The organism is Pseudomonas sp., assembly GCF_030684895.1.
Taxonomy (GTDB): Bacteria; Pseudomonadota; Gammaproteobacteria; order Pseudomonadales; family Pseudomonadaceae; genus Aquipseudomonas.
In genome coordinates this window covers 115,343-170,948 of the sequence record NZ_JAUXXP010000046.1, presented here as the reverse complement: position 1 = coordinate 170,948, position 55,606 = coordinate 115,343, and the positions used below count along the sequence as shown (strand labels likewise).

55 protein-coding genes and 1 pseudogene (2 of these 56 cut by a window edge) are annotated in these 55,606 nt (G+C 61.9%); 25 read left to right on the top strand and 31 right to left on the bottom strand.

The window, feature by feature from the left end; translation table 11 throughout:
* The 6 genes and pseudogenes from Q8M42_RS10005 to Q8M42_RS09980 form a co-directional block, all read right to left on the bottom strand.
* On the bottom strand, positions 1–1,241 hold the 5' portion of the coding sequence (locus tag Q8M42_RS10005) for a heme biosynthesis HemY N-terminal domain-containing protein (RefSeq protein WP_304863439.1). 10 nt of this gene lie to the left of the window's left edge; 1,241 of the gene's 1,251 nt are visible here — the first part of the coding sequence; the start codon lies at positions 1,239–1,241; its stop codon lies off the left edge, out of view.
* Entirely contained in the window at positions 1,238–2,446 is a 1,209-nt protein-coding gene (locus Q8M42_RS10000) for a uroporphyrinogen-III C-methyltransferase (RefSeq protein ID WP_370692676.1), read from the bottom strand. Before Q8M42_RS10000 ends, Q8M42_RS10005 begins: the two co-directional genes overlap by 4 nt.
* A gap of 33 nt (positions 2,447–2,479) precedes the next feature.
* Positions 2,480–3,235, bottom strand: a pseudogene (locus Q8M42_RS09995) (uroporphyrinogen-III synthase); the annotation flags it as partial.
* Positions 3,232–4,170 carry a hydroxymethylbilane synthase gene (hemC, locus tag Q8M42_RS09990; RefSeq protein ID WP_304863441.1) on the bottom strand — a complete coding sequence of 313 codons (939 nt, stop codon included), beginning with the start codon at positions 4,168–4,170 and terminating at the stop codon, positions 3,232–3,234. The gene hemC and the pseudogene Q8M42_RS09995, both read right to left, overlap by 4 nt.
* A gap of 237 nt (positions 4,171–4,407) precedes the next feature.
* Positions 4,408–5,154, bottom strand: a complete 747-nt coding sequence (locus tag Q8M42_RS09985; RefSeq protein WP_304863443.1) for a LytTR family DNA-binding domain-containing protein — start codon at positions 5,152–5,154, stop codon at positions 4,408–4,410.
* Positions 5,151–6,233 (bottom strand): sensor histidine kinase, encoded by a 1,083-nt coding sequence (locus tag Q8M42_RS09980; RefSeq protein WP_304863445.1) that lies wholly within the window; start codon positions 6,231–6,233, stop codon positions 5,151–5,153. The genes Q8M42_RS09985 and Q8M42_RS09980 overlap by 4 nt, the downstream gene beginning before the upstream one ends.
* Positions 6,234–6,486: 253 nt before the next feature.
* On the opposite strand from Q8M42_RS09980, the gene argH reads away from it, so the two are divergent.
* The 6 genes from argH (at position 6,487) to Q8M42_RS09950 (ending at position 13,254) form a co-directional block, all read left to right on the top strand.
* Positions 6,487–7,884: an argininosuccinate lyase gene (gene argH / locus Q8M42_RS09975; protein WP_304863447.1), complete on the top strand. Its 1,398-nt coding sequence runs from the start codon at positions 6,487–6,489 to the stop codon at positions 7,882–7,884.
* Between the two features lie 59 nt (positions 7,885–7,943).
* Complete coding sequence (locus tag Q8M42_RS09970) at positions 7,944–8,909, top strand: hypothetical protein (protein WP_304863450.1); 966 nt, start codon at positions 7,944–7,946, stop codon at positions 8,907–8,909.
* Between the two features lie 114 nt (positions 8,910–9,023).
* Positions 9,024–9,503 (top strand): GNAT family N-acetyltransferase, encoded by a 480-nt coding sequence (locus Q8M42_RS09965; protein WP_304863452.1) that lies wholly within the window; start codon positions 9,024–9,026, stop codon positions 9,501–9,503.
* A 24-nt stretch (positions 9,504–9,527) separates the two neighbouring features.
* Positions 9,528–9,797, top strand: a complete 270-nt coding sequence (locus tag Q8M42_RS09960) for a hypothetical protein (protein WP_090254619.1) — start codon at positions 9,528–9,530, stop codon at positions 9,795–9,797.
* 177 nt (positions 9,798–9,974) lie between these two features.
* Positions 9,975–10,220 (top strand): TIGR02647 family protein, encoded by a 246-nt coding sequence (locus Q8M42_RS09955; protein ID WP_304863454.1) that lies wholly within the window; start codon positions 9,975–9,977, stop codon positions 10,218–10,220.
* 178 nt (positions 10,221–10,398) lie between these two features.
* A complete protein-coding gene (locus tag Q8M42_RS09950) occupies positions 10,399–13,254 on the top strand; it encodes a class I adenylate cyclase (RefSeq protein ID WP_304863456.1) in 2,856 nt (951 codons plus the stop codon).
* A 9-nt stretch (positions 13,255–13,263) separates the two neighbouring features.
* Here the strand turns inward: Q8M42_RS09950 and rnk are convergent, their stop codons facing one another.
* From rnk to Q8M42_RS09930, 4 genes are all read right to left on the bottom strand, one after another.
* Positions 13,264–13,674 (bottom strand): nucleoside diphosphate kinase regulator, encoded by a 411-nt coding sequence (rnk, locus tag Q8M42_RS09945; protein WP_090254613.1) that lies wholly within the window; start codon positions 13,672–13,674, stop codon positions 13,264–13,266.
* Between the two features lie 116 nt (positions 13,675–13,790).
* A complete protein-coding gene (locus Q8M42_RS09940; RefSeq protein WP_304863460.1) occupies positions 13,791–13,997 on the bottom strand; it encodes a DUF1289 domain-containing protein in 207 nt (68 codons plus the stop codon).
* Positions 13,978–14,310 carry an iron donor protein CyaY gene (gene cyaY / locus Q8M42_RS09935; RefSeq protein WP_090254611.1) on the bottom strand — a complete coding sequence of 111 codons (333 nt, stop codon included), beginning with the start codon at positions 14,308–14,310 and terminating at the stop codon, positions 13,978–13,980. The genes Q8M42_RS09940 and cyaY overlap by 20 nt, the downstream gene beginning before the upstream one ends.
* 50 nt (positions 14,311–14,360) lie before the next feature.
* Positions 14,361–15,401: an AraC family transcriptional regulator gene (locus Q8M42_RS09930; RefSeq protein ID WP_304863463.1), complete on the bottom strand. Its 1,041-nt coding sequence runs from the start codon at positions 15,399–15,401 to the stop codon at positions 14,361–14,363.
* 123 nt (positions 15,402–15,524) lie between these two features.
* Between Q8M42_RS09930 and Q8M42_RS09925 the strand changes: the two genes are divergently transcribed.
* Genes Q8M42_RS09925 through Q8M42_RS09900 form a run of 6 tightly spaced genes read left to right on the top strand, consistent with a single transcriptional unit; the run spans position 15,525 to position 20,079 of the window.
* Positions 15,525–15,650 carry a lipoprotein gene (locus Q8M42_RS09925; protein ID WP_304863465.1) on the top strand — a complete coding sequence of 42 codons (126 nt, stop codon included), beginning with the start codon at positions 15,525–15,527 and terminating at the stop codon, positions 15,648–15,650.
* 9 nt (positions 15,651–15,659) lie between these two features.
* Positions 15,660–16,913, top strand: a complete 1,254-nt coding sequence (gene lysA, locus Q8M42_RS09920) for a diaminopimelate decarboxylase (protein ID WP_304863468.1) — start codon at positions 15,660–15,662, stop codon at positions 16,911–16,913.
* A 12-nt stretch (positions 16,914–16,925) separates the two neighbouring features.
* A complete protein-coding gene (gene dapF, locus Q8M42_RS09915) occupies positions 16,926–17,756 on the top strand; it encodes a diaminopimelate epimerase (protein WP_305284025.1) in 831 nt (276 codons plus the stop codon).
* On the top strand, positions 17,753–18,451 hold the full coding sequence (locus Q8M42_RS09910) for a DUF484 family protein (RefSeq protein ID WP_304863472.1): 699 nt from the start codon (positions 17,753–17,755) through the stop codon (positions 18,449–18,451). Before dapF ends, Q8M42_RS09910 begins: the two co-directional genes overlap by 4 nt.
* Before the next feature lie 39 nt (positions 18,452–18,490).
* Positions 18,491–19,387 (top strand): tyrosine recombinase XerC, encoded by an 897-nt coding sequence (xerC, locus tag Q8M42_RS09905; RefSeq protein ID WP_304863475.1) that lies wholly within the window; start codon positions 18,491–18,493, stop codon positions 19,385–19,387.
* Positions 19,384–20,079 carry an HAD family hydrolase gene (locus tag Q8M42_RS09900; RefSeq protein ID WP_304863477.1) on the top strand — a complete coding sequence of 232 codons (696 nt, stop codon included), beginning with the start codon at positions 19,384–19,386 and terminating at the stop codon, positions 20,077–20,079. The genes xerC and Q8M42_RS09900 overlap by 4 nt, the downstream gene beginning before the upstream one ends.
* A 150-nt stretch (positions 20,080–20,229) precedes the next feature.
* Here Q8M42_RS09900 and sutA read toward each other — a convergent pair whose 3' ends face one another.
* The 4 genes from sutA to glnK all read right to left on the bottom strand — a co-directional run bounded on the left by sutA (position 20,230) and on the right by glnK (position 23,836).
* Positions 20,230–20,559, bottom strand: coding sequence for a transcriptional regulator SutA (sutA, locus tag Q8M42_RS09895; protein ID WP_090254597.1), 330 nt, complete (start codon positions 20,557–20,559; stop codon positions 20,230–20,232).
* 258 nt (positions 20,560–20,817) lie between these two features.
* On the bottom strand, positions 20,818–22,068 hold the full coding sequence (locus Q8M42_RS09890; RefSeq protein WP_304863481.1) for an ammonium transporter: 1,251 nt from the start codon (positions 22,066–22,068) through the stop codon (positions 20,818–20,820).
* Positions 22,069–22,147: 79 nt separating this feature from the next.
* A complete protein-coding gene (locus Q8M42_RS09885; protein WP_304863484.1) occupies positions 22,148–23,461 on the bottom strand; it encodes an ammonium transporter in 1,314 nt (437 codons plus the stop codon).
* Positions 23,462–23,497: 36 nt separating this feature from the next.
* Positions 23,498–23,836 (bottom strand): P-II family nitrogen regulator, encoded by a 339-nt coding sequence (glnK, locus tag Q8M42_RS09880; RefSeq protein ID WP_021700071.1) that lies wholly within the window; start codon positions 23,834–23,836, stop codon positions 23,498–23,500.
* Between the two features lie 426 nt (positions 23,837–24,262).
* On the opposite strand from glnK, the gene Q8M42_RS09875 reads away from it, so the two are divergent.
* Positions 24,263–24,532, top strand: a complete 270-nt coding sequence (locus Q8M42_RS09875; RefSeq protein WP_304863503.1) for an accessory factor UbiK family protein — start codon at positions 24,263–24,265, stop codon at positions 24,530–24,532.
* A 39-nt stretch (positions 24,533–24,571) separates the two neighbouring features.
* Positions 24,572–26,071 carry a YifB family Mg chelatase-like AAA ATPase gene (locus tag Q8M42_RS09870; protein ID WP_304863505.1) on the top strand — a complete coding sequence of 500 codons (1,500 nt, stop codon included), beginning with the start codon at positions 24,572–24,574 and terminating at the stop codon, positions 26,069–26,071.
* 56 nt (positions 26,072–26,127) lie between these two features.
* Here the strand turns inward: Q8M42_RS09870 and Q8M42_RS09865 are convergent, their stop codons facing one another.
* Both Q8M42_RS09865 and Q8M42_RS09860 read right to left on the bottom strand, forming a co-directional pair.
* Positions 26,128–26,916, bottom strand: a complete 789-nt coding sequence (locus Q8M42_RS09865; RefSeq protein WP_304863507.1) for a gamma-glutamyl-gamma-aminobutyrate hydrolase family protein — start codon at positions 26,914–26,916, stop codon at positions 26,128–26,130.
* Positions 26,917–27,256: 340 nt separating this feature from the next.
* On the bottom strand, positions 27,257–28,186 hold the full coding sequence (locus tag Q8M42_RS09860) for a LysR substrate-binding domain-containing protein (RefSeq protein ID WP_304863510.1): 930 nt from the start codon (positions 28,184–28,186) through the stop codon (positions 27,257–27,259).
* Positions 28,187–28,324: 138 nt separating this feature from the next.
* Here Q8M42_RS09860 and Q8M42_RS09855 point away from each other — a divergent pair, with 138 nt between their 5' ends.
* Complete coding sequence (locus tag Q8M42_RS09855; protein WP_304863512.1) at positions 28,325–29,722, top strand: NorM family multidrug efflux MATE transporter; 1,398 nt, start codon at positions 28,325–28,327, stop codon at positions 29,720–29,722.
* Here Q8M42_RS09855 and Q8M42_RS09850 read toward each other — a convergent pair.
* From Q8M42_RS09850 to Q8M42_RS09830, 5 genes are all read right to left on the bottom strand, one after another.
* The gene (locus Q8M42_RS09850) at positions 29,703–30,620 is read right to left on the bottom strand and encodes an SdiA-regulated domain-containing protein (protein WP_304863513.1); all 918 of its coding nucleotides are present in this window, start codon (positions 30,618–30,620) and stop codon (positions 29,703–29,705) included. The genes Q8M42_RS09855 and Q8M42_RS09850 overlap by 20 nt on opposite strands.
* An 89-nt stretch (positions 30,621–30,709) precedes the next feature.
* Positions 30,710–31,057, bottom strand: a complete 348-nt coding sequence (locus tag Q8M42_RS09845) for a YgiW/YdeI family stress tolerance OB fold protein (RefSeq protein WP_304863515.1) — start codon at positions 31,055–31,057, stop codon at positions 30,710–30,712.
* A gap of 84 nt (positions 31,058–31,141) precedes the next feature.
* Positions 31,142–32,077, bottom strand: coding sequence for an SdiA-regulated domain-containing protein (locus Q8M42_RS09840; protein WP_304863518.1), 936 nt, complete (start codon positions 32,075–32,077; stop codon positions 31,142–31,144).
* Positions 32,078–32,202: 125 nt separating this feature from the next.
* On the bottom strand, positions 32,203–32,868 hold the full coding sequence (locus tag Q8M42_RS09835) for a fumarylacetoacetate hydrolase family protein (protein ID WP_304863520.1): 666 nt from the start codon (positions 32,866–32,868) through the stop codon (positions 32,203–32,205).
* 238 nt (positions 32,869–33,106) lie between these two features.
* Positions 33,107–34,501: an FAD-binding oxidoreductase gene (locus tag Q8M42_RS09830; protein WP_304863522.1), complete on the bottom strand. Its 1,395-nt coding sequence runs from the start codon at positions 34,499–34,501 to the stop codon at positions 33,107–33,109.
* Between the two features lie 185 nt (positions 34,502–34,686).
* Here Q8M42_RS09830 and serA point away from each other — a divergent pair, with 185 nt between their 5' ends.
* On the top strand, positions 34,687–35,916 hold the full coding sequence (gene serA / locus Q8M42_RS09825) for a phosphoglycerate dehydrogenase (RefSeq protein WP_304863525.1): 1,230 nt from the start codon (positions 34,687–34,689) through the stop codon (positions 35,914–35,916).
* A gap of 174 nt (positions 35,917–36,090) precedes the next feature.
* On the opposite strand, the gene Q8M42_RS09820 is transcribed toward serA, so the two are convergent.
* A complete protein-coding gene (locus Q8M42_RS09820) occupies positions 36,091–36,591 on the bottom strand; it encodes a DUF523 domain-containing protein (RefSeq protein ID WP_304863527.1) in 501 nt (166 codons plus the stop codon).
* 221 nt (positions 36,592–36,812) lie between these two features.
* Between Q8M42_RS09820 and Q8M42_RS09815 the strand changes: the two genes are divergently transcribed.
* Positions 36,813–37,370 (top strand): DUF6160 family protein, encoded by a 558-nt coding sequence (locus Q8M42_RS09815; protein ID WP_304863529.1) that lies wholly within the window; start codon positions 36,813–36,815, stop codon positions 37,368–37,370.
* 178 nt (positions 37,371–37,548) lie between these two features.
* Here the strand turns inward: Q8M42_RS09815 and Q8M42_RS09810 are convergent, their stop codons facing one another.
* Positions 37,549–38,172: a 2OG-Fe(II) oxygenase gene (locus tag Q8M42_RS09810; protein ID WP_304863531.1), complete on the bottom strand. Its 624-nt coding sequence runs from the start codon at positions 38,170–38,172 to the stop codon at positions 37,549–37,551.
* 102 nt (positions 38,173–38,274) lie between these two features.
* On the opposite strand from Q8M42_RS09810, the gene Q8M42_RS09805 reads away from it, so the two are divergent.
* Complete coding sequence (locus Q8M42_RS09805; RefSeq protein WP_304863533.1) at positions 38,275–39,042, top strand: hypothetical protein; 768 nt, start codon at positions 38,275–38,277, stop codon at positions 39,040–39,042.
* Between the two features lie 117 nt (positions 39,043–39,159).
* Here Q8M42_RS09805 and Q8M42_RS09800 read toward each other — a convergent pair whose 3' ends face one another.
* Positions 39,160–40,092 carry an alpha/beta hydrolase gene (locus Q8M42_RS09800; RefSeq protein WP_304863536.1) on the bottom strand — a complete coding sequence of 311 codons (933 nt, stop codon included), beginning with the start codon at positions 40,090–40,092 and terminating at the stop codon, positions 39,160–39,162.
* A gap of 85 nt (positions 40,093–40,177) precedes the next feature.
* Between Q8M42_RS09800 and Q8M42_RS09795 the strand changes: the two genes are divergently transcribed.
* Positions 40,178–40,786, top strand: coding sequence for a DUF6436 domain-containing protein (locus tag Q8M42_RS09795; RefSeq protein ID WP_304863538.1), 609 nt, complete (start codon positions 40,178–40,180; stop codon positions 40,784–40,786).
* On the opposite strand, the gene Q8M42_RS09790 is transcribed toward Q8M42_RS09795, so the two are convergent.
* Positions 40,787–41,548, bottom strand: a complete 762-nt coding sequence (locus tag Q8M42_RS09790) for an ABC transporter substrate-binding protein (protein ID WP_304863541.1) — start codon at positions 41,546–41,548, stop codon at positions 40,787–40,789.
* A gap of 58 nt (positions 41,549–41,606) precedes the next feature.
* Complete coding sequence (locus Q8M42_RS09785) at positions 41,607–42,659, bottom strand: AraC family transcriptional regulator (RefSeq protein ID WP_304863543.1); 1,053 nt, start codon at positions 42,657–42,659, stop codon at positions 41,607–41,609.
* 206 nt (positions 42,660–42,865) lie between these two features.
* Between Q8M42_RS09785 and Q8M42_RS09780 the strand changes: the two genes are divergently transcribed.
* The 6 genes from Q8M42_RS09780 to Q8M42_RS09755 all read left to right on the top strand — a co-directional run bounded on the left by Q8M42_RS09780 (position 42,866) and on the right by Q8M42_RS09755 (position 51,149).
* Positions 42,866–45,241 (top strand): penicillin acylase family protein, encoded by a 2,376-nt coding sequence (locus Q8M42_RS09780; RefSeq protein ID WP_304863545.1) that lies wholly within the window; start codon positions 42,866–42,868, stop codon positions 45,239–45,241.
* 17 nt (positions 45,242–45,258) lie between these two features.
* On the top strand, positions 45,259–46,752 hold the full coding sequence (locus Q8M42_RS09775) for a M20 family peptidase (RefSeq protein ID WP_304863548.1): 1,494 nt from the start codon (positions 45,259–45,261) through the stop codon (positions 46,750–46,752).
* Between the two features lie 183 nt (positions 46,753–46,935).
* On the top strand, positions 46,936–47,712 hold the full coding sequence (locus Q8M42_RS09770) for a Crp/Fnr family transcriptional regulator (RefSeq protein ID WP_304863550.1): 777 nt from the start codon (positions 46,936–46,938) through the stop codon (positions 47,710–47,712).
* A gap of 76 nt (positions 47,713–47,788) precedes the next feature.
* Positions 47,789–48,193, top strand: coding sequence for a DUF1801 domain-containing protein (locus tag Q8M42_RS09765; protein WP_304863553.1), 405 nt, complete (start codon positions 47,789–47,791; stop codon positions 48,191–48,193).
* Between the two features lie 150 nt (positions 48,194–48,343).
* A complete protein-coding gene (locus Q8M42_RS09760; protein WP_304863556.1) occupies positions 48,344–50,548 on the top strand; it encodes an OsmC domain/YcaO domain-containing protein in 2,205 nt (734 codons plus the stop codon).
* A 214-nt stretch (positions 50,549–50,762) separates the two neighbouring features.
* Positions 50,763–51,149: a hypothetical protein gene (locus tag Q8M42_RS09755; protein ID WP_304863558.1), complete on the top strand. Its 387-nt coding sequence runs from the start codon at positions 50,763–50,765 to the stop codon at positions 51,147–51,149.
* Positions 51,150–51,270: 121 nt separating this feature from the next.
* Here Q8M42_RS09755 and Q8M42_RS09750 read toward each other — a convergent pair whose 3' ends face one another.
* From Q8M42_RS09750 to Q8M42_RS09730, 5 genes are all read right to left on the bottom strand, one after another.
* Entirely contained in the window at positions 51,271–52,209 is a 939-nt protein-coding gene (locus tag Q8M42_RS09750; protein WP_304863559.1) for a sensor domain-containing diguanylate cyclase, read from the bottom strand.
* Between the two features lie 143 nt (positions 52,210–52,352).
* Complete coding sequence (locus tag Q8M42_RS09745; protein WP_304863561.1) at positions 52,353–53,246, bottom strand: ABC transporter permease subunit; 894 nt, start codon at positions 53,244–53,246, stop codon at positions 52,353–52,355.
* A gap of 82 nt (positions 53,247–53,328) precedes the next feature.
* Complete coding sequence (locus Q8M42_RS09740) at positions 53,329–54,210, bottom strand: ABC transporter permease subunit (RefSeq protein WP_304863745.1); 882 nt, start codon at positions 54,208–54,210, stop codon at positions 53,329–53,331.
* Between the two features lie 26 nt (positions 54,211–54,236).
* Positions 54,237–55,379: a polyamine ABC transporter ATP-binding protein gene (gene potA / locus Q8M42_RS09735; protein WP_304863562.1), complete on the bottom strand. Its 1,143-nt coding sequence runs from the start codon at positions 55,377–55,379 to the stop codon at positions 54,237–54,239.
* Between the two features lie 113 nt (positions 55,380–55,492).
* Positions 55,493–55,606, bottom strand: partial view of a polyamine ABC transporter substrate-binding protein gene (locus Q8M42_RS09730; protein ID WP_304863564.1) — the final stretch only. It continues 978 nt past the right edge of the window; 114 of the gene's 1,092 nt are visible here — the last part of the coding sequence; the start codon falls outside the window, past its right edge; the stop codon is at positions 55,493–55,495.

The window sequence follows — 55,606 nt, the reverse complement described above, 5'->3', positions numbered from 1 at the left end:
GCAGGCAAAACCGGCGTACACAACCGCGCATCAAGCAGGCGCAGACCTTCCTGATACAGGCTGTTGCTACGCTCCAATTCGCCCTGTTGCCCCAGCAGGCGCGCCAGCTCAGCGCAGGTTTCCGGATGACGTTGAAAAGCCAGGCTGCTTTCCAGGTAATCCTTGGCCTTACCCCAAAGCTGGCTGTGCAGACACAGCCGCCCCAACGTCAGCAACAGGCCGGCATCCTGTGGATGCTGCTTCAACCAGCCCTCGGCCGCCTGCAACTGCTTGCCCAGATCACGCCCATGCAACAAGCCGTAGAGGCGCACCAGGGCAGTGTCGTAATGCTGTTTCAAGAAATGCCGCAGCAGCTCTTCCGCCTCGGCTTCGGCACCCAGCTGGCGCAGTTGTTCGGCATACACCGTCAGTAGCTCGGGCACCTGATGCTGAACTGTCGACATGGCCTGCCAGACTTGCTGCAACACCAGCAGCGCCGCTTGCGCGTCGCCGTCAACCGGTTGAGCGGCCTGCAGCAAGCGCCCACGCCAGGCCTGACGTTCAAGCTCGCTCAGCTCGGCATTACCCAGGGCTTTTTCCTTGCGCAGATCTGGCAGCAGCCCAAGCAGCGCCGACCAATCGCCCGACTGCAGGTAGAGCTGCTGCAGCTGACGCAATACCAAGTGGTGGTGCGGATGACGCGAACGCATGGCTTGCAGGGTATCCAGCGCGGCATCGGTCTGTCCGCGCGCCAGTTGCAGCTCGGCATGCTGCAGGGCAATCGCCAGCTCCGCCTGTGGCTGGCGGTTGAGGGCCTGCTCCAGCAGGTCATCGCTGTCGCTGTGATGTCCCAGCTGATGCGCAGCGCGTGCGGCGCCCAAGTAATAGCTCAAGGGCTGCGGCGCGCTGCTGGCTGCCTGTTTAAGATGACGCAAGGCGCGCGCCCAGCGGCCTTCGGCGAGATCGAGAAAGCCCTGTTCGGACGCCAGCCGCACGCGGCGGCGGCTGTGCAGACGTGACCAGGGATTGAGCAGGCCGCCGGACGTGACCAGTAGCCGGACGCTCAAGCGCAGCAGATATATCAGCAGCCAAACTACCAACACCAGGGCGACAAAGGCCCACAGGCTGGATTCATAGCGAAAGCCCTGAAAGGCAATCAGCACATAGCCCTTGTGTTCGGCCAGCGGCAGACCGAACAGTACCAGGCTGGCGACGCCGGCAACGACCGCCAGAATCAGCAGCAACCAGTAGAGGCGCTTCATTGCAGTTCCTCCTGCAGTTGCGCCTCGACATCATCGGCAGTCGCAGCAGCGGGCTCAGCCTCGACCTGCTGCTGGCTGCGCGCCGCCTGCTTGGCCTGGATATAGGCCTGCACGGCATTCAGCGTCGGACTAAGGTCCGGCGGCGTCACTGCGATCGGCCGCTCGGCCAGCTCATCAATGCGCGCGCGCAGAGCGCGGCTATTGGGATTGTCCACATCGAAGTGCGCATCCAGCACTTCACGCGCCTGTTGCAGGGCCTGCTGGTACACCGCCGTCTGGCCGTGCAAGGCGCCCCATTGCGCCTGCTCCAGCGCCAGGCTGAGGGCCAGGCGCACCTGGGTCAGGCTCTGACCGGCGAGCATCGGGCGGATATTACGGTCGGCGTTGAAGTCGATGCGGAAGTATTCCGACAAGGTCTGCAGGGCACGCTGCCACCACTGCGGCTCCATCACACCCTCAGCAGCCAGCTCGCTGAGCACACCACCCTCGCCGCTGAAGCTCGGGGCCAGGGCATTGAGTTGCGCCACCTGCTCGCGCAATGCGCCGAGTTGCAGAAACAACCCGGTACGATCCGGGTTGGCGGTGGAGCGCAGCGCTTGCAGGCTCTTGGCCAATTGCTCGCGGGCGGCGAAGGCGGCGGGATCATCCTGCTCATGGAGGATTTCATCGGCGGCCTGCACCAGCGCAGTGGCGCTGTTGATGTCCTGCAACGCGGACAGGCGCAGGCTGGCCAGCCGCAGCAGGTGCTCAGCCTCGGCCAGGCGCCAATCCTGGCGACTGGCACCGAGTACGGTTTCCAGGCGCTGATTGAGCAATTGCTGATCGCCCTGCAGCTGGGTCAGCAGACGGCGACGGGTTTCCAGCTCCGCGACACTTGGCAACTCATCCAGTCGCGCCTCTAATTTCTTGCCCGTCTGCGCCAGACTTTGCGCGTCATTACGCGCCTCCTGCAGCAGGCCCAACTGTTGTTGCTCGCGAGCGTCCAGCGCCTGCAACTGCCAAAGCCCCCAACCACCGGCGCCAGCGCCGGCCGCCGCAACCAACAAGGCCAGCAGCGCCAGGCCGTTGCCACGCGAGGCCGGCTTGCCCACAGCAGGTGCTGGCGTAACCGGCTTCGCAGCGGCGGTATCCAGCGGCGCCGGCTGCTGTTGTTTCACCTCGTGACCCTGCGGGGCTTGCTCTTTCGGGGTAGTTGCTTCGCTCACGTATCCATCCTTTGCGTCAGAGATCGGGGCAGGTTGCGCCTGCAAGGCTGCCAGCAACGCCGCGGCACTCGCACCACGGCAGTCCACAACAAATTGTGCACCCGCCGCACGGGCCATCTCGGCAACTCGCGGGCTGGGTACAAACAAGGGTAGCCGGGCCAGTTCGGCCCAGGCGTCAGCGGCAAGCTCGCGCAAATGCACAAAGCCCTGCCCACTGCTGACCACCAGAGCGTTCAGGCGTTCAGACTGAACCCGCTCGATCAGCGCCGCGGACGGGTAATCCGGCAGCACCCGGCGATACAGTGGCAGATAGTCCACCTGCACGCCTTGGCCGCGCAAGCGCTCGGCCAGTAACTCTCGGCCACCCTCGCCACGCAGGATCAATACCTGCGGATTGGTAGCGGCCGTCAGTGCCTGCTGCAACTGTGGCAGGGCGAGCAGCGCCTCGCTGTCATCGGCCTGTTCGGGGTAATGCACCTGCAGGCCGTGTTCACGAAGAATCTGCGCCGTGGCCGCACCGACGCTGAACCAGGGCTGCTCTGCAGGCACTGGCAGTTGATATCGATCCAGCAGATCGAGCCCCAACCGCGCCGCCGGTTTGCTCACCACGATCACCGCGCTGTAGCGGGGCAGATCGGCCAGCGTGGCGCGTTGTTCGGTACTCTCGCTCAGCGCCTCAATGGCCAACAACGGCAAGCTACTGCTATAGATGCCCTGCCCAGCCAAGGTTGCCGCCAGCGCGGCCGACTCCTGGGCCGGTCGCGTCAGCAGCAAACGCCAACCACTCACTCGGCGGCGGCCTCGCCATAGACGGCTTGCAAAATAGCCGCAGCGCCCTGGGCCAGCAGCGCTTCAGCCACCTGCACACCGAGTTGCTCGGCTTGCGCTAGCGGAGCACGGCTTTCCGCCCGCAGCAGCAAACCGCCATCCGGCTGACCGACCAGCCCGCGCAACCACAGCTGCTCGCCTTCGAGCACCGCGTAGCAGGCAATCGGCACTTGGCAGCCGCCATTCAGGTGCTTGTTCAACGCGCGCTCGGCGGTCACCCGCAGCGCGGTATCACGGTGATGCAGAGGCGCCAGCAGGGCGTGGATTTCGCTGTCAGCCGTGCGGCATTCGATGCCCACCGCGCCCTGACCGCCAGCGGGCAAGCTGTCTTCAGCGCTGATCGAAGAACGAATACGCTCTGCAAAGCCCAAGCGAATCAGCCCGGCAGCGGCGAGGATGATGGCGTCGTACTCGCCGGCATCCAGCTTGGCCAAACGGGTATTGACGTTGCCACGCAGAAACTGGATTTTTAGATCCGGACGACGCGCCAGCAGCTGGGCCTGACGGCGCAGGCTGGAGGTGCCGACCACACTGCCAGCCGGCAACGCGTCGAGGCTGGTGTAGGTGTTGGAAACGAAAGCATCGCGCGGGTCTTCGCGCTCGCAGATGCAGTACAGACCCAGGCCTTGGGGGAAGTCCATCGGCACATCCTTCATCGAATGCACGGCGATGTCGGCCTGATTTTCCAGCATCGCGGTTTCCAGCTCTTTGACGAACAGACCCTTGCCGCCAATCTTCGCCAGCGGCGCGTCGAGCAGTTTGTCGCCACGGCTGACCATGGGCACCAGGCTGACCTTGAGGCCAGGGTGCGCCTGCTCCAGACGGGCTTTGACGTGTTCGGCCTGCCACAGGGCCAGGGCACTTTTACGGGTGGCGATGCGGATTTCGCGAGACATGGGCAATTCCAGAAAACGAACTGCCGGGGATAATAACAGGCTGGCCCGCATCAGGCCTGCGACCCTAGCTGCTAAAGCTCCTTAGCAACCAGTATCGGATCTCGCGAGCTAGAGTGAGACAAGGCGGAAACAGGCGAGGAAGCGGAGTTTACTGTTGTAAATGAGCATTCCGAGACGCCGCGTCCCGGCCTGTTTCCAACGCAGGATCGCCGACGCGCAGCAGATCCAGCCAGAACGCTAAAGGTTGTGCATCAACTTGCGCACCCCGGCAACATGCCGGCGGCTGACAATCAGCGCTTCCTCGTTCATGCCCTTGAGGAACAGCTGAAAATGCCCAAGCGGCGTGCGTTGCAGGCGCTCGATACGTTCACGGGCCACCAGAGCATTGCGGTGGATACGTACAAAGCGATCACCAAATTCGTCTTCCAGGGCTTTCAGCGGCTCATCCAGCAGCACTTCGCCGCCCGCGTGACGCAGGGTCACGTATTTGTGGTCGGCAATAAAGTAAATCACCTGATCCAGCGGAATCAGCTCGATGCCTTTACGGGTTCGGGCACTGATATGACTGCGTGGTCCGCCACCGCTGTCTACCGCCGGACGGGTCAGGGCGGCCAGTTGTACGCGGTTAGGCCGCTCGGCTTTCTTCAGCGCTTCGCTAAGGCTTTCCGCGCGCACCGGCTTGACCAGATAACCCACGGCGCTGACCTGAAAGGCTTCCAGGGCAAATTCATCATGGGCGGTACAGAAAATCACGGCTGGCGGCGCTTCGCGCTCACACAGCCTGGCCGCCACCTGCAGGCCATCCAGGCCGGGCATGCGGATATCCAGCAAGACCACATCCGGCTTCAGGCTGTCGATCAGGCTCAGGGCCTCCTCGCCATTGCAGGCTGCGGGTTCAAGCACGCGATAGCCATCGAGTTCGCCCACCATGCGGCTCAGGCGCTCACGGGCCAGGGGTTCATCATCGACAATCAGGACATTCATAATGCACGGGCTTCCTGCTTGGGTCTCGCACAAGGATAGCGTAGACAAGTGAAGTGGCGTCCGTCACGGCGCTCTACGCTGAGACTGGCCCGCGGCCCGAAAAGTGCCACCAGCCGCGCATCGATATTGGTCAGCGCCTGATGCGTGCCGCGTGATGGCGGCTGCTCGCCTAGTTGTTCGTATGGATTGCTCACGCACAGCTGGAATACCCCCTCGTGATAACTCGCCTCGACCCGCACCAAACCGCCCTCGATACGCGGCGCAATGCCGTAGATCAAGGCGTTTTCCAGTAAGGGCTGCAGCGTCAATTGTGGAATTGGTAAATCGTCCGGCACATCGACGATCTCCCACTGCAACTGTAGACGCTCGCCGAGCCGATAGCGCTCAATCGACAAATATCGTTGTGCCAGCTCCAGCTCCTCGCGCCAGGGCACCAGGCTGCCGGGCTTGGCCAGGCTAGCGCGGAACAGATCGGAGAGGTCCAGCACCGCCTGCTCGGCCTTGTACGGGTCGATCACCACCAGGCTGGCGATACTGTTCAAACTGTTGAACAGAAAGTGCGGACGAATCCGCGCCTGCAGCGATTCGATACGCGCGCGCAGCTCGGCCTGCTCCTGCTTGCGCCATTGGCTCTGCAGGTAGAAATAGCGCAGCAGCAGCGCCGACATGATGAGGCTGATCAAGGCATGGCGCAGGTACAGATTGACCTCGCCGGTGCGCGGCAGTGGTCCGCCCAGCTCGTAGTAATCCGCCACGGCGGTACAGATCAGGCTCAAGGTAACCACAATCACGCAGCACAGGGCGCCGGCCGTGGCTGCGGGCATGCGCGCCATCAACGGGCGCAGGCGGCACAGCACGGCGGCCGAGAGCAGCACGATCCACTGCACAAACAGTGAAGTCAGCGCCAGGCGCACCCAATCGAAGCCCGGCAGCATCGGCTCGGACAACACCAGCACCAGCACCAGCAACTCGGCCAGCAGCACCATGCTCAGCAGGGCTTCTGGCTGGCAAAGCTCGGGCACAAAGAAGTCATCGACCAGTGGTGGTTGTTTTTCTGATAAAGCGCTTTTTATTTTCATCGCCGCAGTTTCCGCGTGAGCCGCGCCAGCAGCAAGATAGACAGCTGCGACCGGGCAAAATAAAGCACCGAAATGCGCCCGCCACGCTAAAACTGTGAACGGCGCAACATTGCTCTACTGCAGCCTAGCTGTGACCGCCGACAACGCGACGCGGCGAATTTACCGGCCAGCCTGTTATTATCGGCGCACTTTTCCGTCTTGCCGGCCGCCCCAGCGCGGCCAGCCTGTTTAGCGCACCAGCCGAGCGAAGCCCATGAGCACTGAAAAAACCAACCAATCCTGGGGCGGCCGCTTCAGCGAGCCAGTCGATGCCTTTGTTGCCCGCTTTACCGCCTCCGTCGAATTCGACAAGCGCCTGTATCGCCACGACATCATGGGCTCCATCGCCCACGCCACCATGCTGGCCAAGGTCGGCGTTCTGACAGACGCTGAGCGCGATAGCATCATCGCCGGCCTGACGCAGATTCAGAGCGAGATCGAAGCCGGCCAGTTCGACTGGCGCGTCGATCTGGAAGACGTGCACATGAACATCGAAGCACGCCTGACCGACCGCATCGGCGTCACCGGCAAGAAGCTGCATACCGGGCGTAGCCGTAACGATCAGGTGGCTACCGATATCCGCCTGTGGCTGCGCGACGAGATCGACCTGATCCTCGCCGAAATCACCCGCCTGCAGCAGGGCCTGCTGGAACAGGCCGAGCGTGAGGCGGAAACCATCATGCCCGGCTTCACCCATCTGCAAACTGCGCAGCCAGTAACCTTCGGCCACCACCTGCTGGCCTGGTTCGAGATGCTTAGTCGCGATTACGAGCGTTTGGTGGATTGCCGCAAGCGCACCAACCGCATGCCGCTGGGCTCGGCGGCGCTGGCCGGCACGACTTACCCGATTCAGCGCGAAGTCACTGCTCAGTTGCTCGGTTTCGACGCCGTTGGCGGCAACTCGCTGGATGGCGTGTCGGATCGCGATTTCGCCATCGAATTCTGCGCCGCCGCCTCGATTGCCATGATGCACCTGTCGCGTTTCTCCGAAGAGCTGGTGCTGTGGACCAGCGCGCAGTTCCAGTTTATCGACCTGCCGGATCGCTTCTGCACGGGCAGCTCGATCATGCCGCAGAAGAAAAACCCCGACGTACCCGAGCTGGTACGTGGCAAGACTGGCCGGGTATTCGGCGCGCTGATGGGCCTGCTGACCCTGATGAAAGGCCAGCCGCTGGCCTACAACAAGGACAACCAGGAAGACAAAGAGCCGCTGTTCGACGCCGCCGACACCCTGCGTGACTCACTGCGCGCCTTTGCCGACATGATCCCGGCGATCAAGCCCAAGCACGCCATCATGCGTGAAGCGGCGCTGCGCGGCTTCTCCACCGCCACTGACCTGGCCGACTACCTGGTGCGCAAGGGCCTGCCGTTCCGCGATTGCCACGAAATCGTCGGTCATGCGGTGAAATACGGCGTCGAGTCCGGCAAGGATCTGGCCGAGATGAGCCTGGACGAACTGCGCCAGTTCAGCGAGCAGATCGAGCAAGACGTGTTTGCCGTGCTGACCCTGGAAGGCTCGGTCAACGCCCGCGATCATATCGGCGGCACCGCACCGAATCAGGTGCGTGCGGCTGTCAAACGCGGAAAATTGCTATTGAGCGAGCGCTCTTAAAAATACGAGTACAGGGCTGCCAGTTCAGCTGGCTGCCCACCTAAAGCAGACTTACACAAATGGATCTTCTAGCAGAAATAAAGGAAAAGCATTCACGCTTAGACGAAAGTGAGCGCGTGGGTTTATCTGCAGTAATCCAACACCTTGAGCAAGCAGAACAACTGCTTCAACTTGGGCGAGAGAAACCTGCCTGCTTCACTGATGTGATCTACAGAACAAACCATGTTTACGAAGGCTGCCTCAAAGAAGCTTATCGAATAATAACAACCAAAAACCCAACAAATAAAAACCTAATCGACATCGAAAAACACCTTGAGAGCAACAACCTACTGAGACCTCGGGTCGTCGACTTAATGAAGCGGTATAGAACAGACTGGCGAAACCCCTCCACTCATGAACATGAGCTATTCTTCAGCGAGCAAGAAGCCGTTCTTGCGATAATATCTGTATCAGCATTCGCAACCATTCTTATTGACCAAATTATTGTCCACAAAAATCTGCCCTCAAGTCTAGATAACAAAACCCTCCGCATCAAAACTTGGACTGAAGAACACCCCGATTACTCAAACCTACCATTTCAAGAAAAAATAATTTCTTTAATAGCCGCATTTTCACAATCAAAGAAACCAGACATAAAGCCAGCGGAAGTAGCACTAACAGAAGACATATACACCGAGGCGCTTGCTCAGTTCTTAAGAGAAAACGATCCGTCACTTTTTATTTCTACAAACTGCCAAATAGCGACACACACGGGAGCCACTATTAATCCCGACCTAATGATCGCACTAGACAGCACACTATCCACCACCATCACAATTGAAATAAAATCATCTTCTGTTAGAGGGAAGTTACGTGACGCGGCAATAAAACAAGCACTCAAGTATGCCGCAGCATCAAACCCCAAAGAGTCAATTTTGTTTTTTATTTCTGACAAGCCAGCGAAAATTAAAACGCAGCCTCATTACATAAATAATAATGGCGAGATCATTACTATCACTGAAATATTTCCAGACCAAAATATTTGAAAGGCTTAGCAACCTACAAAGCAGGCACTTCCCTCTTTACTTACTTGACAACCTCATAATTAATTACGCTGATATACCTCAAAGGTTGAACCAACACTTTCTATGAGACTTTTCATGTCCCTGAATATCCGCCCCGCAACCGCCAAAGACGCCGCCCTGATCCTGCGCTTTATCACCGACCTGGCGATCTACGAGAAAGCCGAGCATGAGGTGAAGACCGACGTAGCTGGGATCGAGACGAGCCTGTTCGGCCCAGAGAGCAGCACCCGTGCGCTGATCTGTGAGCATGACGGCCAGCCGATTGGCTATGCCGTGTACTTTTTCAATTACTCGACCTGGCTGGGCAAGCACGGGCTGTACCTTGAAGACCTCTACGTCAGCCCGGAAAAGCGCGGCGTGGGCGCGGGCAAAGCCCTGCTGCGTCACCTCGCGCAGCTGGCCGTGGCCAAAGGCTGTGGCCGTTTCGAGTGGGCCGTGCTGGACTGGAACCAGCCAGCCATTGATTTCTACCAGTCGTTCGGCGCCCGCCCGCAGGACGAATGGACCACCTACCGCCTGACCGGCCAAGCCTTGCTGGATTTTGCCCAAGGCTGAAGCAGCACTCTTTTGGAGCAGCATATGAGCGAGCAAGACGACGAAGATTTCGCCCAGGACACCCTGATCCAGGCCATCGAAAACCAGCTGGAAGCCGGCGAACCAGCCTTCGTCCAGGCTGTACTGAATAAGCTGAGTCTGGTCGGTTACGAGCGCGACGAGATTATCGAGCTGATGGCCCTGGTGCTGGCCGATGAAATCGACGTCATGCTGCGCGACGACCGCCCCTTCGATCTTGCCCGCTACGAGCAGGGCCTGCGCGCCTTGCCCGAGCTGCCCGAACAGGCACCGTAAACCACCCGGAAAAATTTAACCCACAACGCGCCAACTTCTGGCAGCATCAGGTCACAGCAGACTGCCTGGGGCTTCACTACACTGCCTTCGCAGGCTGCCTGTTGTTTCAGCCGATTTACCGCAGCGGGTGCTGCCGCCGCCGGCCGCAGCTCACTAAAACAAGAAGCTGGAGTACTTATGGCCTTTACCCCCGAACTGATTGCCGAACTGGAAATCCTCGCGCTGTATAACCTGGGCACCACTCAGGAAGGAATCAAGGTTCACCACACTGCCGCCCCCTCGGCGATTGCCGCCGCCCAACGCCTACACGACAAAGGTCTGATCAACCAGCCCGACGGCGGCTACCTGACCAGCCTAGGCCTCGACGCCGCCGAACACGCGCAAGTTCTGCTGACCATTCTCAATGTGACCGAAGCGGCCTAAACAGCGACCGTGGACATCGCCAGTTAGAGCGACAGTCAAAACTGTTTATCAGCCAACCCAGCCTGCGTTGCAGCGGCGTCCTCAAGCTGCCCGCGACGCAGGCGATAACCCAGTATCCGCAGCCGTCCGCCAGCCACCTGGCAAGGCATGATCACGCACCGCCCTGCAGAGCCTGAGCATGAGTCGTACCGAGGAAATTCGCCCGGACATTGAAGACGGTATCGACCGCAAGGTACTGACGCAGCTGCGTGCGCGCTTCCTCAAACTCAACCAGGGCCGACTGCAACGCGCCATGCAGGCGCTGTCGACGCGCCAGCAACTGGTGCTGAAGCTGTTGCCGCTGCTGTTCCACGTCAATCACCCGTTGCTGCCGGGCTACGTTTCCGGGCTGACCCCCGCCGGCCTCAGCGGCTTCGAGCCGGACGACGAACTGCTCTCCGAAGTGCAGCGCCTGACCCGCTCGTTCGTCTACAAGCCGTATCGCGGCAAACAAGCGCTGCCTATCCACGGCCTGTTTCTGATGGGCAGCCTGGGCACTGTGGCCCAGGCCGAACAGAGCGACATGGATTTCTGGGTGTGTCACGCCAGTGACCTCAGCCAGCAGCAACTGCATGAACTAAACAAAAAATGCGCACTGCTGGAAAGCTGGGCAGCCACCTTCGGCGCCGAAGCGCATTTCTTTCTTATCGATCCGGCACGCTTCACTCAGGGCGAGCGCGAGGCGCAGCTGACCTCGGATGACTGCGGCACCACCCAGCACTATCTGCTGCTCGACGAGTTCTACCGCACCGCCATCTGGCTCGGCGGGCGCACGCCGCTGTGGTGGCTGGTGCCAGTGTATGAAGAGCAGCGCTATCAGCACTACACCAGCACCTTGCTGGCCAAGCGTTTTATCCGCGCCGAGGACGTGCTCGATCTCGGCCACCTGGCGCGCATCCCGCCGGAAGAGTTTATCGGCGCCGGCATGTGGCAGCTGTTCAAGGGCATCGAGTCGCCCTACAAATCGGTGCTCAAGCTGCTGCTGACCGAGGTCTACGCCAGCGAACACCCCAAGGTCGAATGCCTGTCGCTGCGCTTCAAGCAGGCGGTGTTCGCCAATCGCCTGGACGTCGATGAGCTCGACCCCTATATCGTGGTCTACCGACGTCTGGAGGAGTATCTCAAAGCCCGTGGCGAGCATGAACGCCTGGAGCTGATCCGCCGCTGCCTGTACCTCAAGGTCGACAAAAAGCTCAGCCGCCCACCGCGCAACAACCGCAAGAGCTGGCAACGCCTGCTGCTGGAACGCCTGACCCGCGACTGGAACTGGGACAGCCGCCAGCTGGCAATGCTCGACAGCCGCAGCCAGTGGAAGGTGCGCCAGGTCAGCGCCGAACGGCGCATGCTGGTTAACGAGCTGACCTACAGCTACCGCTTCCTCTCCGAGTTCGCCCGCAGCGAACATGCCGGCAGCTCGCTCAACAGCCGCGACCTGGGCATCCTCGGCCGCCGCCTCTACGCCGCCTTCGAGCGCAAGGCCGGCAAGATCGAATTTATCAACCCGGGCATCGCCCCGGACCTGGCCGAAGACACCCTGACCCTGGCGCAGAGCCCCAGCCCGGACGAGCCCAATGAAACCCTCTGGGCGCTCTACAGTGGCAGCGTCAACGCCCAGGACCTGGAAGACTTCTCGCCGCTCAAGCGCTCGCGCGAGCTGATCGAACTGCTTGCCTGGTGCCAGCGCAATGGCGTGATCGACAACAGCACGCGGCTGTCACTGCACCCAGGCTCCAGCGACCTGACCGAGTACGAGCTGTCCAACCTGCTCAGCAGCCTGCAGCAGGTGGTGCCGCTGCCCCTGCCGGCCGTTGACGAAGCCGCCCTGCTTAGCGCCAGCGTGCCCGGTGAGGTGCTGCTGCTGGTCAACGTCGGCATCGACCCGCTCAAGCAGTTCAGCCAGATGAACATGCACATGACCACCGAGCGCACCGATGCGCTGGGCTATTCCGGGGTGCGCGAGAACCTGATTCTGACCATCGATCAGGTCACCCTGAACAGCTGGAACGAGCTGCTGGTGACCCGTTATCACGGCCCACATGCGCTGCTCGACTGCCTGCGCGACTTCCTCAACAGCCTGCCCAGCAAAGGCAAGAAACCCAACCTGCGGGTGCGCTGCTTCTGCCGCAACCGTGCTACGGCGATTGCCGAGCGGGTCGAAGAACTGTTCCGCGAAACCCTCGGCAGCTTCAGCAGCGAACAGGCCAACCGCTACCTGCTGCAGATCAAGCAGCACTACCACGTGCTGGAACTGAAGCCCGGCCACGTCAGCCATACCAGCCTGAAAGATCTGCCCACGCTGATCGAACACCTGGGTGAGGAGCTGCCCGGCTACAGCGAGCTGCATCTGGATCGTAGCGCTCTGGAAGGTGAAGACCTGGCGCTGATTCTTCCCGTCGGGCGACCGCAGTGCATTCAGGTGTTCTACCGGCTGAACGAAGCCAGCGCTACGGCCGAACTGAGCGTGCTCGACGAGCACAACGCGCTGTGGCGTCAGCAGATGCCGTTCCGTGATGAACAGAGCCTGCTGACGCCGCTGCAACGCTTTCTGCAATCGGTGCTGTACCGGCGCAACGCCCTGCTGCCGCTGGATAATCTGCCGGCGCATCAGCCGCTGGAGATTCTCTATTACCAAGTGCTGCCCGATGCACCGCTGCGCGCCCAGCGCCTGGAGCGCCGACCACCGCCGCTGTCACCGATCAGCCACCCGTTCTATGACGTGCAGGCCATCGTCGAACCGGCCGATGGCAAGCGCTCACACGTCACCCTGTACTGTAATCACCGCGAGTTCTCGGAGCTGGAATATGCCGGCGACCTGTTCGCCGCCGTCGCCCAGCACATCCTTGCGCAACGCCGCGATGGCGCGCGCTACCCCTGCTACATCACCGACCTCGATCTGTCGGCGGTACTCGGTGAGGGGCATATGCAGAGCGTGCATTACCTGCGCTACAAAAGCCGCCTGGAAGCGGCGCTGAATCAGGCACTGCAGAAGGCCTGAGCGGGGGAATTAGGCGCGGCTGTATTCGCCCGCCGCTTCCGGCTGATATTCCACCGCCAGCAGGGTCAGCTTGAGCACTTTGCCGCCGGGCGCGGCCCAGTCGATATGCTGGCCCACGGACAGCCCCAGCAGGGCCGTGCCGACCGGCGCCAGCACCGACACACAGCCTTCGCCACCGGCGTCCTGCGGGTAGACCAGGGTCAGGTGGTAATCCTTGCCGCTGCTTTCTTCACGGCAATGCACCCGCGAATTCATGGTCACCACCCCGGCCGGCACCTCGTCATGGCCAACCACGTCGGCGCGATCAAGTTCGGCCTGCAACGCGATGGCACTGGGACCGAAGTCATCCAGGCTGTCGAGCAGGTGCTCCAGGCGCTGCAGGTCAAGACGGGTGATGGTGAGCGAAGGTGCGCTGGTCATGGTGCGAATACATCTCCTACCTAAAAGGCAAAAAAGCAAAACCCCATCAAGGAGATGGGGTTTGCAGGGGTTAGACCGACCGTATCACAGCCACTCAAATAAACAAGACCGCCCGGTCAAGGTATGCCGTGACGCTGCTGCAAACGGGCTTCGGCAGCCGCGCAGATCGCGCGCTTGCCCACCATGTCGGCTTTGCTCCAGCCGAGAATTTCCTGCAGCGTGCGGCCGCAGCCCAGGCAGACATCCTGATCATCCAGACAACACTGGCGACGACAGGGCGAGGCGACCTCCTGGCCCGCGCCGTCAGAGTTCTTCGAACTCAAGGTCGGCACCGGATTGTTCGAGGGTGATGCGCGCCAGCATTTCGCCCAGCTGCTCGTCGCTGCTGTCGCAGATCCACCGCTCACTGGCCTGATCGTAATCGAAGTGGAAGCCACCGGAACGCGCCGCCAGCCAGAGTTGGCGCAGCGGTTCCTGACGGCTGAAGATCAGCTGAGTGCCGTTCTCAAAACGCACAGTCAGCACCCCGGCGGAGTTTTCCAGGTCGAGGTCCAGGTCGCTGTCATCGAAAATATCTTCCACCGCCTGCTGGGTGGCATCGACCAGATCGTGAAAGCGGGCTTCGGTCAAACTCATTACGGCTACCTCAAAAAATTCAGCGACTGCAACGTCTTGGTCTGCAGTGATTAATGATCTTTCAGCTGGCGGCGGTATTCGCCTGGGCTCTGCCCGGTCCAACGGCGAAACGCGCGAGCCAATGAACCGGGCTCGCTGAAGCCGACCAGAAAGGCGATTTCCGCCAGCTCCAGCGCCGGGTCGCGCAGGTAATGCAACACCAGCTGCTGGCGGGTTTCATCCACCAACTGGTTGAAGGATAACCCGGCTTCGCGCAAACGCCGCTGCAGGGTACGCGGACTGAGCGCCAAACGCGCGGCGATTTGCTGCAGGTCGGCGCCCACTTCCGGCAGCTGGCGGGACAATTCCAGGCGCGCGCGATCGAGCACGCTATGGCCCTGCTGGATCTCACCGAGCAGACGATCGGCATAGGCATCGAGCATCAGGCGCACCTGCGCATCGGCCTGACCGAGCGGCGTGGCGAGCAGGCGCTTGGGGAATACCAGGGCGTTGTCGGCCTGATCGAACAGCACCGGACAGCGAAAAATCCGCTGATATTCGGCGGTGTCCACTGGCGCCGCATGTTGGAAACGCACCTCGGTCGGTGGAATATCCAGGCCGCTGATCCAGTGACCAAACGTCACCCAACCGGCCAAGGTTTCTTCACTGAGCTGGCGTTTCTGCTGCGGCAACAACGGCTGCCAGCTGTGCGCCACCAGCGGCTCCAGCCCTGGGCGCGGCGGCTCATCAGCCAGATCGACCTGCCCCAGATTACCGACCAACGCGGCGTAACGCGCCTGACGATGCAATGCGTCGGCGAGGGTTGCGCAACTCATGATCAGATAACCGAGCACGCCGTAATAACCGGGGCGTACCGCCTCGCCCAGGTGCAGACCCAGCTGCTCATCGCCGGTCAGCCGTACGCCGTGGCCGAGCAGTTCCAGGTAGGTGCTGGCGGCGATGCGCTGATCACGCTGGGCGAGAATCTGCGGGCTGAGCTGCACCCGCTCCAGCAGCTCAGCGCTGTCGACACCCTGGCGCGTCAGGTAATCGAGCAAACCTTGCAGGTAGGCAACGGAAACCGAGCTGCTCACGGGTAAGGGGTTGTCCATCCAGTCTCCTGATCGCTGGCGATGGGGGCAAAGCCCCGCCCGACGGGAACCCCGGCGCATAGGCAAGGCGCCGGGGGGTCGGTATACTCCGGCGCAATCATGCTTTATTACAAGGATTCCACCATGAAGCGGTTATTTACTGCCTTTGTCGCGATGCTTGCCGTCAGCGCCCTGCTCGCGGGCTGCGGCCAGAAAGGCCCGCTGTACCTGCCGGAAGATAGCCAGCCAGCGCCTGCGCAAACCGAATAAGGACAGCTTATGAACGCCTTCAACTACCGCGACGGTGCGCTGTTCGCGGAAGGCGTGGCGTTGTCCGCCATCGCCCAACGCTTCGGTACGCCGACCTACGTTTACTCGCGTGCGCACATCGAGGCGCAGTACCGCGCCTATGCCGATGCCCTGCAGGGCATGCCGCATCTGGTGTGCTTTGCGGTGAAAGCCAACTCCAATATCGGCGTGCTGAATGTCCTGGCGCGCCTCGGCGCCGGCTTCGATATCGTCTCCCGTGGCGAGCTGGAGCGCGTACTGAGCGCTGGCGGCGAGCCGAGCAAGATCGTCTTCTCCGGCGTTGGCAAAAGCCGTGACGACATGCGCCGCGCCCTGGAAGTCGGCGTACATTGCTTTAACGTCGAATCCACCGACGAGCTGGAGCGCCTGCAACTGGTCGCCGCCGAGCTGGGCAAGACAGCTGCGATCTCGCTGCGGGTCAACCCGGACGTCGACGCCGGCACCCACCCGTATATCTCCACGGGCCTGAAAGAAAACAAATTCGGCATCGATATCGAGCAGGCCCCGGCCGTTTATGCCCGCGCCGCCGCGCTGCCAAACCTGCAGGTGGTGGGTGTCGATTGCCATATCGGCTCGCAGCTGACCACGTTGCCGCCGTTTCTCGATGCCCTCGACCGTTTGCTCGCGCTGATTGATCAGCTCGCCGCCGACGGCATCCGCATCAAGCATCTGGATCTGGGTGGCGGCCTTGGCGTGCAGTACCGCGATGAACAACCGCCGCTGGCCGGCGATTACATCAAGGCCGTGCGTGAGCGCATTGCCGGCCGCGACCTGGCCCTGGTGTTCGAGCCGGGCCGCTACATTGTCGCCAACGCTGGCGTGCTGCTGACTCAGGTCGAGTACCTCAAGCACACCGAGCACAAGGACTTCGCCATCGTTGATGCGGCGATGAACGACCTGATCCGCCCGGCCCTCTACCAAGCCTGGATGGAGGTGGTGGCGGTGCAGCCGCGCGATGGCGCGACGCGCAACTACGACATCGTCGGGCCGATCTGCGAGACCGGCGACTTCCTCGCCAAGGATCGCCAGCTGGCCCTGGCCGAAGGCGACCTGCTGGCCGTGCGCTCGGCCGGTGCCTACGGTTTTGTCATGAGCTCCAACTACAACACCCGCGGCCGCGCCGCCGAGGTGATGGTGGATGGTGAACACGCCTTCGAGGTGCGTCGTCGTGAGACGCTCAGCGAACTCTTTGCGGGCGAAAGCTGCCTGCCGCCCGCGAGTTAAAAGGACAAGGCGATGTTATTGCGCTTTACCAAGATGCACGGCCTCGGCAACGACTTTATGGTCCTCGACCTGGTCAGCCAGCACGCGCATATCCAGCCGAAGAACGCCAAGCAGTGGGGCGACCGCCACACCGGCGTAGGTTTCGATCAGTTGCTGCTGGTCGAGCCGCCGAGCAACCCGGACGTGGATTTCCGCTACCGTATCTTCAATGCCGACGGCTCGGAAGTGGAACAGTGCGGCAACGGTGCACGCTGCTTCGCCCGCTTCGTGCTGGACAAGCGCCTGACGGTGAAGAAGCAGATGCGCGTGGAAACCAAGGGCGGCATCATCGAACTGGACGTGCGCAACGACGGGCAAATCAGCGTCAACATGGGCGCGCCGCGCCTGGTGCCGGCGGATATCCCCTTCCAGGCCGACCAGCAGGCGCTGAGCTACTGCGTGGCCGTCGACGGGCAGACCGTTGAGCTGGCCGCCGTGTCCATGGGTAACCCGCATGCCGTGCTGCGCGTCGACAGCGTCGACAACGCGCCGGTGCACAGCCTGGGGCCGAAGCTTGAACACCACCCGCGCTTCCCGCAGCGGGTTAATGTCGGCTTTCTGCAAGTGGTCGACCGCAAGCACGCCAAGCTGCGTGTATGGGAACGCGGCGCCGGGGAAACCCAGGCCTGCGGCACCGGCGCCTGCGCAGCAGTGGTCGCGGCGATCAGCCAGGGTTGGATGGACTCACCGGTGCAGATCGAATTGCCCGGCGGCAAACTGATCATCGAGTGGGCAGGCCCTGGCCAGCCCGTTATGATGAGCGGACCCGCAGTACGCGTGTACGAAGGACAGGTTCGTTTATGACCGACAAGCAGGATTCACCCAAGCCACTGGATTCGGAAACAGTTGCCGCTTATCTGCGCCTGCATCCGGAGTTCTTTATCGACCACGACGAGTTGATCCCCGAGCTGCGCATTCCGCACCAGCGCGGCGACACCGTGTCGCTGGTCGAGCGCCAGGTGAAACTGCTGCGCGAGCGCAATATCGAGATGCGTCATCGCCTCTCGCAACTGATGGACGTGGCCCGCGACAACGACCGCCTGTTCGACAAGACCCGCCGCCTGGTACTCGACTTGCTCGACGCCAGCAGCCTGGAAGAAGTGGTCAGCTGCGTTGAAGACAGCCTGCGCCGCGAGTTTCAGGTGCCCTTCGTCAGCCTGATTCTGTTTAGCGAGGCGCCATTGCCGGTCGGCCGCTCGGTCAGCAGCGCGGAAGCGCATCAAGCCATCGGCGGCCTGTTGGCCGGTGGCAAAACCATCTGCGGCGTATTGCGTGAGCATGAGCTGAACTTCCTGTTCGGCAGCGAAGACGGCGCGCAAGTCGGCTCGGCGGCAGTGGTGAGCATCTCCTATCAAGGTCTGCATGGCGTATTGGCAATTGGCAGTGCCGACCCGCAGCACTACAAAAGTTCGCTGGGCACACTGTTCCTCGGTTATATCGCCGAAGTGCTGGCACGCGTCGTACCGGGCTTTGCTACTCCATTGCGCTCGGTGCGCTAACCACTGCATATCGCACCGACTGCACCGCAGGGAGCTTCCATGCACGACCTCCTGGACGCCTACCTCGAACACCTGCGCAGCGAGCGCCAGCTTTCCTCCCATACCCTGATTGGCTACCGCCACGACCTGAGCACGCTGTTAGCGTTCTGCAGCCAAGAGCAGATCGACAGCTGGAGCGCCCTCGATACCGCGCGCCTGCGCCGTATGGTCGGCCGCCTGAATATGCAGGGTCAGTCCAGTCGCAGCCTGGCGCGTCTGCTTTCGGCCACCCGCGGTCTCTATCGTTATTTGATTCGTGAAGGCCACTGCCAGAGTGATCCGGCCAGCGGCCTGACGCCGCCCAAGGGCGAACGCCGCCTGCCGAAAACCCTGGATGCCGACCGCACCGCGCAGCTGCTCGACGGCGCGCTGGAAGACGACTTTATCGCCCGCCGCGACCAGGCCATGCTTGAGCTGTTCTATTCATCAGGCTTGCGTCTGTCAGAGCTGGTCGGCCTCAACCTGGACGGCCTCGATCTACCCGCCGGCCTGGTGCGGGTGATCGGCAAGGGCAACAAGGCCCGCGAACTACCGCTTGGGCGCATGGCGCGCGAAGCTATGCAGCAATGGCTGCCGCTGCGCGCACTGGCCAACCCGGCCGATGGTGCAGTATTTATCAGCCAACAGGGCCGGCGTATCGGCCCGCGTGCGGTGCAACTGCGCGTGCGCCAGGCTGGCGTGCGTGAACTGGGCCAGCACTTGCACCCGCATATGCTGCGCCACAGCTTTGCCAGCCATATGCTGGAATCCTCCCAGGATCTGCGCGCGGTGCAGGAGCTGCTCGGCCACGCCGACATCGCCACCACCCAGGTTTACACCCACCTGGATTTCCAGCACCTGGCCACGGTCTATGACCAGGCTCACCCACGGGCCAAACGCAAAGGCAGCACAGAATGAGCATTCAGCTGATCACCTTCGACCTCGACGACACCCTGTGGGATGTCACCCCGGTGATGCAGGACGCCGAAGCGGCGCTGCGCAACTGGCTGGCCATGCATGCGCCACGCCTGGGTGCGGTGCCGGTGGAACACCTGTGGTCGATTCGCGCCACCCTGTTGCAGGCCGAACCGATGCTCAAGCATCGCCTCAGCGAACTGCGTCGGCGCATTCTGCTGCATGCCCTGACAGACGCCGGCTACCCACACAGCGATGCGCAGGCGCTGGCCGAAGCTGGCTTTCAGGTGTTTCTCGCTGCGCGCCATCAGGTCGAACTGTTCGCCGAGGTGCATCCAACCCTTGAAGCCCTGGCCAATCGCTTTCAGCTCGGGGTGATCACCAACGGCAATGCCGATGTGCGCCGTCTGGGCCTGGCTGACTACTTCCAGTTCGCCCTGTGCGCCGAGGAACTGGGCGTCGGCAAACCCGACCCGAAACCCTTCACCGAAGCGCTGAAGCGCGCGGGAATTGCCGCCGAGCACGCGGTACATATCGGCGACCACCCTAGCGACGACATTGCTGGCGCGCAGGCTGCCGGTTTGCGGGCGATCTGGTTCAACCCTCAGGGCAAAGCCTGGGAGGCCGATAACACCCCGGATGGACAGATCCGCAGCCTGGCCGAGCTGCCGGCGCTGCTGCATAGCTGGGCGTAGGCTGCAGAGGCGCGGTTCTGGCCGACCATGAGCGGTGGATGGATAACGCGTCTCCACCCTACACAGTCATCTGCCTGCCTTGACAAGGCGTCGCGCACAAAAAAGCCCACACGCTTATGGCATGCGGGCTTTTTGTTTTACGGCAGGCCCTTAGATAGGGCGGCTGCCGTACTTGCTGTCCGGCTTTTTGGGCGGATCGGAGACCACATTCGGCTCGACTTCCTGCACCTTGCCACCCCGAGAGAGGAACTCTTCCATGGCGCGGGCCAGAGCGTCGCGCTCTTTCTGCTTGGCTTCGATGCTCGGTAGCTCTTCTACATCGACGGCGGCTTTGGCTTTTTTGCTTTTGCTGGCTGGTACGACTTCGTCGTCACCGTCGCCATCGTCGCTGCTGTCACCATCATCGGCGGCAGCCAGCTCCTCGCCTTCGTCTTCGTCAGCGCCTTCTAATTCGTCGTGTTCCAGATCTTCGTCGCTCATGTTCCAACCTCATGACTTGCGAAAAGCAGAGTAGTTATAGCCCAGCTGCGTCAGCTTTCTAACGTCGCTGATAAAAATTCCAGTGGCCTTGCCTTGGGCTGAGCGCTGCGCATCGACGAACTGCGCTCAACGGCGCGCATTCTAGGGTCTGTTGCCGCTCCATCACAACCGCGCAGATGCGGAAAAACCACAACCTTTAATGGGCATTTAGAAAAAACAAAGGGCGCCCTCAGGCGCCCTTGTTGAAACCAGCCGAAATCAACGTTTGGTGAATTCCGGATAGGCCTCCATACCGCACTCGGCGATGTCCACGCCTTCGTATTCCTCTTCCTCGGTAACGCGCAGGCCGATCACCAGTTTGATGATGGACCAGACGATCAGACTGGCCACGAAGACCCAGGCGAAGATCGAACCGATACCCAGCAGCTGTGCGCCGAGAGTAGCGTCGCTATTGGTCAGGCAGACAGCCAGCAGGCCCCAGATACCGACCACACCGTGAACGGAGATGGCGCCGACTGGGTCGTCGAGCTTGAGCTTGTCCAGACCAAGGATCGAGAACACCACCAGCACGCCACCCACGCCACCGATCAGGGTTGCTTGCAGGGCAGTCGGAGTCAGCGGCTCGGCAGTGATGGCCACCAGGCCAGCCAGGGCACCATTGAGGGCCATGGTCAGGTCGGCCTTGCCGAACAGGATGCGTGCCACGATCAGCGCAGCGATCAAGCCACCGGCAGCCGCCATGTTGGTGTTAACAAACACGTTGGCCACGGCGTTGGCGTCTTCGATGGTGCTCATCTTCAGCTGCGAGCCACCGTTGAAGCCGAACCAGCCCATCCACAGGATAAAGGTACCCAGCGCTGCCATCGGCAGGTTGGCACCCGGAATGGCGTTGACCTGGCCATTCGGGCCGTACTTGCCTTTACGTGCGCCCAGCAGCAGCACGCCAGCCAGAGCAGCAGTTGCGCCAGCCATGTGCACTACACCGGAACCGGCGAAGTCGAGGAAGCCAGCTTCGTTGAGGAAGCCCGAACCCCATTTCCAGAAGCCCTGTACCGGGTAGATGAAACCGGTCATGACCACGGCGAACGCCAGGAAGGCAAACAGCTTCATGCGCTCAGCCACGGCACCGGAAACGATCGACATGCAGGTCGCGGCGAACACCACCTGGAAGAAGAAGTCCGAACGCGCCGAGTAGTAAGGTGCATCGTCGCCGCCGGCCAGAACCGACTCAACGCTGTGCTCGTCACCGAGCAGAAAGCCGAAGCTTGGCAGGATGCCGCCTTCCGGACTGGAGTACATGATGTGGTAGCCGATCACCAGGTACATGATGCTCGCCACTGCGTACAGGGCGATGTTCTTGGTGAGAATTTCAGTGGTGTTCTTGGCTCGCACCAGACCGGACTCGAGCATGGCAAAACCCGCTGCCATCCACATTACCAGGGCGCCGCAAACCAAAAAGTAGAAGGTATCAAAACCGTACTGCAGTGCAGTCAATGCTGTGTTGTCCATGGTTCACCTCTTGCCGTTGCGCTTTTTAGCGCTATTCGGTTAAGACGTCCGGGGTTGGCTCCGGACGCGCTCCGTGTGCTTACAGGTTGTAGCCGCGCTCGTTATGCAGGGCGAGATCGAGACCGATGGTCTCTTCCTCTTCGCTGACACGCAGGCCCATTACTAGGTCGATCACTTTCAGAATCACGAAGGTCACCACCGCGGTGTACACCACTGTGAAGGCCACCCCCTCGAACTGGATCCACAACTGCGCCGGAATGTTCTCCACCTCGCCGAAGCCACCCAAGGCCGGTGCGGCGAACGCCCCGGTGAGAATGGCGCCGACGATGCCGCCCACGGCGTGTACGCCGAACACGTCGAGGGAATCGTCATAACCCAACTTGCGTTTCAGGCTGGTGGCGCAGAAGAAGCAGATCGCCCCACTGGCCAGACCAATCGCCAGAGCGCCCATCGGCCCCGCTGTACCGGATGCCGGGGTGATTGCCACCAGACCCGCCACAGCACCCGAGGCAATGCCCAGAACGCTTGGTTTGCGGTGCGTGATCCACTCGGCGAACATCCAGCTCAGCGCCGCTGTGGCGGTGGCAATCTGAGTGACCAGCATGGCCATACCGGCGCTGCCGTTGGCTGCCAGCGCAGAACCTGCGTTGAAGCCGAACCAGCCGACCCAGAGCATGCTTGCGCCGATCAGGGTGTAACCGAGGTTGTGCGGCGGCATCGCCGTAGTAGGAAAGCCCTTGCGCTTGCCCAGCACCAGACAGGCCACCAGACCAGCGATACCGGCGTTGATGTGCACCACGGTGCCGCCCGCGAAGTCGAGCACGCCCCAGTCCCACATCAGCGCGCCGTCGCCGCCCCAGACCATGTGCGCGATGGGCGCATAGACCAGGGTGAACCACACCGCCATGAAGATCAGCATGGCCGAGAACTTCATGCGCTCGGCAAAGGCACCGACGATCAGCGCCGGGGTGATGATGGCAAAGGTCATCTGGAAGGTGATGAAGACACTCTCCGGAACGCCAGCCACCAGGCTGTCCAGGGTCAAACCAGAAAGGAAGGCTTTGGAGAAACCGCCGACGAAGGAGTTGAGGTTGAGTACCCCCTGCTCCATGCCAGTTGTGTCAAAGGCCAGGCTATAGCCATAGACAACCCAAAGAATGCTGATCAACCCGGTAACTGCAAAACACTGCATCAACACCGACAGCACGTTCTTGGAACGCACCATGCCGGCGTAGAACAGCGCCAGACCGGGGATGGTCATAAACAGCACCAGTACAGTGGCGACCAACATCCAAGCGGTGTCGCCGCTGTTCAGGCTTGCCTCTTCGGCCATGGCAAAGCCAGGAACGAGAGACAAAAGGGCTCCTAGCCCTGCGATTTTTCGCAGAGTCATGGTTTAACTCCTGGGGCGTGGGGTTCGTTCGGAGGCTTAAACTGCGTCGGTGCCGGTTTCGCCGGTACGGATGCGGATCGCCTGTTCCAGGTTTACAACGAAAATCTTGCCGTCACCGATCTTGCCGGTGTTAGCAGCCTTGGTGATGGCCTCGATCACGCGATCGAGTTGATCGTCAGCGATGGCCACGTCGATTTTCACTTTTGGCAAGAAATCGACCACGTATTCAGCGCCGCGGTACAGCTCGGTATGGCCCTTCTGGCGACCAAAGCCTTTGACTTCAGTGACAGTGATGCCCTGCACGCCGATCTCCGACAGTGACTCACGGACGTCGTCCAGCTTGAACGGCTTGATGATGGCAGTGACTAGCTTCATGTAACTCTCTCCCGTGTATGGTGGACTTGCCCCAGGAATTACGAACCCGGCCCAAGTCTAAGCGCAGTGCCTGGCTTTTGTAATGCATCGCAGCCCTGACCCAGCGGCACCGATGCTCACCAACCGCTCCCGACGAAACACTTCCCCGCTTCGCCTGACGCACCGGAACTGCATCGGTGCATGCGTCGCAAGAGACAAAGCAGAAAGCTTGCCAGAACAGGCAAAACCGATTTATTTCATGCAGTTACCCGGCAAACGGGCGGTTTAGCCCGGTACTAGCCAACCGCCAGCGCACAACAACGGTGCAATGGCCCTCCAGGCAGCGCGCGAAAACTGTGCAGGCAGCGCCAACCCTGCGCCGGCCACACCGGCAAGGCGGATAAAGCTGCGTGCTACACTGCCGCCATCTGCAAACGGAACCTCACCATGCTGCCACCTAAAGCCCTGCTAGACGCCCTGACCACCCACGCCTCGCGCCTGTTCAACGGTGACGCACCCTTGCCGCGCGGTGAATTCGAAGCCCAGTTCAAGGTGCTGCTGCAAAGCGCCTTCAGCAAACTCGACTTGGTCAGCCGCGACGAATTCGACAGCCAGATGGTCGTACTCGCTCGCACCCGCGCGCGCCTGGAAGCACTAGAAGCTAAAGTGGCCGAGATGGAAGCACGCGGCGCAGACGCCCCAACTACCAGCGAGTAACGCCCACCGCGGATGCATCAGCCGATCAAGGAGTGATCGATGTCCCTGGCCATAGTCCACAGCCGCGCCCAGGTGGGTGTTGAAGCCCCCGCCGTCACCGTCGAAGCCCACCTGGCCAACGGCCTACCCTCGCTGGCGCTGGTTGGCTTGCCGGAAACCGCGGTCAAGGAAAGCAAGGACCGCGTACGCAGCGCCATCCTCAACTGCGCCTTCGAGTTTCCACCTAGACGCATTACTTTGAACCTGGCACCGGCAGACTTACCCAAGGACGGCGGACGCTTCGACCTGGCGATTGCCCTCGGCATTCTCGCCGCCAGCGGCCAGGTGCCAGCCCGCGCACTGGAACACCTCGAATGCCTGGGCGAACTGGCGCTGTCCGGGGCGATTCGCCCAGTACAGGGCGTGTTACCGGCAGCACTGGCCGCCCGCGCCGCCGGACGCACCTTAGTGGTGCCCAAGGCCAATGCCGAAGAAGCCAGCCTGGCGTCGGGGCTGACGGTGATTGCCGTCGAGCACCTGCTGGAAGTCGCCGCCCACCTCAATGGCCAGACGCCGATTGCGCCGTATCAGGCCCAAGGTCTGCTGCGCCAGATCCTGCCCTACCCCGACCTAGCCGAAGTGCAGGGACAGATCGCCGCCAAACGCGCCCTGCTGGTAGCAGCGGCCGGCTCGCACAATCTCTTATTCACAGGGCCACCCGGCACCGGCAAAACCCTGCTGGCCAGCCGTTTGCCCGGCCTGCTGCCAGCGCTGGATGAACAGGAAGCGCTGGAAGTGGCGGCGATTCATTCTGTCGCCAGCCACACACCGCTCAGTGCCTGGCCGCAAAGACCCTTTAGAACACCTCATCACAGTGCATCCGGCCCGGCGCTGGTCGGTGGCGGCAGCCGCCCACAACCTGGCGAAATTACCTTGGCGCATCACGGCGTACTTTTTTTGGACGAGCTGCCTGAATTCGACAGAAAAGTGCTAGAAGTTTTACGTGAGCCTTTGGAAAGCGGGCAAATCGTGATTGCCCGCGCCCGCGACAAGGTGCGCTTTCCCGCGCGTTTTCAGCTGGTGGCGGCGATGAACCCCTGCCCCTGCGGACATCTGGGCGATCCTTCCGGGCGCTGCCGCTGCAGCAGCGAGCAGATCCAGCGCTACCGGGGCAAACTTTCCGGCCCGCTGCTCGACCGCATCGACCTGCACCTCAGCGTGCCACGGGAAACCACCCGGCTTGACGCCAACGCCGAACCCGGCCCAAGCAGCGCCGAGCTGGCCGCCCAGGTGGTGCAAGCGCGCCAGCAGCAATTGGCGCGCCAGGGTTGCGCCAATGCCCACCTGGACCTCAATGGCGTGCAGCAACATTGCCGCCTGCAAGGCGAAGACCGCCAGTGGCTGGAAAATGCCTGCGAACGCTTAGGCCTGAGCCTGCGCGCGGCACATCGGGTACTAAAGGTGGCGCGCACCCTGGCCGACCTGGACAGTGCCGCACATATCAGCCGCAGCCACCTGGGTGAAGCCTTGCAGTACCGCCCCAGCATCAGCGGCGCCTGAATCGCGCCCATAAAGAAGCCCCGCATGCGGGGCTTCTTTATATAAAGCCAGGGCGCTTACTGATCGCGCTGCGCTGCACGTTCACGGCATGCGTCGCCAAATGCCTTGAAGATTTTCACCGAATGCGGGTTCTGCGCCGCCTGCCACTCGGGGTGCCATTGCACCGCCAGGGTGAACTGCTCGGCGCCCGGCAGGTGAATCGCCTCGACCAGACCATCTTCGGCGTGAGCCAGGGCTTCGATCCCCTCGCCCAGTTGATCAACGGCCTGACCGTGCAGCGAGTTGACCGGGAAATCCGCATGCCCCATCAGCTCGGCAAACCAGCTGCCCGGCAGCGCACGCACGCTGTGGCTGTCGGCATACTGCACAGCTACCGGCGCGCTGGTGTCTTCGCGGTGGTCATTCATGCCCGCTACTTCGTAAACCTTCTGGTGGATAGTGCCGCCCAGGGCCACGTTGATTTCCTGCATGCCGCGGCAGATGCCAAACAGCGGTAGGCCACGGGCCAGGGCGCCGCGAATCAGTGGGATATCAAACAGATCGCGGTCCTGATCCTGGCCCTTGCTCGGGGTCAGGTTTTCCTGGCCGTAGAGGGCCGGATCGATGTTGCTGCCGGCACCGGTCAGGTACACGCCGTCGACCATCGACAGGTACTGCTCGATGTCATCGACGCCGCAGCAGCTGGGCGCCAGCAGCGGCACACAGCCCGACAGTTCGACCAGGGGGGTTATGTATTTGTGGGTCATGACTTGATAGGCATGTCCTTTGCGCTCTTGAGCACCCATGGACATCAGGACAACCGGTTTACGCGCGCCTGGGCGCTGTTTCGTATTGTTGTTGGACATACATCACCTTGGGGCAGCCGGGATTGGCTGCCGTTGTTGTGCAGAAGGGCTGACGGTTGTCGCGCGCCTTCTGTTTTACGGCTGATTGCGCCTGTCTCGATGCCCGCCGCAGCGGCAGCAGATGCGCGAGAAACGCTCATCTGGCAGTCACAACCCTGAAGCCAGTCTGCCAAAGCCGTAAAATATGTCAAACAAATACGCGCATATTGTTAAGAAATCAGACCGCAAGCAGCAGGCGACTCAGCTAACCAATCAAAGTAAACCACTGTTTTAAAAGCATAAATCTGATAAAGCCGGCAAACGATAGTCCAATATTTTTTACGCCTTATGCGACGACTTGCTAGCGCGCTCGATTTCCCACCCGCTCGACCACGGGCAGCTGCATCGCCGCCACATCCGCCACCAGATAATCACGCAAGCGGCGAAAACGCTCCTGGCCTCGGCGCGCCTTGGGCCAGACCAGGTAGTAGCTGCAACCACTGGGCACCGCACTGGGCCAGGGCAAGCCGAGCCGGCCTTGCGCGACATCCTCGGCGACCATCACCAGGTCGCCGATCGACACGCCATAGCCACGCGCCGCCGCCACCATGCCCAGCTCCAGGGTGTCGAACACCTGGCCGCCCTTGAGCGGCACCTGATCCGCCAGCCCCATGGCCTGCAGCCACTGCCGCCAGTCGCGGCGGTCCGGGGTGGGATGCAACAGCTCGGCGGCCTGCAGACGCGGCAGATCCCAGGACTGCTCGCTCAAGGCCTCAGGCGCGCAGACTGGAATCAGCCACTCGGCGAACAGCTCGGTGCTCTCCCATTCCTCCGGGAAGTCGCCCTGACTGAGCAGCACCGCGCAGTCGAAGGGTTCATGGAGAAAGTCCACCTTGTCCACATCCATCCAGGCGCTGGTCAGCTGCACTTCGCTGGCACTGCTCAGGCGATAGCGCGATAGGCGCGCCAGCAACCAACGCATGGTTAGGGTCGACGGGGCTTTCAGGCGCAGCACCGTGTCGTCGACACGCAGGGTGTTGCAGGCCCGCTCCAGCGCCTCGAAACCATCGCGCAGCCCCGGCAGCAGCATGCGCGCGGTTTCGGTCAGCTGCAGGCTGCGGCCCCGACGCTCAAACAGACGGCAAGCGAAGTGTTCTTCCAGGGTACGCACATGCCGGCTGACTGCACTCTGGGTAATCGCCAGTTCTTCGGCGGCGCGGGTAAAGGAGCTGTGCCGCGCCGCCGCCTCGAAGGCGCGCAGGGCATAGAGCGGCGGCAAACGCTGGCTCATGCTTGCCATCCATGAGTAATAGTCATGCCTGTCATCGCTATTATCCTTTTGTGCTACTGCGGCCAGCTTATGAGAATAGGCGCATTCTCTGCCTGCGCGGATCACCCGGGCAAGCCTTCTAACTGAGTAGAACTCATCATGCTGCATCCGCTTCGTGGCGAACTGCGCGCCATCCTGAAACTCGCCGGGCCGCTGATTGCTGCGCAACTGGCACATGTGCTGATGGTGTTTACCGACACGGTAATGATGGGCCTGCTCGGCCCCGCAACCCTGGCGGCCGGCGGCCTGGGCGCGGCCAGTTATTCCTTTGTCTCAATCTTCTGCGTGGGGGTGATTGCCTCGGTCGGCAATCTGGTGGCGATCCGTCACGGCGCGCAGGACGCCGCCGGGGTTACCCGGCTGACGCAGAACGGCCTGTGGCTCGGTTGGGGCCTGGCGCTGCTGGCAGGCCTGGCGCTGTGGAATCTGGCCCCGGCACTGCTGTACTTCGGCCAGAAGCCGGAGAACGTAAGCGGCGGCATGCAGTTTCTCTCAACGCTGGTGTTTGCCCTGCCCGGATACATGAGTTTTATGGCGCTGCGCGGCTTTACCAGCGCCATCGGCCGTCCTGGCCCGGTGATGGCCATCAGCATTGGCGGGGCACTGGCCAACTTCGTGCTCAACTATGCGCTGATCAAGGGCTGGTTCGGCCTACCGCCACTGGGCCTGGCCGGGATCGGCCTGGTGACGGCCGTGGTGATGAATGTCATGGCACTGCTGCTGGCCTGGCATGTGCTGCACCACAGCGCCTACAGCCCTTACCCACTGTGGCGCGGGTTGTTGCGGCCGCTGTGGCCCGAACTGAAAGAGCTGTTGCGCCTGGGCCTGCCGATTGGCGGCACCTATGCGGTGGAGTCGGGGCTGTTTGCCTTTGCTGCGCTGTGCATGGGCGCACTGGGCAGCAGCCAGCTGGCGGCGCACCAGATCGCGATCATGTCGGTGTACGTGGCCTTTATGGTGCCGGTGGGGATTTCCTACGCGGTGACCTTCCGCATCGGTCAGCATTTCGGCGCCGGCCGCCTGCTGCAGGCGCGCCAGGCCGGCCGTCTGGGCCTGGGTCTGGGTGCGCTGTGCATGCTGGGATTCGCCTGCCTGTTCTGGCTGGCGCCGCACTGGGTGGTCGGGCTGTTCCTCGATCACACGGACAGCGCCTATAGCGAGGTAGTGAGCCTGGCCGTGGCGCTGCTGGCGATTGCCGCCTGGTTCGAGTTTTTCGATGGCATCCAGACCATCGCCATGGGTGCGATTCGCGGCCTCAAGGACGCCAAGACCACCTTTTGGGTCGGCCTAGGCTGCTATTGGGCCGTTGGCGCGCCACTGGCCTGGGCTCTAGCCTTCCCGCTGGGCTGGGGCGCAGAAGGCGTTTGGTGGGGATTAGCCGGCGGCCTGGCCTGTGCCGCCATCGGCCTGACCCTGGGGTTTGAGTGGAAAACTGCGCGCCTGCTGCAGCCGACGGGCGCAGCCTTCACGTCACCCGCTAGGCGCCTGGTTTCTTGAAGCGATAGAACAGATTCGGCTCGCTGACCAGATAGAGCACACCCTGGTTATCCATGGCGATGCCCTCGCCCTGGGGCACGCTGCGGGTCAGACCATTGCGCCCGGCCAGCAGCGACAGGCTGCTGATCGGCTTGCCCTCGACGTTCAGCTCCAGGACCAGACGCGACTCATCGGACAGCGCCAGCAGGTGGCCACTGCGCTCATCGAACTGCAAGCTGGATAGATCGCGGACAAACAACCCGGCATCGCGCTGCTGATCATCCACCACGTGCACGGCGAAGGGGCGCTGCGGATCACGCTGGGGGAAGCCGTGAATCTCGTAGATGCGTATCGGGTCGCGCTCCTTGGCGACAAACAGACGCTGGCCGACCGAGTCGTAGGCCAACCCCTCAAAGCCTTTGTTGCCATTCAGACCGATACCCAGCGAGAACTGCTGCGCCTGATCGGCATGTAACTCGGTGGTTGCGTCATCGACCCGCACCTTGATCAGCCGCTGCTGACGCTCATCGCTGATCACATACAGGCCCTGGCTGATGTACTCGACCGCCTCGGCATCGCCAAAGCCATGCAGATCGATACGCCGCAGCAGCTCACCATCTAGTGACAGCTCGATCAGCTGCGCCTTCTGGTTGGTCACAGTAAACAGGCTGTTGCGGTCCGGGTCGTAGGTCAGCGCCGAAACATCATCATTGAGCCCTTCAATCACCTTGGCTTCGATATCCACCTGATAGCCCGACAGCAGTATGTCGCGCTCCGCTGACGGGCCTTTGCCCGCCTGCTGCACATTGAACCAGGCGCGCTCAAACAGGCGGTATTCCTGGGCGAACAAGCCAAGCAGCAGCAACGCCAGCACAACCAGGCTGAGCAACAGACGCTTCAGGGTGAAATGATCTCGCATGGCGCTTCACTCTCAACAATCACGGGTGACACAACGGCGTCAGCCCGAAGCAGGGCTTCGGGCTGACGGGGGGTAAAAGGTGGTGCGGCTTACTTGACCAGCTCCAGGTACTCGACATCGATTTCGCGGCTGGTCAGGTCACGATCAACTTCGCCGCTGATCTTGACCACGGCCGTTTCTGAAATAGCTTGGGCAGGCCAATGCTCATCGTCGATCTCGACATTGATGGTGCCGCTGGCGTCCTTGAATTCATAGAGCTCATCCTGCAGGCGCTTGACGATCTGCCCTTGCAGTACCACCGGGGTGTCATCGGCGGCATCCAGCGCCGCTGCCACCGTGGTGACCTGAGTGGTGGCGCCAGGGCCGGTGTAACCGGTGGCCAGCGCGGCAGTGGAGAACAGTGGAACCAGCAGCAGAGCCAAGGTGAAACGCTTCATGGGGTAACCCTCTAATCAGTTAAGTGATGGGGCCAGACTAGAGGGCGTAGCTGAAGCCAGGCTTAATCCGCACTTAAGCCACGCTTAATCCGCATCAGCGGGCTGTTCAGCAACTGGTTCCTTGCGCAGGACGTAAAACAGATTGGGCTCACTGACGATATAGATATTGCCAGCGCCATCCATGGTTACCCCTTCGGCCTGGCCGATGCCCTGGCGCAGGCCATTCATGCCGCGCGCCAGACTGATAAAGCTGACCGGTTCACCCTGCTCGTCCACTTCCAGCAGCAACCGCGACTCATCCGACAGCACCAGGGCATGGCCGGTGCGAGCGTCGTAACTCAGTGAGGAAATATCGCGCAGAAACAGATGCCCGGAACTCAACGGTTCAAGGGTTCCGACCGCGCCGTCTTCACCCGGAAACGGCAGGCTGAACAGGCCCAGCGGGCCACGCTCCTTACCCAGCAGCACACGCTCGTTGCGCGAGTCCCAGGCGATGCCCTCGAAACCCTTGTTGCCGGCATCGGCAAAACCCAGATCGAAGGACGCCAGCTCGGCAAACTCCAGGCGGCGGGTCAGGGCGCCCAGCTTGAAGGTGGTCAAGGTGCGCTTGCGCTCATCGATAATCGCCAGGCGACCGTCGGACAGCATCTCCACCCCCTCGGGGTTGGAAAAGCCATGCAGATCGATGCGCCGCATCACCTGACCATCCAGGGTCAGCTCGATCAGCTGCGGGTATTTGCCGGTTACGGTAAACAGGGTGTCGCTCTCGGCGCTGTAGGTCAGCCCGGACACCTCATCACCCTCCAGGCCCTGCAGCGGCTTGCCCTGCAGCACGGCCTTATAGCCTGGCAACCAGATGCTCGCCTGCTGCTCGGCAGCCCCCACCTGTTGCTGTTGAAACCAGAAGGACAGGCGGTCATCCCAGTGACGGTAACTCATCACCAGCAGGCCAATCACGAGCAGGAACAGCAGGACAATTAGCCAGCGCAGACGCACCAGCCGAGCAATCCAGATCGACATCGCACACAACTCAGCAGAACGATGGCTATCAGACTAGAGCGCAACGCTTAAGTTTCTGTTAAACCGCCAGGCCAGCGGGCACCTCCAAGTGCCCTTCTACAAAGGTGGCGACTCAGGCGCTACGGTTAGAGCGCACGACTCTCGAAGCGGCTATGACCAACCAGCTCCAGCACCAGCTCATCGCCCTTGTGCAGCGGGCCGACGCCCACTGGCGTGCCGGTGAGGATCACATCACCCGGCTGCAAGCTGAAATGGCCGCAGATGTGCTGAATCATCGGCAGAATCGGGTTGAGCATGTCGCGGCTGTTGCCGTCCTGACGCACCTCACCGTTGATCGCCAGGCGGATGCCGATGTCGGTCAGGTCCTCAACGGCATCACCGGGCACGAACGGCGCCAGCACGCAGGCACCGTCGAAGGATTTGGCGGTTTCCCAGGGATAGCCCTTGGCCTTGAGCTGGGCCTGCAGGTCGCGCAGGGTCAGGTCCAACGCTGGGGCAAAGCCAGAAATGGCATCGCGCACTTCCTCGGCATTCGGCGTACGCGACAGCGGCTTGCCGATCAGCACGGCGATTTCCGCCTCGTAATGCACGTCACCCTTACCCTCGACCAGGGTGAAGCCGTCATCCAGCGGCACCACACAGCTGCCCGCCTTGATAAACAGCAACGGCTCGGTCGGCACCGGGTTATTCAGTTCCTTGGCATGCTCGGCGTAATTACGGCCGATACACACCACCTTGCCCATGGGGAAGTGAATATGGGTGCCATCGACATACTGATGCTGGTAGCTCATTCCCGACTCCTTGCGGCTGTCTTTTCGTAGGAGCGGGCCATGCCCGCGATGCTTTAAGGCGGCCGTTTCGCGGGTATGGCCCGTTCCTACACCCGCCCGACGATCATGCCCGCTTTAGGGCCGGTCGTCGTTGCGACCAAAGCACGATTTCGTAGCCTGGATAAGCGCAGCGCAATCCGCGACGCCGCTGCCCCGAATTGCGCCAAGGCTTATCCGGGCTACAGATGATCAAGGTCAATCAAAGCGGAAAGATCTTGCCCGGGTTCATGATGCCGTTCGGGTCAAACACCGCCTTGATCGCCTTCATATAGCCAATCTCGGCTTCCGAGCGGCTGTAGGTCAGGTAATCGCGCTTGGTCATGCCCACGCCGTGTTCAGCGCTGATCGAGCCGTTGTACTTCTGCACGGTCTCGAACACCCACTTGTTGACGGTGGCGCACTTGGCGAAGAACTCGTCCTTGGACAGGTTCTCCGGTTTCAAGATATTCAGGTGCAGGTTGCCGTCGCCGATATGGCCGAACCAGACGATTTCAAAATCCGGGTAGTGCTCACCGACGATGGCGTCGATGTCATGCAAGAAGGCCGGCACCTTGGAGACAGTGACCGAGATGTCGTTCTTGTACGGCGTCCAGTGGCTGATGGTCTCGGAGATGTACTCGCGCAGCTTCCACAGGTTCTGCAGCTGCTGCTCGCTCTGGCTCATCACGCCATCCAGCACCCAGCCCTGCTCGACGCAATGCTCGAAGGTGGCCAGGGCTGCTTCGGCGACTTCCTCGGTGGTGGCTTCAAATTCCAGCAGCGCATAGAACGGGCAATCGGTTTCAAAGGCTGCCGGCACGTCGCCACGGGCCATGATCTTGGCCAGGGCCTTGTCCGAGAAGAACTCGAACGCGGTTAAATCGAGCTTGTTCTGGAAGGCGTGCAGCACCGGCATGATCGAGTCGAAGTCCGGAGTGCCGAGGACCATCGCGGTGAGGTTCTTCGGCGCACGATCCAGGCGCATGGTGGCCTCGACAACAAAACCGAGGGTGCCCTCGGCGCCGATAAACAGCTGACGCATGTCGTAGCCGGTGGCGTTCTTGATCAGATCTTTGTTCAGTTCCAGCAGCTCGCCAGTGCCGGTGACGACCTTGAGGCCGGCGACCCAGTTGCGGGTCATGCCATAGCGAATCACCTTGATGCCGCCGGCATTGGTGCCGATGTTGCCGCCAATCTGGCTGGAACCGGCCGAAGCGAAATCCACCGGGTAGTACAGGCCTTTGTCCTCGGCGAACATCTGCAGCTGCTTGGTCACCACGCCTGGCTGGCACACGGCGGTGCGGTCAAATTCGTTGAAGTCGAGAATCTGGTTCATATAGTCGAAGGCCACGACCACTTCGCCATTGGCCGCCACGGCGCCGGCAGACAGGCCGGTACGACCACCGGACGGCACCAGCGCGACCTTGTGCTGATTGGCCCAGCGGACGATGGCCTGCACCTGCTCGATGCTTTTGGGGAAGGCAATCGCCAGCGGTGCTGGGGCGAAGTGCTTGGTCCAGTCCTTGCCGTAGGTATTGAGGGAATCGGCATCGGTGAGCACCTTGCCGGGCTCAACCAGGGTCTTCAGCTCTTCGATCAGCGCAGGGTTGGTCATCTACGGAACTCTCAAACGATTCATGGTCACCCTGAGCACGCTTCATCTGCCAGGGTAGGTGTTTCGCGGGGCTCGTATGCTAGCATACGCCCCCCGTGAATCGTGCCTCTGCGCCGATCTGCGGGTGCAGTCAGCACCGCCGCTGACCCTTCCCTGACACCATTTGTGGGACAACAGGTACTCCGATGAGCAAGACCTCTCTCGACAAGAGCAAGATCAAGTTCCTTCTTCTTGAAGGCGTCCACCAGAATGCAGTGGACACCCTGAAGGCCGCTGGTTACACCAACATCGAGTACCTCAAGGGCGCACTCTCCGACGACGAGCTGAAAGAAAAGATCGCCGACGCGCACTTTATCGGTATCCGTTCGCGCACCCAGCTGACCGCCGAAGTCTTTGACTGCGCCAAGCGCCTGGTGGCCGTGGGCTGCTTCTGCATCGGCACCAACCAGGTTGACCTCGACGCCGCCCGCGAGCGCGGTATCGCCGTGTTCAACGCACCCTATTCCAACACCCGCTCGGTGGCCGAACTGGTACTGGCTCAGGCCATCCTGCTGCTGCGCGGCATCCCCGAGAAGAACGCCTCCTGCCACCGTGGTGGCTGGATCAAATCGGCAGCCAACTCCTTCGAAATCCGCGGCAAGAAGCTGGGTATCGTCGGTTACGGCTCCATCGGCACCCAACTCTCGGTACTCGCCGAAGCCATGGGCATGCAGGTGTTCTTCTACGATACCGTGACCAAGCTGCCGCTGGGCAACGCCACGCAGATCGGCAAACTGCACGACCTGCTGGGCATGTGCGACATCGTGTCGCTGCACGTCCCAGAGCTGCCATCCACCCAGTGGATGATCGGCGAGAAGGAAATCCGCGCCATCAAGAAGGGCGGCATCCTGATCAACGCCGCGCGCGGCACCGTGGTCGAGCTGGAGCATCTGGCCGCGGCAATCAAGGACGAGCACCTGATCGGCGCGGCCATCGACGTGTTCCCGGTCGAGCCGAAATCCAACGACGAAGAGTTCGAGAGCCCGTTGCGTGGCCTGGATCGCGTGATCCTGACTCCGCATATCGGTGGTTCCACCGCCGAAGCGCAGGCCAACATCGGCCTGGAAGTGGCCGAGAAGCTGGTCAAGTACAGCGACAACGGCACCTCGGTGTCCTCGGTCAACTTCCCCGAAGTGGCCCTGCCGGCGCACCCGGGCAAGCACCGCCTGCTGCACATCCACGCCAACATCCCGGGCGTGATGAGCGAGATCAACAGCGTGTTCGCGGAAAACGGCATCAACATCTCCGGCCAGTTCCTGCAGACCAACGACAAGGTCGGCTACGTGGTGATCGACGTCGACGCCGATTACTCCGACCTGGCGCTGGAGAAGCTGCAGCACGTTAAAGGCACGATCCGTAGCCGCGTACTGTTCTAAGCGCTGCCGCGGTACGAAAAAGGGAAGCTTCGGCTTCCCTTTTTTATTTGCGATGTCATGACTCGTGGGAGGTGCGTAGGTTGGGTTAGCGGCGCCTATCGTTTATCTACAGACGCTACGAATCTCACGCGCCGCGTAACCCAACAGCATGGGTATCGCTGCGCTCAACCCATCCTACGCAAGCGGCTGCTGTTCCAGCTCGCGCAACGCCGCCTCAGCAGCCGGCAGCTCTTCTTCGCTAAACACCCGCACCCCAGCACGGCGTAAAGCCGCAGCGGTTACCCCTTCACCCGCGACTCGGGTACCGCTGAAACTGCCATCGTAATTCTCCCGATTACCGCACGAGGGGCTACGCGCTTTAAGCAGCGCCAGGCGGATGCCATGCTGCGCCACCAGCGCCAGCGCCTGTTCAGCACCCTCGACAAAAGCGGCGGTGACATCCTCGCCCTCCACCGTCAGCACCGGCAGTTGTCCATCAAGCACCTGCGCGCCCTGCCCCCCGGCAATTTCCGCCGGTGCGCGCGGGGTCGGTAGGCCGCCGGCAACTTCCGGGCACAGCGGCACAATCCGCCCCTCCTGCTGCCAGCGCTCAAGCACCGTAAACGGGCCATGGGCGCCGCCGTCATAACGTACACGCTGGCCTAACAGGCAACGGCTCACCAGAATCTTCTGCATCGCTCACTCTCATTAGTCACCCGGCGTAACACCGCCAGGTTACTGCGCTTGCTGGCCGCCGATCAAAGGGACGGGGTGCCTGGCAGATTGCCAAGCGCTTCACGCAGACCACTCCATCCGCGCACAACGCCGGCCTATCCTTCGGCGGGAAGCGCCCTGGGCCGATGGCGCGCGCGTCAGGCCAGGCACAGACTCACGCCACTCTAAGAGAGGACGCCCCCATGCATCGCCCCCTTCGCACCTTCGCCCTGCTACTCACTGCCAGCCTTGCGGCCTATGCCCTGCCGAGCCAGGCGGCCCTGCTGCCGATGGATAACCAGAGCCTGAGCGAGATCAGCGGGCAGGCCGGCATCAGCATCCGCGCGGATGTGCTGGCGACCATCGGCCAGGTGCGCTGGAGCGATGACGGCGGTCACGCCTCGCTGCGCAATGTGAAGATCGACAACGGCTGCACCACCCCGACCAGCTGCCCGAACGGCTCTGGTGGCAACTTTGCCTTCGGCGCCGCGCAGCTGGGGCTGACCTTGCCGATATTCGGCGTCAACCTGCCCACCCTGAAGATCGATATCGTCACCAACGCCAGCGGCAAACAGCAGTTGCAGCTGACCCTGCCCGACCTCACCACAATTAACGAACAGTTGGTGGCCAGCGGCATCCCGGCGCAGCGCATTCGCTTACGGGTGGCCGCTGATATGTACGTCGGCGAAAGCCGCCTGGGCAGCATCGAGATGCGCGACATCACCGATCTGCGCGGGACATTCAAAGTCTGGGGCCACTAAGAACCTCCTCACGATCTGCTGCGCGTCGGCCCTGCAGCGTTAAAAACAGGCTCGGAATGCTCATTTACCCCAGTAAACTCCGCTTCCTCGCCGCTTTGACCAGCCAAAGGCTGTTACTACGTAGCGCCTTGCATGGCTCTAGCTCGCGAGATCGTGAACAGGTTCTAGCCAATCTTGACTAGAACGGCCCATTGCCCCGCCTACGAAACCAGCCGGTCAATGACAGTCGCTCGCGAGTGGCCGGCAGCACTTCGTGGGGCATATCGGCGGAGAGAAATAGCAGCAGACTGCCCGCCTGCGGCAACACATCGCGCATATCGCCATTGGGCAGATACAAACGCAGCGCGCCGCCCTGCTCGGCCTGCCAATCCTGGTTGAGGTAGAACACCGCCGACACCGCGCGACGGTCATCATCGCGAAAGCGATCCACGTGCTTCTGGTAGAACGCGCCCGGTGGATACAGGGCAAAGTGCCCCTCGAAATCCTCCAGCCCCAGGTACAAGCCCTGGTTGAGCGCCATGCGCAGCTCGTCAAACGCCTGCAGGTACTGATCACAGACCTCGGCCTGACCGGCTTCCAGCCACTGGATATGGTCGCCACGCACCCCTTCGCGAATCTGCTGCTGCGCGCCACGGCCGACGCCGGCGGGCGCCAATGCACCTTGCGCGGCACGTTTACGGCACTCTTCGGCCAGTTCGAGGGTCAGAGAGGGGGCAATAAACTGTGGCTGCAGCGACCAGCCGTGTTCGGCCAGGTCGTCAACGATGCGGGTCAGGAGCGCGGTGTGGGTATCGGTCGTCATGCCGGCGATTCTAACAGCCTGTCATCGTTTCATTCACAGCCACGCCGAGCCTCGACAAGCAACGCTATGCCGCCGAAAATAGCGGCCCCCTATGGAGTCCCTATGCGCGCCCTTTCCGTTGTGTTGACCCTGCTGCTCAGCCTGCCCGCCCTGGCCGACGATTACCTGCAGCTGTATCAGGCGGCCGGCTGGCCGCAGCAGCGCATGCATTTCAGCGATGCCCTGCAGGCCGCCCAGGAACGCTACCGCAATAGCCTGCCGCCAGCGGTGCATCAAGCGTTGGTGAACAACAGCAACCAGCGCTTTGCCGCGGCTGCGGTGGATCAGCGCGCCCAGCAGGGCCTGCGCGACAACCTCGGCGAGCCAGTCAGCGCCTTGCAGTTTTTCCAGTCGCCACTGGGTCGCAAGATTGTCGATGCCGAACTGCTCGCCACCCGCAGCGACCAACTGGCGCGCCATGCCAATGGCCTGCCGCGCAGTGAAGCCAGTGCCACCCGCCGCCTGCTGATTCGCCACCTGGCCCAGGCGCTGCCCGCCAAAGAAGCCGGCGCGGAAGTCAGCCTGGCCCTGGCCGGCGTGGCCGCCGATAGCCTGAGTCAGATGCTCCCCGGCCTGCTCGGTGGCGACAGCGCCCAGGCCATGCTCAATGGCCAGCGCCAGCGTTTGATGGAACAGATCGGTGCGGATCTGGATAACACCCTGCTGCACGTCTACCGCGAGCTGAGTGATCCAGAGCTGGAAGAGTTTGTCAGCTTTGCTCAATCCGAAAGCGGCAAGCGCTACTACCAGGCAGCGCTGGCCGCCATCCGCAGCGGCCTGGCGGTTGGCCAGAGCAGCGCAGCACTGGCCCCAGCACCGCAAGGCATCTGAGCCGAATCCACGTAGGTTGGTGTTGAGCGCAGCGAAGCCCAACATGGAGTGCATGGCACTCCGCTCGACGATCCGTTGCAGTCGTTGGGCTTCGTCGCGTTGCTCCTCAACACCAACCTACGCCAAACGCTCGGTCAAAAACTCGAAATAGCGCTGGCGCAAGGCCGGCGCTTCATTGGCCAGATGGTGACGCGCCTCGGGCAGGCGCAGAATCTGCGGTGCGGCGAACTTGTCCTGCAGCACCTTAAGGTTATGCCGCCAGGCCACCGTCAGATCCGCCTCGCCCTGAATGATCAACGGGCTGCGTGCACTGCGCGGTGCCGCCTCGATACGCGGTACCCATTGGCTGAGCGCGCCGACCCAGGCAGTCGGCAGGTTGCGCGGTTGCAGCGGGTCCTGGTGATGGACGAAGTCGATAAACGCCGCGTCGCTGGAGTTGACGCTGAAACGCCGGGGAATCTCGCTGACAAAGCGCTTCATGATCCGGTAACTGAACTGCGACCAGCCCCAGGCACGCGGTCGCACCAGCGGCGCCAGCAGAATGGTTTCGCCGATTTCCGCGCCTGGTGCACCGGTCAGCAGGTAGTCGATCAGAATCGCCCCGCCTGTACTTTGCCCGCACAGATGCCAGGGTTGCGGCAGCTCTAGCACGGAGGCTTCAGCCAACACCGCCTGCAACACCGTCTGGTACTCGGCAAAATCGCCGATGCTGGCGCGCGCGCCGCTGGACAGGCCATGCCCCGGCAGATCAAAGCTCAACACGGCAAAGCCCATGCCCAGTGCCCACTCGATCACATGGCGGTACAGGCCAACGTGGTCGTAGTAACCATGCAGTAGCACCAACGTGGCGCGCGGCTGCTCAGGCCACCAGGCTTGTAGCGCAATCTGGTAGCCGCCTGCCTGCAGCGTGCCCATACAACTGTGCGTAGCCGAGGTATCGCTGAAGCCGTAAAACTGCCGGTATGCCTGTTCGGCCGGTGACAGGGCAACGGCTGCGGCCAAGGGTCGCAGACTGGCAAGCAGGTTTTCCGGCTGAAACGGCTCTGGCATAAGGCTTCCATCAAACTTACAGGGTAGTCACAGGCCATCCAGGGCTGTGCAATCAGGTTGCGGATATTCAGCTGTCGCGCCAGTCATGGCAAGCTGCGCGCCTGTTTGCCGAAGACCGCCGATGACTCGACCCACGCGCAAGACCCTACTCGCCAGCCTGCTGATTCTGCTCTGGGCCGCCGCCATGCTCGCCGCCTACTGGTGGTACGAAGCGCGCTACCTGCGCAGTTTCAGCGAGCAGACCGCGCTGTTCTACGGTGAGCAGCTGCGCCTGCCGGATGAGCTGGCCGGCCCCGGACCGATCCGTCTGGTGCACTTCTGGGACCCGGCCTGCCCGTGCAATGTTGGTAATCAGCAGCACCTGGCCGAACTGATCGAGCGCTTCGGCCCGCAGGACGTGAGCTTTTATGCCGTGCAAAAGCCCGGCAGTACAGGACAGCTGCCCAGCACTCTGAGCGCCCTGCAGCCGCTGGCCAAACTGGCAGGTAGCACGCAGATCCCCGCCAGCCCGGCCGTGGCGATCTGGGACCGCAACGGCCAGCTGGCCTACTTTGGCCCCTACAGCGAAGGCGCCACCTGCACCTCCAGCAACAGTTTTATCGAGCCCATTCTCGACGCCCTGGTACAGGGCCGCCCGGTCAACGCCAGCAACACCCTGGCGGTGGGTTGCTTCTGCGACTGGCAGAGCAACTGACTACTTCAGGCCGTCCGGGGTAAAGCGCTGAAAGATCTGCTGCGCCTCGCCGCTGGCCTGCAGCTGTTTAAGCTGCTGATCAAACTGGCTGACCAGACGTTCACCCCGCGCTGAGCCCTTGCTGACCAGCAGAAAGAACTCCTTGCTGGCGACCAGTGGAACATGGCGCAACTGCTCATGGCCTTGATAAATACCCAGCGCCAGGCCGCCATATAGCGGCTCAATCTCACTGGGAAAGAAGTCGCAGCGCTGACGCTGCAGCATATCCAGATTTTGCTGGATGCTGGGAAAGCGCTGGATCGGCTCACCCAGGCCAAACGGCTGGTAGTTGTAGCCAATCACCCCGCACACCCGATAGGGCTGCAGGTTCTGCAGCAAGGCGGGCAACGGCACGTCGGCAAAGCGCTGAGCGGAATAGAACAACCCAAGGCGCGTTGCGTAGAGGCGCGCGCTGTAATGCGCGTAGGCCGCGCGCTCGGCGTTGTAGCTGGCATCCCAGGTCAGTTCGCAGCGGCCCTTTTCGGCAAAGTCCGCCAGCTCCTGCTGCACCCGCGCCCAGGGCATGTAGTGCACCTCATAGGGCAGCTGCAAACGCTGCAGAATCTCCAGCACCAGGGTGCTGGCCGACCCAGTTAGACGGCTGCGATCCACCTGGCCATCGCTGCGCTGCCAATAGGTGTAGGGCGGCCACTCGTTGCTGTCGCCCAGACAGATCTGCACCGGCGGCGCCGCCAGGCAGGGCAGCGCCAGCAGCACCAACATTCCACTCGCCATCACTCGCCACATAACCGCTACCTCAGGCCTGTGTAGAAAGGCTAGATCAGTCTGGCTGAGCCATCCCGGCAACCGACTGTCGGCGAAAGCCCTGCGGCGTCGCGCCCTGCCAGCGGCGGAAGGCGCGGTAGAACGGTGACAGCTCGGCAAAGCCGCAGGCACGGGCTACTTCGCGAATGGCCAGGCCGCTGTCGAGCAGAGTCTGCGCACGCAGACGGCGTACTTCATCGTGCAGCTGACGGAAACTCTGCTGCTGTTCGGCCAACGCTCGCTGCAGCCCGCCAACGCTGTAACCGAGTGCGATGGCGCAGCTGGGCAGGTCGCACAGCTGCACCCCGAGGTTGACCTCTAGCCAGTAGCGCACGCGGTTGAGCAGCTGGTTTTCTTCAAGCTCCGCCAGCTCCACGTCCGCCTGCGCCCAGAGCACCGCGAACAGCCGTGGGTTGGCGCTGCGCGATGGCCGGCTGAGCCAGGCGCGCGGAAAGATCAGCGCGTCATGCGCCTGGGCAAAGCGTGGCAGCAGACCAAACAGCCGCCGGTGCTCACTCAGGCGGCGCGGGGCCGGGTGACGAAACTCCACGCTATCGAGCGCAAAGCCGCCGTCGTTGACGCTGGCCAACATCTTCTGCAGCAGCAGCGCCAGGCACTCCATCTGCTGACGCAGCGAGCCCACACCACGGTAATTGAGGTCGAAGATCAGCCGCGCCTGCTCGCCATCCAGCTCCAGGCGTGCGGCAAAGCCGCCGGAGAGGATGTGCTGAAAACGCACAAAGCTCTCCAGCGCCTGGCCCAGATCGCGGCTGGCCAGTAGCAGGTAACCGACCACATCCATTGGCCGTGGCTGCATGGTTTCGCCCAGGTGCAGACCGATATCGGCATCACCGCTGATGGCTTCCAGCGCCTGCCAGAAGCGCGGTGCATTGTCGTGGTCTTCACGGGCATTGAGCAGCGGCGGCGCCAGCACGATGCCCTGATAGGCCTGACGATAGGTATCGGTGGGGTCCAGGCCCAGCGCCGCCAAGGCTTCGTAGAGCAGGCGGCGCAGGGTCGAGGAGTGGGTCAGCGCGCTGGCGATGCTGCTGTGCGGATCGTGTTGCATAAAGGCCTCTTGGATTGACCAAAGACTTTCACTCTTGCGCTATTTGGTCAATGCCGCACCACGCAGCAGCCCGCACAATGGCAGGGCTGATAAGCAGGCTGTGTAATGCCAATAAGAGGACGGCTCGTTGGGCTTCGCTGCGCTCAACGCCAACCTACGCGTGTTGTCCGGCGCAGCCTGATAAAACCAATAACAAGGATTCCCAGATGAAACGCACCCTGACTGCCCTTGCCCTGATTGTCGCCGCCAGCGCCGCTGGCGCTTACTGGTACATCGACAGCAAGCAGCCGCAACGCGACGGCGAACTGCAACTGAGCAATCTGCAGGCCGCAGTTACGGTGGACTACGACGAACGCGGCGTGCCGCATATCCAGGCGCAGAACGAGGCCGATATGTACCGCGCGCTGGGCTATGTGCATGCCCAGGACCGTCTGTTTCAGATGGAAATCCTCCGCCGCCTGGCCCGTGGCGAGCTGGCCGAGGTGCTCGGCAGCAAGCTGGTCGACACCGACCGCCTGTTCCGCACCCTGGGCATCCGCGAACACGCCGATCGCTACGCGGCGAAGATGGATATGAGCGCCCCGGCGAGCCAGGCGCTAGAGGCTTACCTGGACGGTATCAACCAGTACCAGGCCAGCCACCCGGCGCCGATCGAGTTCGATGTGTTGGGCATCGAAAAACGGCCGTTTAACGTGGCCGACACCCTCAGCGTCGCCGGCTATATGGCCTACAGCTTCGCCGCCGCGTTTCGCACCGAGCCGGTGCTGACGCATATCCGCGACCAGTTGGGCGCCGATTACCTCAAGGCCTTCGACCTCGACTGGCACCCGCAGGGCGTGGTCGGGCAAAACCTCGCGGCAGGCGACTGGCAGGACCTCAACGCCATCGCCGAGCTGAGCCATGCCGCGCTGCTGGATGCCGGCCTGCCGCAGTTCGAGGGCAGCAACGCCTGGGCCATCTCCGGCAGCCGCACCGCCAGCGGCAAACCGCTGCTGGCCGGCGACCCGCATATCCGCTTCGCGGTGCCGTCGGTGTGGTACGAGGCCAACCTGAGCTACCCCGGTTTCAGCCTGTACGGCCATCACCAGGCGCTCAACCCGGTGGCGTCCCTGGGGCATAACCGCGACTTTGCCTGGAGCATCACCATGTTCCAGAGCGACGACCTCGACCTGATCGCCGAGAAAACCAACCCGGCCAATCCCAATCAAGTCTGGTATCGCGGCCAGTGGGTCGAGCTACAAAGCCGCGAGGAGCTGATCAGCGTTAAGGATGCCGCGCCGGTCAGCCTGACCATCCGCCGCTCGCCGCACGGCCCGATCATCAACAGCGCCCTCGGTGAAACCGTCGGCAGCACGCCGATTGCCATGTGGTGGGCGTTCCTCGAGACCGAGAATCCGATCCTCGACGGCTTCTACCAGCTCAACCGCGCCGCCACGCTGAAGCAAGCCCGCGTCGCCGCTGAGCACATCGAAGCGCCGGGGTTGAACGTGGTGTGGGCCAATGCCATGGGCGATATCGGTTGGTGGGCGGCGGCGAAACTGCCGCGCCGCCCGGCCGGGGTCAACCCGAGCTTTATCCTCGACGGCAGCAACGGCGAGGCAGAAAAAGACGGCTACTACCCGTTCAGCGCCAACCCGCAGGAAGAGAACCCCGCGCGCGGCTATATCCTCTCCGCCAACTACCAGCCCGTGTCGCCGACCGGCATGGAGATTCCCGGCTACTACAACCTGGCAGATCGCGGCCAGCGCCTGGACGAACGCCTGCGCGATAACAGCGTGAAGTGGGATGTGAAGAACAGCCAGGCGCTGCAACTGGAGCCCGGCACCGGCTACCCACAGCGCCTGCTGGCTCCGCTAGCCGCCGACCTGCGCGCCGCCGCCAATGGCAGCGAAGAGCAGGCGCAGGTCGAACAACTGCTGAGCTGGGATGGCCAACACCAGATCGATAACACCGCCGCTACGCTGTTCAACCAACTGGTGTACCAACTGACGCGTGAAGCCATGGCCGATGAGCTGAGCGAGGCCTTTTTTACCAACCTGCTGCAAACCCGCGTACTCGACAGCGCCCTGCCGCGCCTGGCCGCCGACGCCAACTCGCCCTGGTGGGACAAACGCGGCAGCGACGCCGTGGAAAGCCGCGCCGACACCGTCAAAGCCGCCTGGCAGGCCAGCCTTGCCCACCTGCGCAGCACCCTCGGTGACGACAGCGCGAAATGGGCCTGGGGCAGCGCGCATACCCTCACCCACAGCCATCCGCTGGGCCAGCAGAAGCCACTGGATAAACTATTCAACGTCGGCCCATTTGCCGCACCGGGTGGCCATGAAACGCCGAATAACCTCTCGCAACCGGTAGGCCCGGCGCCCTGGTCAGTTGTGTACGGCCCCTCGACCCGTCGCCTGATCGATATGGCCGACGCCAGCAGCGCGCTGGGCATCAACCCGGTGGGCCAGAGCGGCGTGCTGTTTGATCAGCACTACAAAGACCAGGCCGACGCCTATATGCGTGGTGAGTACGTGCCGATGCACCTGGATGCCGAGGCGATCAAGGCCAATAGCCGCAGCCAGCTGATTCTTCGTCCCTAAGCGCGCAGGAGCCCTCCATGAAACGCCTGTTATTAGTGGTATTGATCGCCCTGCTCGGCCTGCTTGGCGTAGTCGTCGGGCGCACATTGCTGCTGCCGGCCGCCGCCTTCAACAACGCACCCGTCAGCCTGCCCGAGGGGTTGGATGCACAACGTGCGGCGGAGAGTTTGGCGGCAGCGATTCGCCTGCCAACCCTGTCGCATCAGGTCGGCACCCCGGCCAGCCAACAGGCCGCCAGCGACGCTGCGTTTGCCGGCCTGCGCGAATGGCTAACGCAGCGCTACCCACGCCTGACGGCAAGCACTGAACAACTGCCCACCGGCAGCCCGAGCATCCTGCTGCGCTGGCCGGGCAAGAACAGCCAACTGCCGGCCGCCCTGCTGATGGCGCACCAGGACGTGGTGCCCGTGGCACCGGGCACCGAGGAGCTGTGGACTCACCCGCCGTTCTCCGGGGCGATAGCCGATGGCTTTATCTGGGGGCGTGGCGCCATCGACAGCAAGGGTTCGATGGTGGCGATTCTCGAAGCGGTGGAAACCCTGATCAGCCAGGGCTTTCAGCCGCAACGCGATGTGCTGCTGGCCTTCGGTCACGATGAAGAAATCGGCGGCCACCAGGGCAACCGGCGTATCGCCGCGCAGTTGCAGGAGCAAGGCAAACGCCTGGCCTGGGTCAGCGATGAAGGCGGTTTTGTGGTGCGCGGACAGATTCCCGGCGTCAGCCAGGATGTCGCCGTGGTCGGTATCGCGGAAAAGGGCTACGTCAGCCTGACCCTGCAAGCCAACGCCCAGGGCGGCCACTCCTCACAGCCACCAGCCTTCGATGAAACCGCCATCGGCCGCTTGAGCCAAGCCCTGCAACGGGTAGGCGATGCGCCGTTTCAACGCGGCTTCGACGGCCCCACCGGCGACCTGCTGGCCAGCTTTACCCCGGCGCAATCCTTCGGTTATCGATTGATCTTCGCCAACCTCTGGCTGTTCGGCCCATTGGTGGAACAGCAACTGGCCGCCTCGCCAGCCGGCGCCGCGCAGCTGCAAACCTCGCTGTCGCCGACCCTGCTGCGCGCAGGCATCAAGGAAAACGTTCTGCCGCCCAGCGCCCGCGCCACCCTCAACCTGCGCATCCACCCGCGCGACAGCATCGAAAGCGTGGCCGAACATGTACGCAGCGCCGTGGCGGATGAGCAGATCAGCGTCAAAGTCATGCCCGCCGGCCGCGAGCCCTCGGCGGTCTCCGACGTCAACGGCGCAGCCTACAAAGCCTTCGCCGAAGTGATCCGGCAGAGCTTCAGCAATACCCTGGTCAGCCCCAACCTCACCGTCGGCGGCACCGACTCGCGCTACTACGAGCCGCTGACCGATAACATCTTCCGCTTTAGCCCCCTGCTGATGGAGCGCGAAGACCTGCCGCGCATGCACGGCACCAATGAGCGCGTGGGGATCGATACCTTGGCCAATGCCAGCGGCTTCTATTACCGCCTGCTGCAGAGCCTGAATAGCCCAGCCAACTAGGCCAAACAACCAACGGCCAACTCCCGCCACGCTGAACTGCTAAGGTCACGCATGGGCTCGTCTCATGTGGGCTAGCAGAGCCCAAGCCTGTGTGGGCTGCTGCACTGAATCCACAGGGTCATCACTTACGCTCAGGCCGCTTTGAGCGAGTAACCGCCACCGATTCAGTTGCAGAGCGCCGAAATGTCCGCCAAACCCCAGCCCGAACCCCAGCAGAATCATCTTCTGGCAGCTTTGTCGCCCGAGGTGCAGTCTCGGTTGTTTCCGCACCTGGAACTGGTGCCATTACCGTTGCGCGCCGTGTTGTATGAATCCCGACGGCCGATGCGTCACGTTTACTTCCCGACGGACTCCATCGTCTCGCTGCAATACGTGATGGAGAACGGGGCGTCGACCGCCATCCTGGTGGTGGGTAATGAGGGATTGCTCGGCATCAGCCTGCTGATGGGCGGGGAAAGCACGCCGAGCCGTTCGCTGGTACAAAGCGCCGGCTACGCCTATCGGCTTCCCAGACTGCGGGTGAAAGAGGAGTTCAACCGTCACGGCCAGCTGTTGATGCTGATGCTGCGTTATACGCAGGCACTGATTACGCAGGTCTCGCAGACGGCGGTCTGCAACCGGCACCACTCGATCGACCAGCAGCTCTGCCGCTGGTTGCTGCTCTCCATGGATCGCTTGTCACACAACCACTTGACCATGACCCAGGAGTTTATCGGCAACATGCTCGGCGTGCGCCGCGAGGGCGTTACCCAGGCTGCGTTGAAGTTGCAGCAACTCGGCGTGATTTCATATTCACGCGGCTTGATCAAAGTGCTTGATCGGCCAAAACTGGAAGCGCTGACGTGCGAGTGCTATTCGGTGGTCAAAAAGGAAACAGACCTGCTGCTTGATTACATACCGCAGCGCCAAATCATCACCGATACCGACGACATTCCCACTGCAACGCTGCCAACGCTGTAGCACTGCGCTGATCACAGCCGCCAAGGGCCCGGGAAATTCAGCCGCTGCCGCTTATTGGCACGCCATACGACGACCTATGAACCCCGATATTCAGGCCACATTTGATAGTTACCCGATAGCCGCTAGGCAGCAGCTTGAGCGGGTACGCGCGCTGATTCTGGCCATTGCCGCTGAGTACAAGCTGGGCGATGTCGAGGAAACGCTGAAGTGGGCCGAGGCCAGTTATTCGGTCAAGGGCGGTTCGCCGATTCGCATCGACTGGAAAGCCAAACAGCCGGATGCGATCAAGGTGTTCTTCCATTGCCAGACGCGCCTGGTAGCCACCTTCAGGGAAATCTACCGCGATGCGTTCGTCTATGAGGGCAACAGAGCAGTGGTGATCCCTCTGGATACGGATATTGAGCAGGTGCCACTCAGGCATTGCCTGCTGCTGGCACTGCAGTATCAGCGCGTAAAGCACTTGCCGCTGCTGGGCGCATAGGCTGAGGCCGGCATTTCAATGGCAGTGTTTCCGAAACGGCCGCAAGACGAACTACTCGCTCGTCAGAGCTAACCCGCGCCGCGCAAGACTTCCCGCCGAAAACCCGGATAATGGCGGCCATTCGTTTAGCCCGTATTCTGGTAATCCCGCATGGAAATCAAGGTCAAGTTTCTCGACAACCTCCGACTTGAAGCCAAGTTCGATGACTTCACGGTGGTGGCTGACCAGCCCATCCGCTACAAGGGCGATGGCTCGGCGCCGGGGCCGTTCGATTACTTTCTGGCCTCATCGGCGCTGTGCGCGGCTTACTTTGTGAAGCTGTATTGCGACACGCGCAATATCCCCACCGATAACATCCGCCTGTCGCAGAACAACATTGTTGACCCGGAAAACCGCTACCAGCAGATCTTCAAGATTCAGGTCGAGCTGCCTGCGGATATTTCCGAGAAGGATCGCCTGGGCATTTTGCGCTCCATCGACCGTTGCACGGTAAAGAAGGTGGTGCAGGCCGGGCCGGAGTTCGTGATCGAGCAGGTGGACAACCTCGATGCCGATGCCCAGGCGCTGCTGATACCCGCGCTGACGGCTGGCGAAGGCACGCGCATCCTCGGCAAGGATCTGCCGCTGGAAGAAACCATCGCCAATATGTCGGGGATCATGGCCAAGCTCGGCATGAAGATTGAGATCGCCTCGTGGCGCAATATCGTGCCCAACGTGTGGTCGCTGCATATCCGCGATGCGCATTCGCCGATGTGCTTTACCAACGGCAAGGGCGCGACCAAGGAAGGCGCGCTGGCGTCAGCGCTGGGCGAGTTTATCGAGCGGCTGAACTGCAACTTCTTCTACAACGATCAGTTCTGGGGCGAGGAGATCGCGGGTGCTGCGTTCGTGCATTACCCGGACGAGCGCTGGTTCAAACCGGGCCCTAGGGACGCACTGCCGGCGGAGATTCTCGACGACTACTGCCTGGCGATTTACAACCCGGACGACGAGCTGCGCGGCTCGCACCTGTACGACACCAACTCCGGCAACACCCTGCGCGGCATCTGCTCGCTACCCTTTGTGCGCCAGTCCGATGGTGAGGTGGTGTACTTCCCCTCCAACCTGATCGAAAACCTGTTCCTGAGCAACGGCATGAGCGCGGGTAACACCCTGGCCGAGGCGCAGGTGCAGTGCCTGTCGGAAATTTTCGAGCGCGCGGTAAAGCGCGAAATTCTCGAAGGCGAGCTGTGCCTGCCGGATGTGCCGCAGGAGGTGCTGGCCAAGTACCCGGCCATTCTCGCGGGCATTCAGGGCCTGGAAGCACAGGGCTTTCCGGTGTTGGTGAAAGACGCTTCGCTCGGCGGTGAATTCCCGGTGATGTGCGTAACCCTGATGAACCCGCGCACCGGCGGCGTGTTCGCTTCGTTCGGCGCGCACCCAAGCTTTGAAGTGGCGCTGGAGCGCAGCCTGACTGAGCTGCTGCAAGGCCGCAGCTTCGAGGGTTTGAATGACCTGCCGCCGCCAACCTTTGAAAGCCAGGCGCTGATGGAGCCGAATAACTTCGTCGAGCATTTCATCGACTCTAGTGGCGTGGTGTCGTGGCGCTTCTTCAGCGCCAAGGCCGATTACGAATTCGTCGAGTGGGACTTCTCCAGCGAAGGCGAGCACGCCAACACTGAGGAAGCCGCGACCCTGTTCGGCATTCTTGAGGTCATGGGCAAAGAGGCCTATATGGCGGTGTACGAGCACCTGGGCGCCACGGCCTGTCGCATCCTGGTGCCAGGCTATTCGGAGATTTATCCAGTCGAGGATCTGATCTGGGACAACACCAACAAGGCGCTTCTGTTCCGCGCCGATATCCTCAACCTGCATAGCCTGAATGATCGCGGCCTGAAATCCCTGCTGCGCAATCTGGAAAACAGCGACGTCGACGATTACACCGATATCACCACGCTGATCGGCGTCGAGTTCGACGACAACACGGTGTGGGGCCAGCTGACCATTCTGGAGCTGAAGCTACTGATCAACCTCGCGCTGAAGAAGTACGACGACGCCAAGGAGCTGACCGAGGCCTTCCTGCAGTACAACGACAACACCGTCGAGCGCGGCCTGTTCTATCAGGCACTCAATGCCGCGCTGGAAGTACAGATGGACGATGAGCTGGAGATGGCCGACTTCGAGCCCAACTTCCGCCGCATGTTCGGCAATGATCGGATGGATGCGGTGCTGGGTTCACTGGACGGCAGCGTGCGCTTCCACGGCCTGACGCCAACCAACATGCAGCTCGAAGGCCTCGACCGCCATCTGCGCTTGATTGAGAGCTACAAGAAGCTGCACGCGGCACGGGCCAAAGTGGCCGCTGTTTCGGGTTGATGCAGGATGCATATTTAGCCTTTGTGGGAGCGGGCTTGCCCGCAAAATCTAGGTGACAGGGAAAACATCGCGGGCATGGCCCGCCCCCACGCGTCCGCGAGTACAGCTGCAACATTTAACGGCCGCATAGCTTTGTTTAAATAACGGCCTTCCGGCCACCACAACCACCTACGCTGAACGCCACGCACACCAACCACAACACACGAGGGAACGTATGAACTTTGTACTAGGCAACTTCAAATGGCTGATGCTGGTGTCCGGCGTGCTCACCGCCAGCATGTTCTACGGCCTGTTCGCGCCGCAGGCGGCGCTTGAGTCGATGTTTGGCGTGTCGTTTACCGGCCAGCTGGAATCCCTTGTGATTCGCAGCTGGTCAGCGCTGGTTGGCTTGATGGGCGTGATCCTGATGTATGGCGCGCTGAACGAAAAACACCGTGCCTTCTGCGCCGCCATCGCGGCAACGAGCAAGGCGATTTTCGTCACCCTGGTGCTGGTGTATGGCCAGGCGTTTCTGAGCAAGGCCGCTGCAGCGATCATCATGGATATCCTGGTGATCAGCGCCACGCTGATCTTCCTGCTGGCGTTGCGCATCAAGCGCTAGAGCGCTTAGCGTCATGTAATCCTGAAATGTCGGAGCACTGTAGGGTGGATGACGCTGTTTTCATCCACCACGATTGTGCGGCTGGTGGATGGGTAAAGCGTCATCCACCCTACGCTCTGGCTTATGGCGCTGCGGCCAACACCGCGCAGTTGCGGCCCTGGTGTTTGGCTTTGTAGAGCAGGCGGTCCACGGTTTCGAGAAAGGCCTGGGACTGATCGAGCGGGCCGGGGGTCAGGGTGCCGACGCCGAGGCTTAAGGTCAGCAGTGGGCTGACCTGAGAGTGGGCGTGCTGGATATTCTGCTCGCGAATCAGCTGGCGGCAGCGCTCGGCGACCTGGGCGGCGGCCTGGGCATCGGTTTCCGGCAGCAGCAGAACAAACTCTTCACCGCCATAGCGGGCCATCAGATCACGCGGGCGCACGGCTGCGCCGCTCAAAGCCTGGCCGACGCTTTTTAGGCAATCGTCGCCCTGGATATGGCCGTAGTGGTCGTTGTATTCCTTGAAATAGTCGATATCCAGCAGGATCAGTGACAGTGGCTGACCGGTGCGCTGGGCGTTGCTCCACTCCACCTGCAGGCGGCTGTCGAACATGCGCCGGTTGGCCACACCGGTGAGGCCGTCGAGGTAGGACAGCTCTTCGAGCTGTTGCTGCAATTGCAGCAGCTGCTGCTCGGTCTGCTTGCGCTGGCTGATATCAAACATAAAGCCGATCAGCGACTCGACTTCGCCAGCCTCATTGCGCAGTACGTGCACCACATCGCGAATCCACACGTAGTCGCCATCGCGAGTCAGGGCGCGGTAGTCGGCTTCATGGTCGGTGCCGGCCTGGGACTGTGACACGCAGAAAGCCACCACGCTGTCGCGGTCTTCGGGGTGCATGCGCTCGGCCCAGTCGTTGGCGCTGACCCAGCTGGCCTGCGGCCAACCGAGCAGGGTTTCGATCTGCGGGCCGATATAGGCGAAGGTCATGCTGGCCCAGTCGATCTTCCAGGGGATGGCCTTGGTCGACTCCAGCAGGGTCTTGTACACCGCGCTGTCGGCGCTGTTCGAGTCGGTCATGGCAGGCAATCCGAGCGAGGTATAGCGCAGGTTGTAACCAAGATCGGCAGCCGGCGCAACCGCAGGGCGGATGACTGGCCAGTACTGCCGCAGAATGCACAAGGGCCGCTAATGCGGCCCTTGTGGGTTACGCCGGGGTGCGATCAGGCATGCACCTGGGATGGGTCACGACGGCTGTCCGGGCCGTTCATCAGCGCGGCACCGGTGGTTTCATCCATGGCCTGCTGCAGGGCCTTCTTACGCTTCTCTTCGGCACGGTGGGCGAAGAACCACACCAGGAAGGTGGCAAGTGACACTGCCAGCAGAATCAGACTGGCCACGGCGTTGATTTCCGGCTTCACGCCCAGACGCACGGCAGAGAAGACTTCCATCGGCAGGGTGGTCGAACCCGGCCCGGAGACGAAGCTGGCGAGTACCAGATCGTCCAGCGACAGGGCGAAGGACATCATGCCGCCGGCCGCCAGCGAAGGCGCAATCATCGGGATGGTGATCAGGAAGAACACCTTCCACGGCTTGGCGCCCAGGTCCATGGCCGCTTCTTCGATGGACAGATCCAGCTCACGCAAGCGCGACGACACCACCACGGCCACGTAGGCAGAACAGAAGGTGGTGTGGGCGATCCAGATGGTCAGCACGCCACGCTCGGCAGGCCAGCCGATCAGCTGGGCCATGGCCACGAATAGCAGCAGCAGCGACAGACCGGTGATCACCTCGGGCATCACCAGCGGTGCGGTAACCAGGCCACCGAACAGCGTGCGCCCCTTGAAGCGGGTGACGCGGGTCAGCACGAAGGCGGCCATGGTGCCCAGCGCTACGGCGGCAATCGCGGTGTAGCAGGCGATTTCCAGCGAGCGCATCACCGAGTTCATCAGCTGGGTGTTGTCGAGCAGGCCGACGTACCACTTCAGCGACCAGCCGCCCCACACCGTTACCAGCCGCGAGGCGTTGAACGAGTAGATGACCAGAATCAGCATCGGCAGGTAGATAAAGGTCAGGCCGGCCCACAGCATAAAGTTGGAGAAACTGAAACGCTTCATGGTCGACCCTCCATCTCTTTGGCCCGATTCTGGGTGGAAAGCCGGTTAAACAGAATGATGGAGGCTATGCCAGGGAACTGCTTCATGGCCGACCCTCCATTTCTTTAGCTTGGTTGCGGTTAAACAGAATGATGGGCACGATCAGGATCGCCAGCATCACCACAGCCAGAGCAGAGGCAACCGGCCAGTCGCGGTTGTTGAAGAACTCCTGCCACAGCACCTTGCCGATCATCAGGGTCTCCGGGCCGCCGAGCAGTTCCGGAATCACGAACTCACCGACCACCGGGATAAACACCAGCATGCAACCGGCAATGATGCCGTTCTTGGCCAGCGGCACGGTGATTTTCCAGAAGCTGTTGTAGGTGCTCGACCCCAAGTCCGCGGCCGCTTCCAGCAGGCTCTGGTCGTGTTTTACCAGGTTGGCGAACAGCGGCAGGATCATAAAGGGCAGGTACGAATAGACGATACCGATGTACACCGCCAGGTTGGTGTTGAGGATCTGCAGCGGCTCGTTGATTAGCCCCAGCCACATCAGGAAGGCGTTGAGCAGGCCGTTGTTACTGAGGATGCCCATCCAGGCATACACACGGATCAGGATCGCCGTCCAGGTCGGCATCATGATCAGCAGCAACAGGACCATCTGCTTGTCCTTGTCGGCACGGGCAATGGCGTAGGCCATCGGGAAGCCGATAACCAGGCAGAGCAGGGTGCTGATCGTGGCCATCTTTAGCGAGCCCATATAGGCCGCCAGGTACAGCGCATCCTCACTGAGGAAGATGTAGTTACCCAGGTTGAGCACCAGGGTGAATTTGTTTTCCACCCAGGTGTACACGTCAGTGTACGGCGGGATGGCCACGTCGGCTTCGGCGAAGCTGATCTTCAGCACGATGAAGAACGGCAACATAAAGAACAGGAACAGCCAGAGGAACGGCACCCCGATAACCAGGTGCCGGCCCTTGGGCATACGGCGGCTGATGCTTCGGATAATGTTCATGAGCGCAATGCCACCCCGCTATCGTCCTCCCACCAGACGAACACTTCATCGTCCCAGGTAGGTCGGGCACCACGCCGCTCGGCGTTGGCAACAAAGGACTGCACCACCTTGCCGCTTGGCAGCAGCACGTGGAATACCGAGTGGCCGCCAAGGTAGGCGATGTCGTGCACGGTACCGCGCGACCAGTTGTATTCGCAGCTTGGCTGCTCGGTGGTAACCAGCAGTTTTTCCGGGCGAATGGCGTAGGTGATGCTCTTGTCCTGCACCGAGGTGCTGACGCCGTGGCCGACGTAGATATTGCGTTCCAGATCGGGGCTGGCAATCAGCGCGTGGCCTTCCATGTCCTCGACCACCTGGCCGTCGAACAGGTTGACGTTGCCGATAAATTCGCAGACCAGACGGCTGGTTGGGGTTTCGTAGATGTCCACCGGGCTGCCGATCTGGGCGATCCAGCCCAGGTGCATGATGGCGATGCGCTGGGCCATGGTCATGGCCTCTTCCTGGTCGTGGGTCACCATCACGCAGGTCACGCCGACCCGCTCGATGATCTCGACAAGCTCAAGCTGCATCTGCGAACGCAGCTTCTTGTCCAGAGCACCCATGGGTTCGTCGAGCAGCAGCAGCTTCGGCCGCTTGGCCAGCGAACGAGCCAGGGCCACGCGCTGACGCTGGCCGCCGGAAAGCTGATGCGGCTTGCGCTTGGCGTACTGGGTCATGTGCACCAGCTTGAGCATCTCTTCGACGCGGGCGTCGATTTCGGCTTTCGACAGTTTGTCCTGCTTGAGGCCGAAGGCGATGTTGTCCGCCACGCTCATGTGCGGGAACAGCGCGTAGGACTGGAACATCATGTTGATCGGCCGCTCGTACGGCGGCAGGTCGGTAATGTCTTCACCGTCGAGCAGAATGCGCCCTTCGGTCGGACGCTCGAAGCCGGCGAGCATGCGCAGCAGGGTCGATTTACCCGAGCCGGAGCCGCCGAGCAGGGCGAAGATTTCACCCTTATTGATCGTCAGCGACACGTCATCAACGGCGATGGTTTCATCAAATTTCTTGGTCACACGCTCGATCTTGACCAGCACCTCTTTCGGTTGCTGATCACCCTCGAGAACCTTTTTATAGGCACTGGAAGCAACTGCCATTACCAAAACTCCCGCAAGAATTGGGTCACTGACCCGAATAAAATCTGCCGCGCATGGCGCAGCGGGCCGTACGGTCAGGCCAGGCCTGCCGTACGCTGTGTTTCAGCTTCCGCTTAACGGCCTGACTTGATCTTCGACCAGGCGCGCGTCATGCCGCGCTGGATCGTTGGTGGCAGCTCAGCAGAGATGTAGAGTTTGTCCAACACGGCCTGCGATGGATAAATCGC

Bases quoted from the DNA above. Each gene is read 5' to 3' on its own strand.
- Q8M42_RS09900 (WP_304863477.1), top strand. From the start codon at position 19,384: ATGAGCATTCAGCTGATCACCTTCGACCTCGACGACACCCTGTGGGAT.
- Q8M42_RS09840 (WP_304863518.1), bottom strand. From the start codon at position 32,077: ATGTCGATCTGGATTGCTCGGCTGGTGCGTCTGCGCTGGCTAATTGTC.
- Q8M42_RS09795 (WP_304863538.1), top strand. From the start codon at position 40,178: ATGGCAAGCTGCGCGCCTGTTTGCCGAAGACCGCCGATGACTCGACCC.
- Q8M42_RS09765 (WP_304863553.1), top strand. From the start codon at position 47,789: ATGAACCCCGATATTCAGGCCACATTTGATAGTTACCCGATAGCCGCT.
- Q8M42_RS09985 (WP_304863443.1), bottom strand. From the start codon at position 5,154: ATGAATGTCCTGATTGTCGATGATGAACCCCTGGCCCGTGAGCGCCTG.
- Q8M42_RS09820 (WP_304863527.1), bottom strand. From the start codon at position 36,591: ATGCAGAAGATTCTGGTGAGCCGTTGCCTGTTAGGCCAGCGTGTACGT.
- Q8M42_RS09815 (WP_304863529.1), top strand. From the start codon at position 36,813: ATGCATCGCCCCCTTCGCACCTTCGCCCTGCTACTCACTGCCAGCCTT.
- Q8M42_RS09965 (WP_304863452.1), top strand. From the start codon at position 9,024: ATGTCCCTGAATATCCGCCCCGCAACCGCCAAAGACGCCGCCCTGATC.
- Q8M42_RS09805 (WP_304863533.1), top strand. From the start codon at position 38,275: ATGCGCGCCCTTTCCGTTGTGTTGACCCTGCTGCTCAGCCTGCCCGCC.
- Q8M42_RS09830 (WP_304863522.1), bottom strand. From the start codon at position 34,501: ATGACCAACCCTGCGCTGATCGAAGAGCTGAAGACCCTGGTTGAGCCC.
- sutA (WP_090254597.1), bottom strand. From the start codon at position 20,559: ATGAGCGACGAAGATCTGGAACACGACGAATTAGAAGGCGCTGACGAA.
- cyaY (WP_090254611.1), bottom strand. From the start codon at position 14,310: ATGAGTTTGACCGAAGCCCGCTTTCACGATCTGGTCGATGCCACCCAG.
- hemC (WP_304863441.1), bottom strand. From the start codon at position 4,170: ATGTCTCGCGAAATCCGCATCGCCACCCGTAAAAGTGCCCTGGCCCTG.
- Q8M42_RS09780 (WP_304863545.1), top strand. From the start codon at position 42,866: ATGAAACGCACCCTGACTGCCCTTGCCCTGATTGTCGCCGCCAGCGCC.
- Q8M42_RS09750 (WP_304863559.1), bottom strand. From the start codon at position 52,209: ATGACCGACTCGAACAGCGCCGACAGCGCGGTGTACAAGACCCTGCTG.
- argH (WP_304863447.1), top strand. From the start codon at position 6,487: ATGAGCACTGAAAAAACCAACCAATCCTGGGGCGGCCGCTTCAGCGAG.
- Q8M42_RS09850 (WP_304863513.1), bottom strand. From the start codon at position 30,620: ATGCGAGATCATTTCACCCTGAAGCGTCTGTTGCTCAGCCTGGTTGTG.
- Q8M42_RS09970 (WP_304863450.1), top strand. From the start codon at position 7,944: ATGGATCTTCTAGCAGAAATAAAGGAAAAGCATTCACGCTTAGACGAA.
- dapF (WP_305284025.1), top strand. From the start codon at position 16,926: ATGTTATTGCGCTTTACCAAGATGCACGGCCTCGGCAACGACTTTATG.
- Q8M42_RS09845 (WP_304863515.1), bottom strand. From the start codon at position 31,057: ATGAAGCGTTTCACCTTGGCTCTGCTGCTGGTTCCACTGTTCTCCACT.
- Q8M42_RS09740 (WP_304863745.1), bottom strand. From the start codon at position 54,210: ATGCCCAAGGGCCGGCACCTGGTTATCGGGGTGCCGTTCCTCTGGCTG.
- Q8M42_RS09785 (WP_304863543.1), bottom strand. From the start codon at position 42,659: ATGCAACACGATCCGCACAGCAGCATCGCCAGCGCGCTGACCCACTCC.
- Q8M42_RS09760 (WP_304863556.1), top strand. From the start codon at position 48,344: ATGGAAATCAAGGTCAAGTTTCTCGACAACCTCCGACTTGAAGCCAAG.
- rnk (WP_090254613.1), bottom strand. From the start codon at position 13,674: ATGACCAGCGCACCTTCGCTCACCATCACCCGTCTTGACCTGCAGCGC.
- Q8M42_RS09800 (WP_304863536.1), bottom strand. From the start codon at position 40,092: ATGCCAGAGCCGTTTCAGCCGGAAAACCTGCTTGCCAGTCTGCGACCC.
- Q8M42_RS09930 (WP_304863463.1), bottom strand. From the start codon at position 15,401: ATGGACAACCCCTTACCCGTGAGCAGCTCGGTTTCCGTTGCCTACCTG.
- Q8M42_RS09910 (WP_304863472.1), top strand. From the start codon at position 17,753: ATGACCGACAAGCAGGATTCACCCAAGCCACTGGATTCGGAAACAGTT.
- Q8M42_RS09960 (WP_090254619.1), top strand. From the start codon at position 9,528: ATGAGCGAGCAAGACGACGAAGATTTCGCCCAGGACACCCTGATCCAG.
- potA (WP_304863562.1), bottom strand. From the start codon at position 55,379: ATGGCAGTTGCTTCCAGTGCCTATAAAAAGGTTCTCGAGGGTGATCAG.
- Q8M42_RS09860 (WP_304863510.1), bottom strand. From the start codon at position 28,186: ATGAGCCAGCGTTTGCCGCCGCTCTATGCCCTGCGCGCCTTCGAGGCG.
- Q8M42_RS09855 (WP_304863512.1), top strand. From the start codon at position 28,325: ATGCTGCATCCGCTTCGTGGCGAACTGCGCGCCATCCTGAAACTCGCC.
- Q8M42_RS09870 (WP_304863505.1), top strand. From the start codon at position 24,572: ATGTCCCTGGCCATAGTCCACAGCCGCGCCCAGGTGGGTGTTGAAGCC.
- Q8M42_RS09835 (WP_304863520.1), bottom strand. From the start codon at position 32,868: ATGAGCTACCAGCATCAGTATGTCGATGGCACCCATATTCACTTCCCC.
- Q8M42_RS09790 (WP_304863541.1), bottom strand. From the start codon at position 41,548: ATGTTGGTGCTGCTGGCGCTGCCCTGCCTGGCGGCGCCGCCGGTGCAG.
- xerC (WP_304863475.1), top strand. From the start codon at position 18,491: ATGCACGACCTCCTGGACGCCTACCTCGAACACCTGCGCAGCGAGCGC.
- Q8M42_RS09980 (WP_304863445.1), bottom strand. From the start codon at position 6,233: ATGAAAATAAAAAGCGCTTTATCAGAAAAACAACCACCACTGGTCGAT.
- Q8M42_RS09955 (WP_304863454.1), top strand. From the start codon at position 9,975: ATGGCCTTTACCCCCGAACTGATTGCCGAACTGGAAATCCTCGCGCTG.
- Q8M42_RS09810 (WP_304863531.1), bottom strand. From the start codon at position 38,172: ATGACGACCGATACCCACACCGCGCTCCTGACCCGCATCGTTGACGAC.
- Q8M42_RS09775 (WP_304863548.1), top strand. From the start codon at position 45,259: ATGAAACGCCTGTTATTAGTGGTATTGATCGCCCTGCTCGGCCTGCTT.
- lysA (WP_304863468.1), top strand. From the start codon at position 15,660: ATGAACGCCTTCAACTACCGCGACGGTGCGCTGTTCGCGGAAGGCGTG.
- Q8M42_RS09950 (WP_304863456.1), top strand. From the start codon at position 10,399: ATGAGTCGTACCGAGGAAATTCGCCCGGACATTGAAGACGGTATCGAC.
- Q8M42_RS09885 (WP_304863484.1), bottom strand. From the start codon at position 23,461: ATGACTCTGCGAAAAATCGCAGGGCTAGGAGCCCTTTTGTCTCTCGTT.
- Q8M42_RS09865 (WP_304863507.1), bottom strand. From the start codon at position 26,916: ATGTCCAACAACAATACGAAACAGCGCCCAGGCGCGCGTAAACCGGTT.
- serA (WP_304863525.1), top strand. From the start codon at position 34,687: ATGAGCAAGACCTCTCTCGACAAGAGCAAGATCAAGTTCCTTCTTCTT.
- Q8M42_RS09875 (WP_304863503.1), top strand. From the start codon at position 24,263: ATGCTGCCACCTAAAGCCCTGCTAGACGCCCTGACCACCCACGCCTCG.
- Q8M42_RS09770 (WP_304863550.1), top strand. From the start codon at position 46,936: ATGTCCGCCAAACCCCAGCCCGAACCCCAGCAGAATCATCTTCTGGCA.
- Q8M42_RS09890 (WP_304863481.1), bottom strand. From the start codon at position 22,068: ATGGACAACACAGCATTGACTGCACTGCAGTACGGTTTTGATACCTTC.
- Q8M42_RS09745 (WP_304863561.1), bottom strand. From the start codon at position 53,246: ATGAAGCGTTTCAGTTTCTCCAACTTTATGCTGTGGGCCGGCCTGACC.
- Q8M42_RS09755 (WP_304863558.1), top strand. From the start codon at position 50,763: ATGAACTTTGTACTAGGCAACTTCAAATGGCTGATGCTGGTGTCCGGC.
- Q8M42_RS09925 (WP_304863465.1), top strand. From the start codon at position 15,525: ATGAAGCGGTTATTTACTGCCTTTGTCGCGATGCTTGCCGTCAGCGCC.
- glnK (WP_021700071.1), bottom strand. From the start codon at position 23,836: ATGAAGCTAGTCACTGCCATCATCAAGCCGTTCAAGCTGGACGACGTC.